Source organism: Kordiimonas lacus, assembly GCF_001550055.1.
Lineage (GTDB): Bacteria > Pseudomonadota > Alphaproteobacteria > Sphingomonadales > Kordiimonadaceae > Kordiimonas > Kordiimonas lacus.
In genome coordinates, this window is the sequence record NZ_LRUA01000006.1 from 2501 (window position 1) to 60171 (window position 57671).

General features: G+C 56.6%; 45 protein-coding genes, 2 tRNA genes and 2 rRNA genes (1 of these 49 cut by a window edge). 31 read left to right on the forward strand and 18 right to left on the reverse strand.

What is annotated here, in order from left to right; all coding sequences use genetic code 11:
- Positions 1–15: 15 nt before the first annotated feature.
- The 4 genes from KORLAC_RS08165 (at position 16) to KORLAC_RS08185 (ending at position 4421) form a co-directional block, all read left to right on the forward strand.
- Positions 16–2760, forward strand: a 23S ribosomal RNA gene (locus KORLAC_RS08165).
- A 113-nt stretch (positions 2761–2873) separates the two neighbouring features.
- Positions 2874–2988 (forward strand): 5S ribosomal RNA (gene rrf / locus KORLAC_RS08170).
- 367 nt (positions 2989–3355) lie between these two features.
- A tRNA-Met gene (locus KORLAC_RS08175) sits at positions 3356–3432 on the forward strand.
- 539 nt (positions 3433–3971) lie between these two features.
- Positions 3972–4421 carry a TIR domain-containing protein gene (locus KORLAC_RS08185; RefSeq protein ID WP_068305327.1) on the forward strand — a complete coding sequence of 150 codons (450 nt, stop codon included), beginning with the start codon at positions 3972–3974 and terminating at the stop codon, positions 4419–4421.
- Here the strand turns inward: KORLAC_RS08185 and KORLAC_RS08190 are convergent.
- Complete coding sequence (locus tag KORLAC_RS08190) at positions 4418–5323, reverse strand: LysR family transcriptional regulator (RefSeq protein ID WP_068305329.1); 906 nt, start codon at positions 5321–5323, stop codon at positions 4418–4420. The genes KORLAC_RS08185 and KORLAC_RS08190 overlap by 4 nt on opposite strands.
- A 286-nt stretch (positions 5324–5609) precedes the next feature.
- On the opposite strand from KORLAC_RS08190, the gene KORLAC_RS08195 reads away from it, so the two are divergent.
- The 6 genes from KORLAC_RS08195 to KORLAC_RS08220 all read left to right on the forward strand — a co-directional run bounded on the left by KORLAC_RS08195 (position 5610) and on the right by KORLAC_RS08220 (position 16753).
- A complete protein-coding gene (locus tag KORLAC_RS08195) occupies positions 5610–6977 on the forward strand; it encodes an NAD(P)/FAD-dependent oxidoreductase (RefSeq protein WP_082714664.1) in 1368 nt (455 codons plus the stop codon).
- Positions 6955–7512 carry an Lrp/AsnC ligand binding domain-containing protein gene (locus KORLAC_RS08200; RefSeq protein WP_074519296.1) on the forward strand — a complete coding sequence of 186 codons (558 nt, stop codon included), beginning with the start codon at positions 6955–6957 and terminating at the stop codon, positions 7510–7512. The genes KORLAC_RS08195 and KORLAC_RS08200 overlap by 23 nt, the downstream gene beginning before the upstream one ends.
- A gap of 199 nt (positions 7513–7711) precedes the next feature.
- Entirely contained in the window at positions 7712–8209 is a 498-nt protein-coding gene (locus KORLAC_RS08205) for an Lrp/AsnC ligand binding domain-containing protein (RefSeq protein ID WP_068305331.1), read from the forward strand.
- Between the two features lie 181 nt (positions 8210–8390).
- A complete protein-coding gene (gene putA / locus KORLAC_RS08210; RefSeq protein ID WP_139167418.1) occupies positions 8391–11519 on the forward strand; it encodes a bifunctional proline dehydrogenase/L-glutamate gamma-semialdehyde dehydrogenase PutA in 3129 nt (1042 codons plus the stop codon).
- A 415-nt stretch (positions 11520–11934) separates the two neighbouring features.
- Entirely contained in the window at positions 11935–14505 is a 2571-nt protein-coding gene (locus KORLAC_RS08215; protein WP_068305334.1) for a TonB-dependent receptor plug domain-containing protein, read from the forward strand.
- 271 nt (positions 14506–14776) lie between these two features.
- On the forward strand, positions 14777–16753 hold the full coding sequence (locus KORLAC_RS08220) for a BCCT family transporter (RefSeq protein ID WP_068305335.1): 1977 nt from the start codon (positions 14777–14779) through the stop codon (positions 16751–16753).
- 14 nt (positions 16754–16767) lie between these two features.
- On the opposite strand, the gene KORLAC_RS08225 is transcribed toward KORLAC_RS08220, so the two are convergent.
- The 4 genes from KORLAC_RS08225 to KORLAC_RS08240 form a co-directional block, all read right to left on the reverse strand.
- Positions 16768–17568 (reverse strand): substrate-binding periplasmic protein, encoded by an 801-nt coding sequence (locus KORLAC_RS08225; protein ID WP_068305336.1) that lies wholly within the window; start codon positions 17566–17568, stop codon positions 16768–16770.
- Positions 17569–17634: 66 nt separating this feature from the next.
- Positions 17635–19623 (reverse strand): tetratricopeptide repeat-containing sulfotransferase family protein, encoded by a 1989-nt coding sequence (locus KORLAC_RS08230; protein WP_068305341.1) that lies wholly within the window; start codon positions 19621–19623, stop codon positions 17635–17637.
- A 94-nt stretch (positions 19624–19717) separates the two neighbouring features.
- A complete protein-coding gene (locus KORLAC_RS08235; protein WP_206594899.1) occupies positions 19718–22243 on the reverse strand; it encodes a TonB-dependent receptor in 2526 nt (841 codons plus the stop codon).
- A 404-nt stretch (positions 22244–22647) separates the two neighbouring features.
- A complete protein-coding gene (locus KORLAC_RS08240) occupies positions 22648–23745 on the reverse strand; it encodes a lipase family protein (protein ID WP_068305343.1) in 1098 nt (365 codons plus the stop codon).
- Between the two features lie 246 nt (positions 23746–23991).
- On the opposite strand from KORLAC_RS08240, the gene ahpC reads away from it, so the two are divergent.
- From ahpC to KORLAC_RS08255, 3 genes are all read left to right on the forward strand, one after another.
- Positions 23992–24555: an alkyl hydroperoxide reductase subunit C gene (gene ahpC, locus KORLAC_RS08245; RefSeq protein WP_068305346.1), complete on the forward strand. Its 564-nt coding sequence runs from the start codon at positions 23992–23994 to the stop codon at positions 24553–24555.
- An 88-nt stretch (positions 24556–24643) separates the two neighbouring features.
- Complete coding sequence (gene ahpF, locus KORLAC_RS08250; protein ID WP_068305348.1) at positions 24644–26221, forward strand: alkyl hydroperoxide reductase subunit F; 1578 nt, start codon at positions 24644–24646, stop codon at positions 26219–26221.
- A 168-nt stretch (positions 26222–26389) separates the two neighbouring features.
- Positions 26390–26929: a hypothetical protein gene (locus KORLAC_RS08255; protein WP_139167419.1), complete on the forward strand. Its 540-nt coding sequence runs from the start codon at positions 26390–26392 to the stop codon at positions 26927–26929.
- Positions 26930–27057: 128 nt separating this feature from the next.
- On the opposite strand, the gene KORLAC_RS08260 is transcribed toward KORLAC_RS08255, so the two are convergent.
- Together KORLAC_RS08260 and KORLAC_RS08265 are read right to left on the reverse strand one after the other, a co-directional pair.
- On the reverse strand, positions 27058–29211 hold the full coding sequence (locus KORLAC_RS08260; RefSeq protein WP_068305355.1) for a toll/interleukin-1 receptor domain-containing protein: 2154 nt from the start codon (positions 29209–29211) through the stop codon (positions 27058–27060).
- A gap of 44 nt (positions 29212–29255) precedes the next feature.
- Positions 29256–29924 (reverse strand): NUDIX hydrolase, encoded by a 669-nt coding sequence (locus tag KORLAC_RS08265; protein WP_068305357.1) that lies wholly within the window; start codon positions 29922–29924, stop codon positions 29256–29258.
- Positions 29925–30242: 318 nt separating this feature from the next.
- Here KORLAC_RS08265 and KORLAC_RS08270 point away from each other — a divergent pair, with 318 nt between their 5' ends.
- Positions 30243–30674: a TerB family tellurite resistance protein gene (locus tag KORLAC_RS08270; protein WP_074519297.1), complete on the forward strand. Its 432-nt coding sequence runs from the start codon at positions 30243–30245 to the stop codon at positions 30672–30674.
- A gap of 70 nt (positions 30675–30744) precedes the next feature.
- Here KORLAC_RS08270 and KORLAC_RS08275 read toward each other — a convergent pair whose 3' ends face one another.
- The gene (locus KORLAC_RS08275) at positions 30745–32136 is read right to left on the reverse strand and encodes an aminotransferase (RefSeq protein WP_082714582.1); all 1392 of its coding nucleotides are present in this window, start codon (positions 32134–32136) and stop codon (positions 30745–30747) included.
- Positions 32137–32289: 153 nt separating this feature from the next.
- Here KORLAC_RS08275 and KORLAC_RS08280 point away from each other — a divergent pair, with 153 nt between their 5' ends.
- Positions 32290–32772, forward strand: a complete 483-nt coding sequence (locus KORLAC_RS08280; protein WP_068305362.1) for an Lrp/AsnC family transcriptional regulator — start codon at positions 32290–32292, stop codon at positions 32770–32772.
- An 8-nt stretch (positions 32773–32780) separates the two neighbouring features.
- Here KORLAC_RS08280 and KORLAC_RS08285 read toward each other — a convergent pair whose 3' ends face one another.
- The 4 genes from KORLAC_RS08285 to KORLAC_RS08300 form a co-directional block, all read right to left on the reverse strand.
- On the reverse strand, positions 32781–33239 hold the full coding sequence (locus KORLAC_RS08285; protein ID WP_068305366.1) for a cupin domain-containing protein: 459 nt from the start codon (positions 33237–33239) through the stop codon (positions 32781–32783).
- A gap of 86 nt (positions 33240–33325) precedes the next feature.
- Positions 33326–33565, reverse strand: coding sequence for a Usg family protein (locus tag KORLAC_RS08290; protein WP_068307080.1), 240 nt, complete (start codon positions 33563–33565; stop codon positions 33326–33328).
- Positions 33566–33691: 126 nt separating this feature from the next.
- The gene (locus tag KORLAC_RS08295) at positions 33692–36031 is read right to left on the reverse strand and encodes a heavy metal translocating P-type ATPase (RefSeq protein WP_082714583.1); all 2340 of its coding nucleotides are present in this window, start codon (positions 36029–36031) and stop codon (positions 33692–33694) included.
- 81 nt (positions 36032–36112) lie between these two features.
- Positions 36113–37264, reverse strand: a complete 1152-nt coding sequence (locus KORLAC_RS08300) for an acyl-CoA dehydrogenase family protein (RefSeq protein ID WP_068305368.1) — start codon at positions 37262–37264, stop codon at positions 36113–36115.
- A 174-nt stretch (positions 37265–37438) separates the two neighbouring features.
- Between KORLAC_RS08300 and pcaF the strand changes: the two genes are divergently transcribed.
- The 3 genes from pcaF to KORLAC_RS08315 are packed head-to-tail and all read left to right on the forward strand — an operon-like array spanning position 37439 to position 41572.
- Positions 37439–38644 carry a 3-oxoadipyl-CoA thiolase gene (pcaF, locus tag KORLAC_RS08305; RefSeq protein ID WP_068305370.1) on the forward strand — a complete coding sequence of 402 codons (1206 nt, stop codon included), beginning with the start codon at positions 37439–37441 and terminating at the stop codon, positions 38642–38644.
- 28 nt (positions 38645–38672) lie between these two features.
- Positions 38673–40772 (forward strand): 3-hydroxyacyl-CoA dehydrogenase NAD-binding domain-containing protein, encoded by a 2100-nt coding sequence (locus tag KORLAC_RS08310; RefSeq protein WP_068305372.1) that lies wholly within the window; start codon positions 38673–38675, stop codon positions 40770–40772.
- An 11-nt stretch (positions 40773–40783) separates the two neighbouring features.
- On the forward strand, positions 40784–41572 hold the full coding sequence (locus tag KORLAC_RS08315) for an SDR family NAD(P)-dependent oxidoreductase (protein ID WP_068305375.1): 789 nt from the start codon (positions 40784–40786) through the stop codon (positions 41570–41572).
- Between the two features lie 113 nt (positions 41573–41685).
- On the opposite strand, the gene KORLAC_RS08320 is transcribed toward KORLAC_RS08315, so the two are convergent.
- On the reverse strand, positions 41686–43875 hold the full coding sequence (locus KORLAC_RS08320; RefSeq protein ID WP_068305379.1) for a TonB-dependent receptor: 2190 nt from the start codon (positions 43873–43875) through the stop codon (positions 41686–41688).
- Positions 43876–44311: 436 nt separating this feature from the next.
- Here KORLAC_RS08320 and sfsA point away from each other — a divergent pair, with 436 nt between their 5' ends.
- From sfsA to KORLAC_RS08345, 5 genes are read left to right on the forward strand one after another with little or no spacing between them, the layout of a single operon-like run.
- Positions 44312–45022 carry a DNA/RNA nuclease SfsA gene (gene sfsA / locus KORLAC_RS08325; protein ID WP_068305381.1) on the forward strand — a complete coding sequence of 237 codons (711 nt, stop codon included), beginning with the start codon at positions 44312–44314 and terminating at the stop codon, positions 45020–45022.
- A gap of 32 nt (positions 45023–45054) precedes the next feature.
- Positions 45055–45885, forward strand: a complete 831-nt coding sequence (map, locus tag KORLAC_RS08330) for a type I methionyl aminopeptidase (protein ID WP_068305383.1) — start codon at positions 45055–45057, stop codon at positions 45883–45885.
- Between the two features lie 11 nt (positions 45886–45896).
- A complete protein-coding gene (radC, locus tag KORLAC_RS08335; protein ID WP_068305385.1) occupies positions 45897–46586 on the forward strand; it encodes a RadC family protein in 690 nt (229 codons plus the stop codon).
- A 49-nt stretch (positions 46587–46635) separates the two neighbouring features.
- Complete coding sequence (locus tag KORLAC_RS08340; protein WP_068305386.1) at positions 46636–47091, forward strand: NUDIX domain-containing protein; 456 nt, start codon at positions 46636–46638, stop codon at positions 47089–47091.
- A complete protein-coding gene (locus KORLAC_RS08345; protein ID WP_068305388.1) occupies positions 47088–47573 on the forward strand; it encodes a CYTH domain-containing protein in 486 nt (161 codons plus the stop codon). Before KORLAC_RS08340 ends, KORLAC_RS08345 begins: the two co-directional genes overlap by 4 nt.
- Here the strand turns inward: KORLAC_RS08345 and KORLAC_RS08350 are convergent.
- Positions 47570–48883 carry an amidohydrolase family protein gene (locus KORLAC_RS08350; RefSeq protein WP_068305390.1) on the reverse strand — a complete coding sequence of 438 codons (1314 nt, stop codon included), beginning with the start codon at positions 48881–48883 and terminating at the stop codon, positions 47570–47572. The genes KORLAC_RS08345 and KORLAC_RS08350 overlap by 4 nt on opposite strands.
- Before the next feature lie 137 nt (positions 48884–49020).
- Here KORLAC_RS08350 and purB point away from each other — a divergent pair, with 137 nt between their 5' ends.
- The 3 genes from purB (at position 49021) to KORLAC_RS08365 (ending at position 51476) form a co-directional block, all read left to right on the forward strand.
- Positions 49021–50322: an adenylosuccinate lyase gene (purB, locus tag KORLAC_RS08355; RefSeq protein ID WP_068305392.1), complete on the forward strand. Its 1302-nt coding sequence runs from the start codon at positions 49021–49023 to the stop codon at positions 50320–50322.
- Positions 50323–50490: 168 nt separating this feature from the next.
- Positions 50491–50970, forward strand: coding sequence for a PAS domain-containing protein (locus KORLAC_RS08360; protein WP_160328618.1), 480 nt, complete (start codon positions 50491–50493; stop codon positions 50968–50970).
- Positions 50967–51476: a PAS domain-containing protein gene (locus KORLAC_RS08365; protein ID WP_068305396.1), complete on the forward strand. Its 510-nt coding sequence runs from the start codon at positions 50967–50969 to the stop codon at positions 51474–51476. The genes KORLAC_RS08360 and KORLAC_RS08365 overlap by 4 nt, the downstream gene beginning before the upstream one ends.
- Before the next feature lie 2 nt (positions 51477–51478).
- Here KORLAC_RS08365 and KORLAC_RS08370 read toward each other — a convergent pair whose 3' ends face one another.
- Genes KORLAC_RS08370 through KORLAC_RS08380 form a run of 3 tightly spaced genes read right to left on the reverse strand, consistent with a single transcriptional unit; the run spans position 51479 to position 54381 of the window.
- Positions 51479–52432, reverse strand: coding sequence for a proline iminopeptidase-family hydrolase (locus KORLAC_RS08370; RefSeq protein WP_241493391.1), 954 nt, complete (start codon positions 52430–52432; stop codon positions 51479–51481).
- Between the two features lie 6 nt (positions 52433–52438).
- A complete protein-coding gene (gene fghA, locus KORLAC_RS08375; RefSeq protein ID WP_068305397.1) occupies positions 52439–53278 on the reverse strand; it encodes an S-formylglutathione hydrolase in 840 nt (279 codons plus the stop codon).
- Positions 53278–54381 carry an S-(hydroxymethyl)glutathione dehydrogenase/class III alcohol dehydrogenase gene (locus KORLAC_RS08380; protein ID WP_068305399.1) on the reverse strand — a complete coding sequence of 368 codons (1104 nt, stop codon included), beginning with the start codon at positions 54379–54381 and terminating at the stop codon, positions 53278–53280. The genes fghA and KORLAC_RS08380 overlap by 1 nt, the downstream gene beginning before the upstream one ends.
- Before the next feature lie 103 nt (positions 54382–54484).
- Between KORLAC_RS08380 and KORLAC_RS08385 the strand changes: the two genes are divergently transcribed.
- On the forward strand, positions 54485–55249 hold the full coding sequence (locus tag KORLAC_RS08385; protein WP_068305400.1) for a competence/damage-inducible protein A: 765 nt from the start codon (positions 54485–54487) through the stop codon (positions 55247–55249).
- 19 nt (positions 55250–55268) lie between these two features.
- On the opposite strand, the gene purU is transcribed toward KORLAC_RS08385, so the two are convergent.
- Entirely contained in the window at positions 55269–56126 is an 858-nt protein-coding gene (gene purU / locus KORLAC_RS08390) for a formyltetrahydrofolate deformylase (RefSeq protein ID WP_068305401.1), read from the reverse strand.
- Positions 56127–56275: 149 nt separating this feature from the next.
- Between purU and KORLAC_RS08395 the strand changes: the two genes are divergently transcribed.
- The 4 genes from KORLAC_RS08395 to KORLAC_RS08410 all read left to right on the forward strand — a co-directional run.
- Positions 56276–56362, forward strand: a tRNA-Leu gene (locus KORLAC_RS08395).
- 137 nt (positions 56363–56499) lie between these two features.
- Positions 56500–57039 (forward strand): class I SAM-dependent methyltransferase, encoded by a 540-nt coding sequence (locus KORLAC_RS08400; RefSeq protein ID WP_068305403.1) that lies wholly within the window; start codon positions 56500–56502, stop codon positions 57037–57039.
- A gap of 125 nt (positions 57040–57164) precedes the next feature.
- Positions 57165–57650, forward strand: coding sequence for an RrF2 family transcriptional regulator (locus tag KORLAC_RS08405; RefSeq protein ID WP_206594903.1), 486 nt, complete (start codon positions 57165–57167; stop codon positions 57648–57650).
- 2 nt (positions 57651–57652) lie between these two features.
- Positions 57653–57671 carry the start of a phytoene desaturase family protein gene (locus KORLAC_RS08410; protein WP_068305406.1) on the forward strand. Its footprint extends 1325 nt past the window's final position, so 19 of the gene's 1344 nt are visible here — the first part of the coding sequence; its start codon is at positions 57653–57655; the stop codon falls past the right edge of the window.

The following is a 57671-nucleotide window of genomic DNA, read 5'->3' on the forward strand; positions in this document are numbered from 1 at the left end:
TGGATATGGAGGAGCTCTCAAGTGACGAAAGGGCATTTGGTGAATGCCTTGGCGTATGGAGGCGATGAAAGACGTGACAGGCTGCGATAAGCTGTGGTGAGGTGCCAGTAACCTTTGACCCACAGATTTCTGAATGGGGAAACCCACCCTTAGGGGTATTCTAACGTGAATACATAGCGTTAGGAGGCGAACCCGGCGAACTGAAACATCTAAGTAGCCGGAGGAAAAGACATCAACAGAGATTCCCCTAGTAGTGGCGAGCGAACGGGGACCAGGCCAGTGCCATTCTTTGATTTACCGGAACCATCTGGAAAGTTGGACCATAGTGGGTGATAGTCCTGTACGGGAAAGAAAAGAGAATGGCCTCGAGTAGGGCGGAACACGTGAAATTCTGTCTGAACATGGGAGGACCACCTTCCAAGCCTAAATACTACCATACGACCGATAGCGCACCAGTACCGTGAGGGAAAGGTGAAAAGTACCCCGATGAGGGGAGTGAAATAGAACCTGAAACCGAATGCCTACAAGCAGTCGGAGCGGACTTGTTCCGTGACGGCGTACCTTTTGTATAATGGGTCAGTGAGTTAGTCTACTTAGCAAGCCTAAGCCGTTAGGTGTAAGCGTAGCGAAAGCGAGTCTGAATAGGGCGACTGAGTTAAGTGGATTAGACCCGAAACCCGGCGATCTAGTTATGGGCAGGTTGAAGGTGCAGTAACATGCACTGGAGGACCGAACCCACGTCTGTTGAAAAAGACGGGGATGACCTGTGACTAGGGGTGAAAGGCCAATCAAGCCGGGAGATAGCTGGTTCTCCGCGAAAACTATTTAGGTAGTGCCTCAGGTATTACCTACGGGGGTAGAGCACTGGATGGATGCGGGGGGCGCGAGCCTTACCAATTCTAACCAAACTCCGAATACCGTAGAGTAGAGCCTGGGAGACAGACTGTGGGTGCTAAGGTCCATAGTCGAGAGGGAAACAGCCCTGACCACCAGCTAAGGTCCCTAAATCATGTCTAAGTGGGAAAGCATGTGAGACGGCCAAAACAACCAGGATGTTGGCTTAGAAGCAGCCATCATTTAAAGAAAGCGTAACAGCTCACTGGTCTAATTAAGCTGTCTTGCGGCGAAGATGTACCGGGGCTCAAGACATGTACCGAAGCTGTGGATTTGATCTTATGATCAAGTGGTAGCGGAGCGTTCTGTAAGTCTGCGAAGGTGTGGCGTGAGCCATGCTGGAGATATCAGAAGTGAGAATGCTGACATGAGTAGCGATAAACAGTGTGAGAGACACTGTCGCCGAAATCCCAAGGGTTCCTGCGCAAGGCTAATCCGCGCAGGGTGAGTCGGCCCCTAAGGCGAGGCTGAAAAGCGTAGTCGATGGGAAACAGGTTAATATTCCTGTACCTGGTGGAATGTGACGGATACCGTAAGTTGTTCTTCCTTATTGGATTGGAAGGGCCGCGAAGGTGTCCCAGGAAATAGCACCACCATATAGACCGTACCCGAAACCGACACAGGTGGGATGGTAGAGCATACCAAGGCGCTTGAGAGAACTATGTTGAAGGAACTCGGCAAATTGCCTCCGTAACTTCGGGAGAAGGAGGCCCACCATTAAGGCAACTTTTTGGTGGGGGCACAAAAGAGGGGGTGGCGACTGTTTACTAAAAACACAGGGCTCTGCGAAGTCGCAAGACGACGTATAGGGTCTGACGCCTGCCCGGTGCCGGAAGGTTAAGAGGAGGTGTGAGAGCACCGAATTGAAGCCCCGGTAAACGGCGGCCGTAACTATAACGGTCCTAAGGTAGCGAAATTCCTTGTCGGGTAAGTTCCGACCTGCACGAATGGCGTAACGACTTCCCCACTGTCTCCAACATAGACTCAGCGAAATTGAATTCTCCGTGAAGATGCGGAGTACCCGCGGTTAGACGGAAAGACCCCGTGCACCTTTACTACAGCTTCAGTGTGGTATTAGGGACAACATGTGTAGCATAGGTGGGAGGCTTTGAAGCAGGGACGCCAGTCCTTGTGGAGCCAACCCTTGAAATACCACCCTTGTTGTTCCTGATATCTAACCACGTCCCGTGAACCCGGGACTGGGACCCACTGTGGCGGGTAGTTTGACTGGGGCGGTCGCCTCCCAAATGGTAACGGAGGCGCGCGAAGGTAGGCTCAGATCGGCCAGAAATCGATCGTTGAGTGCAATGGCATAAGCCTGCCTGACTGCGAGACTGACAGGTCGAGCAGAGACGAAAGTCGGTCATAGTGATCCGGTGGTTCTGTGTGGAAGGGCCATCGCTCAACGGATAAAAGGTACGCCGGGGATAACAGGCTGATACTGCCCAAGAGCTCATATCGACGGCAGTGTTTGGCACCTCGATGTCGGCTCATCTCATCCTGGGGCTGGAGCAGGTCCCAAGGGTTTGGCTGTTCGCCAATTAAAGAGGTACGTGAGCTGGGTTTAGAACGTCGTGAGACAGTTCGGTCCCTATCTGCCGTGGGCGCAAGAGACTTGAGAGGAGCTGCCCCTAGTACGAGAGGACCGGGGTGGACGGACCTCTGGTGGACCTGTTGTGGCGCCAGCCGCATTGCAGGGTAGCTATGTCCGGACGGGATAACCGCTGAAAGCATCTAAGCGGGAAGCCCCCCTCAAGATTAGGTCTCTCTGAGAGCCGTGGAAGACCACCACGTTGATAGGTCAGGTGTGGAAGTCCAGTAATGGATGAAGCTTACTGATACTAATTGCTCGATAGGCTTGAAGAGCCCCTCCATAGACAGAGAACAACACTCTCTCTATGTGTGGAACAACTTCAAAGCATGCACCAATAATAAAACGCAATCCGGCAAGCACTGCTTGCTGTTTACTCTTTTGTTGATCTGGTGGTTATAACAAGATTGTCCCACCCGGTCCCATCCCGAACCCGGAAGTGAAAGGTCTTTGTGCCGATGGTACTTCGTCTTAAGGCGCGGAAGAGTAGGTCGCCGCCAGATCTACAAAAGAGTAAAACATCATCACAACTTCAAAAAATTAAACAAACCGCCATAAGGCGGTTTTTTAATTTACCTCAAGCGCCGGCGCTCACGCTTGGCTTCCGCGAAAACGTTCGCGACGGCCAGTCGGCCTTGCCTCAGCCCCTCCGGGCTTCGGTAATTAGCGTGAAACCCGCTCAAGCCTCGCAAACAAAGCGAGCAGCCCTGAGCGCGCTTCATGGAATGGCAAAGCCAGACCGGAAGCAAAACATAATTGACGCGGGGTGGAGCAGCCCGCCAAGGCGAAGCGAAAGCGAAACCGTCTGCATCGCCGAAAGGCGCCAGACATACCTGCTACCGGGCGACGGCCCTAAACGTAGACATATGACGCGGGGTGGAGCAGCCCGGTAGCTCGTCAGGCTCATAACCTGAAGGTCGTAGGTTCAAATCCTACCCCCGCAACCAAATTTAAGGCCGATCCCCAACACGGGGGTCGGCCTTAAATCTTTGTTGGGCGGGGCCAGGCTTTGCTCCTGGTAAAACAGACCGCAAGGCTGTTTTACCAAAGGTTCCTAGCCAAGCTGACGAGGAGCAAAGCCACGAGACTAATCCTACCCACAAAACCAAAAACAAACCTCGGTCCCCAGGACCGTTTTTTGGCCTGGGGGTGGCGGCTTAAATCTATGCTCGACCAAAGCCTGGTGAAAGTAATGTGAGGAGCGCATAGAGCCCGAAGCAGTAAATCCTAAAAGCAACAACCAAAAATACACGCAAGTCGCGGACAAAAAGCCTCGGAACCGTGCGTTCCGGGACTTTCTGTGTACGCCCCACGGTTGGCCGGCAGGCTAAATAACCAAAATACATCTGTTTTCCGGGATAAAATAATGCCTCAGCGCTATATTCAGTGCCACATGCTGCCTTTCTTTTCCTAGCATTGATGATTGCAGGGGCGCGCAAACGCTGGTCATGCGCCGCCGCCCTGCCGGGAAGCACAGGAGAGGGACATGACAGAGCGTAAGATATTCCTGACATATGATTTTTGTCACGATAGTGGCCTCTATCGTCAGTTCATGCGTCAGTTGGCGCAGGACAAAGAGCGTGCAATGGTGGCGGCTCATTCAATGGACTATTGCCATAGTCATTCGGAGATCATTTCCAGCCTCAATAGTGCCGTCGCCCGCGTTGACGGCCTGATCGTGCTGGTGGGCAAGCATACGCACCGGGCCGGCAATGTGATGCAGGAGGTCCGGGTGGCCCATAACCTGGAGCTGCCAGTTGTGCAATTGGGCGGCTTTTCCAGCACCTGGTGCGCAGGCCTTTCAGACCATATTCCCTATTTCGACTGGCGGGCTTTCAGCGTGCAACAGATGTTTGAAAACCGCCGTTGGCACTCCGGAGTGGTGGGAGCAGGCACCAGATCGAAGACAGCGAACAGTAGCGGGTACAGCCACTAGGCGCTCGTGATAGGGCCGCTGGCCGCATAGCGGCTCAGCCAGTTTTTGAAGGTTATGGTTGGCTGGTATTCAGACATCGTCTTGGGCCAGACCAGATAATATTTGCCCAGGCTGACAGGTGGTACGTCCACGGCCTTTTCCAGAAGGCCTTTTTCAAGTTCACGCTCGATAATATATTCCGGTAACAGCGCAAACCCCAAGCCGTGCACGGCGGCCTGTGTCATGGTCGCGAACTGGTCGAACAAGGGGCCTGTCAGCAATGTGGGCACTGTGCCATTCATCTGAAACCACGCTTCCCACGCATTGGGGCGTGAGTTCATGTGCAGCAACGGCTGTTCCATAATATCCGCAACTGATGTGGTCGGGTTTCGCTTCAGTAGGGCTGGCGCGGCTACCGGAATAACGGTTTCCGTCATCAGCTCCATATGGTTGGCGTCGGGCCAGTCCGGCGCGCCGAAATGAATAGCAGCATGATAGGGCTCCGTGTCGAAATCGAACGGCTCCAGGTTTGTCCCGAGGTTTAAGGTGACCTCAGGATGCCTGGCGACAAAATCAGGCAGCTTGGGAGCCAGCCAGCGCACGCTGAAGGAGGGCAGGATCGCCAGGTTGAAGCTGCCGCCCCGCGGGTTGGCCTTCAGCCGGATGGACGCATTCTGGATCGTCATCAGGGCTGTTCTGATGTCGCGTGCATAGTTGAGGGCTGCTGGGGTTAGGGCGATGCGTTTGCCGTCGCGCACAAACATGGAAACGCTTACGTGGTTTTCAAGCGTCTGCAACTGGCGGCTGACTGCGCTTTGCGTCAGTGCCAGTTCGTCCGCCGCCTTGGTGACACTGCCGAGCCGCTCAAAGGCCTCAAGTGCCCGCAATGAGGCGATGGATGGATAAAATCGTGTTGTGCCCATTATTCCATTTACTCATATTAAATTCTGACAATTTGTTTGAACATATCCAAGGTGAGGTGTCAAATCCCGGAAAGTAGAAGGATTGGTATTGCCTGTATATCCTCATTAACTGTTGAAAAAATAGGGCGCGTGGCCGTTTTGGACTGGTTTCCGCTCTAGCAGTTAACGGGAATGTGGGTGAGCAGGAAGTATGATGATTTAGAATTAAAACGATTGGTCAGTAGGCAGGATAGGTATCGATCCGACCCTGCATTGGGCCCTGTCGAGTGCGTGGAGTATGGTTGAAATGGCCAGGGCAGTGGAACAGAACCTTTGGCAGGAAACGGAAACCATTGGGTTTTCGGCGCCGGAACTTTGTGAGCGCACAACCGCCGACGTTGTGATCATCGGCGGCGGCTATACCGGTCTTTCTGCGGCGCTGCATCTGGCGGAAGCTGGCGCGGACGTCTGTGTTCTGGAGGCTGGGCAGGTGGGCGCAGGCGGCAGCGGCCGAAGCGTCGGTCTGGTGAACTCAGGCCTGTGGTTGCCGCCTGATGACGTGGAAAAGCAGCTGGGCGCACAGCCTGGGCGCAAGCTTAATCAGGTGTTGGCAGATGCTCCCGAACTGGTCTTCGATCTCATCGACAAATATGACATCCCGTGTGATGCGGTGCAGCAGGGAACATTGCATTGTGCCGTTGGCGCACGTGGCATGAAGGATCTCCAGTCCCGCTACCGGCAGCGCCGCGAGCGCGGAGCAGTTGTATCCTTGCTTGACGCGGATGAAACAGCTCGCCGCACGGGAACAGGCGCCTATGCTGGTGCGCTTTTTGACCCGCGCGCCGGCACCATCCAGCCGAAATCCTACGTTGCCGGATTGGCGCGTGCGGCAACAAAATTGGGCGTCAGAGTATATGAGCAGAGCCCCGCTGTGGCGCTGTCTCGCGCCGGTAACGGTTGGGAGGTTCGAACGCCGACGGCTTCGGTTTCCGCAAACACGGTCATTCAGGCGACGAACGCCTACAGCCGGTGGGGCGCCCATGATTTCCCCTACACGCCGGTATGCTTCTTCCAGATGGCGACAGCCCCTATACCTGCGTCCATGCGCAACCGGATTCTGCCGCGCGGCGAAGGCTGCTGGGACACGGGACTGGTGATGACGTCCTTCCGGGTGGACGCGGCTGGTCGGTTGCTGATTGGCGGCGTGGGCGATCTGGACAATATGGGCGGGGGCACGCACAGCGCCTGGGCCCGCCGCAAGGTCGCGCAATTGTTCCCTGGCCTTGCGGGAACAGATTTTGAGCACGCCTGGACCGGCCGGATTGCCATGTCGCGTGATCATCTGCCCAAAATCACAAACCTGGGTGAGCGGGGATTGGCCATTTACGGTTTCAGCGGGCGCGGTATCGGGCCGGGAACCGCTTTCGGCAAAGCGCTGGCAGATTGGGTGGCCACTGGCGACGAGGGCGCGCTGCCGCTGCCGGTGCAATCACCTATGAGCGACCCACTTTCGCGCATCAAAGCGCCCTATTTTGAGGCAGGCGCCACGCTTTTTCACGCGGTGGATGCCCGCCGTTCTGGTTTTACCGCCGTTGAGGCACGGGAAGGTGCGGTCGCCGACAGGCGCCCGGTTAACCCTGGGAGAGTGAGTAATGAAACCTCTGGACGCCATTGATAAACGCATTCTGGAAATCCTGCAGCGCGATGGTCGCATTTCGAACGCGGCACTTTCGGCCGCGATCAACCTCAGCCCCACCCCTTGTCTTGACCGCGTAAGGCGGCTGGAACGTGAGGGTTACATCCGGGGCTATCATGCCGAACTGTGCCCTGAACTGCTGGACAGTAATTTCATCACCCTGGTGGCTGTGAACCTGCACCATACGTCTGATGAAGCGTTCCAGAGCTTCTCAAAGTCGGTTGCCAAGTTCGACGAGGTCATGTCCTGTTATATGATCGGCGGCAAGTTCGATTATATTCTCAAGGTTCGGACCGCAGACATGCAGGAATTCCGGCGCTTCATGGCACAGAAGCTGTCCTGTATGCCGGAACTGGCCAGCACCCAAAGCTATTTTGCCATGGAAGAGGTAAAGAATACCCATGAGATTGCGGTGCGCAAGCCAGTGCCTGCGTCAGAATTTTCCGACAGAAATATTCTCAATATGGATGCGCAAACCGTCTCACCACGGAAAGTTGCGAACAGGGCTTCTTGATGGTGTTCGGGTTAAGGCCAGTAGAAATGGCTGGAAAGCAGGAAAACCGCGACAGGAAATAACTCATTTTCTGGAAAAATGGTTACATATTCTGCTGCAAGGAAGATATTGTTCGCAAAGTTGAAGGGTTTGACGCGTGTGATGCCAATTGGGGGCCTTTGGCATGACCCGTTATGATAGTTGGGTGTGAGGCCAGAGCATGACCAAGAAGCTGGATGCTATCGACAAGCGTATATTGGATATTCTGCAGGCGCAGGGGCGTATCTCGAACGCCGCCCTCTCGCAGGCGATCAACCTTAGCCCAACACCTTGCCTTGACCGTGTCAGGCGGCTGGAGCGCGAAGGTTATATCAAGGGCTATCACGCTGTTCTGTCGCCCGAACACCTTAAATGCGCCTTTGTTACTTTCATCACGGTCAGCCTTGACCGGACCACGGAATATGTCTTCGACAGTTTCGCAAAGAAGATCGCCAAGTTCGACGAGGTCGTCGAATGCTACATGGTTGGCGGCGGTTTTGACTATTTGCTCAAAATTCGCACCGAGGACATGACGGAGTTTCGCCGCTTCATGGGCGAGAAGCTGACCATCATGCCGGAGGTGGCCAATACCCAAAGCTTCTTTGTGATGGAAGAGGTCAAGGACACACACCTGTTGCAGGTAATCAAGCCGGGGCTGGGTACCCTGGGGCCCAACTGAACTGCCCCGCAAAGCCCTGTCTTTGGGGGCTTGCTGGCGCGCGCTCCAGAGCCAGCATAAAAATCTGCAATCCTGGCTTTTGGGCAGATAAAATAACTGTTTTTCCTGAATTATGGTCACACATGCTGCGCCTTCTTTCCTACGATCATCGGCAGGGAAGTGTTGGTGAAAGATGTATGCCATGTGTGATCTCAAAAACCTGAGGAATGAAATTGCATCCAGCAAACTGTTGGATGAAGAGGTGTTGGTTCAGCGCCTGCTGGACCAGTGTGAAATATCGGACGACGGCGCAGAGCAGATTGAAGCTGCCGCATGCCGTGTGGTGGAAAACGCCCGGACACAGAAAGACGTGCAGCCCCTGATGGATGCCTTCTTTCTGGAGTATGGCTTGTCGAACCAGGAAGGCATCGCGCTCATGTGCCTGGCCGAAGCACTCCTGCGCGTGCCGGACAAGAAAACCCGCGATGCCCTGATTGCCGACAAGATCGCGCCGGGTGAATGGGCGGCCCATATCGGCCATGCCGATTCCTTTTTCGTCAATGCCTCAACTTGGGGCCTTCGGCTGACCGGTCAGGTGATTGCGCTGGGCAAAGCCGAAGAAGGGGCGCCTGACCGCATATTGGGCCGCATGATCCACCGTCTGGGCGAGCCGGTCATCCGTGCCGCCATGATGCAGGCCATGAAGGTGTTGGGGGCGGAGTTTGTGCTGGGCGAGACCATGGATGAAGCCATCTCGCGCGGCAAGAAGCTCTATGGTCCGAACCAGCTTTATTCTTTCGATATGCTGGGAGAAGCCGCGCGGACTTTTGCGGATGCTGACCGCTATTTCGAAGCCTACAAGGCTGCGATTCAGGTGGCGGGCGAACAAGGCGCTGGCAACAGCGTTTATGACAGGTCGGGTATCTCGATCAAACTTTCGGCGCTGCACCCCAGCTATGAATATACCAAGCGCGAAGAACTGCTGCGGGACCTTCTGCCGCGTGTGACTGAACTTGCATCGCTGGCAGCGCTCCTTGGTGTGAAGCTGAGTATTGATGCTGAGGAAGCGGACCGGCTTGAACTATCGCTCGATATTTTTGAAGGCGTGGTCAGAAGCGGTGAGGTGCAGCAGGATTGGGAAGGTTTCGGGCTTGTCTTGCAGGCCTACGGCAAGCGCGCACTGCCGGTGATCCACTGGCTGGATGCCCTGAGCCGCGATACAGGCATGAAATTCATGGTGCGGCTGGTGAAGGGCGCCTACTGGGATTCTGAAATCAAGCACGCGCAGGAACAGGGGCTGGAAGATTTCCCGGTTTTCACCCGCAAGGCCACGTCTGACCTGTCGTACCTTGTGTGCGCGCAGGAAATCCTGAAGCGTAGCGACCGGCTGTTTGGCCAGTTCGCCACCCACAACGCCCATACGGTTGCAGCCATTTCCTATCTGGCCATGGGCAAGGCGGGCGGTTTTGAATTCCAGCGCCTGCACGGCATGGGGCGGCTGGTGTATGATGTCGCCTTCCAGGGGCAGGAAGTCTGCCCGCCGGTGCGGGTGTATGCGCCTGTGGGTGGCCACAAGGACCTGCTGGCCTATCTGGTGCGGCGGCTTCTGGAGAATGGTGCCAACAGTTCCTTTGTGAACCGCTTTATGGACAAATCCATTCCGCCTGCCGACGTTGTGCAGGACCCAATCAAAGTGACGCGGGGGCTGAACGAGTTTCGTCACCCCAGTATTCCTCTTCCAAAAAGGATTTTCGGCATGTCTCGTGACAACTCTATGGGGCTCGACCTGACGTCAGCCGCCGTGCTGGATGAACTGACCCAGGCAGTCAAGGACTGTGCAGGTGAAAGCTTCGATGTAGGACCGCTGGTGCCTGGCGTACGCCCGGGCCAGGATGGTGGCCGGCCGGTGACAAATCCGGCAGATAACACCGAAATTATCGGCACTGTGCGTTATGCCACGCCTGATGAGGTTGGCGCTGCCTTTGACGCGGCGCGGAAAAGCCAGCCAGCGTGGGACCGTCTTGGCGGTGCCAAGCGGGCTGTGCTTTTGAACAAGGCGGCTGACATGCTGGAGGCTGACCTGATCCCGCTGATTGCCATTCTGGTGCGTGAAGCCGGGAAAACTTACCCCGATGCCGTGGCGGAAGTGCGTGAAGCCGTAGATTTCTGCCGCTATTATGCGGGTCAGGCTGAGCGCGAGTTCACCGATTACGTCAGCCTGCCTGGCCCGGCGGGTGAGGAAAACACCATTGGCCTGCATGGCCGCGGCGTGTTTGTTTGCATCAGCCCCTGGAACTTCCCGCTGGCGATTTTTGTTGGCCAGGTGGTGGCTGCTCTCGCGGCCGGCAACACGGTTCTGGCCAAATCGGCAGAACAAACGCCGATTATCGCCGACCGGGCGATCCGGACGCTCCATAAGGCGGGTGTGCCGGAAGATGTGGCCATGCTGTTGCCGGGCGACGGCGCCGTGGGTGGCGAACTGGTGCAGCATCCAGCGGTGGGTGGTGTGGCCTTCACGGGCAGCACCCAGACGGCGCACGCCATCAACCACGTGCTGGCCATGAAGCCCGGTCCGATTGTGCCGTTCATCGCCGAAACCGGCGGCCAGAACGTGATGTTTGTCGACAGCACGGCGCTTCTCGAACAAGTCACGGACGATGTGGTGCAATCGGCCTTCAAAAGCGCGGGCCAGCGCTGTTCAGCTCTGCGGGTTCTTTACCTGCAGGAAGACATCGCCGATGCCGCCATCGATATGATCAAGGGTGCGATGGATACGCTGAAGATCGGGTCACCTGCAGACATCGATACGGACGTTGGGCCGGTGATCGACCGCAGGGCGTCTGACAAGTTGGGCGAGCACTGCTACCACATGGCCAGAAGCTGCGATAACCACTATGCGCTGGAGCTGCCAGCCGACTGTAGGAACGGCACCTTCATTGCCCCGCACCTCTTCGAGATTGGCAGCATTACAGAGCTGAGTGAGGAACAATTCGGCCCTATCCTACATATTGTCCGTTACGCCGAAAGCCAGCTTGAAGAAAAGCTTCAGGAAGCCTTTTCAACCGGCTATGGCCTGACACTTGGCATCCATACCCGTATGGAAAGCCGCTGGCGTGAGGTGTTCAAAAAAGCGCCTGTGGGCAACACCTATATCAACCGCAATATGGTTGGTGCGGTTGTTGGCTCCCAGCCGTTCGGCGGGCAGGGCCTCTCGGGCACGGGCTATAAGGCCGGCGGGCCACGCTACCTCTATAAATTTGCGACGGAAAAGACCTTGTCGGTGAATATCATGGCCAGCGGTGGCGACCCTGCCATTCTGATGGTCAGCTAATCACTTACCCCTTTTCGGACCGGGGCCCGCGGCACTCGCCATTCGGTGCAAAACCGCAGTTACTCATCCCCCCTTTGTGTAAGCGATAGGGTCCCGGTTCGAACAGGCTGCCCCCGACGACCTCCCATTCCCCGGGGGCAGCCGCCCATCAAAGCAAGATTAAATAATCCCAAAATTCGCGGGTCGTACGTCTAAATCATGGGTAAGTATAGGGCTAGTACAGGGTGCAGCATAATGTGCTGCTGATCTTTTGTTTTGCTAGATAAAATAACTGATTTTTCCCAATTACAGCGACACATGCTGGGGTCTCCTTCTTATAATTCATTAATCCTATCAGGGAGAAAGTGGCCGGCTGTCGCCAGCTTTGGTGCAAAAGCGAGCAAGCCGGATTTTTTAAAACGGAGGGGTTCCGACCATGAAACTTAAAGCTAAAGCAAACAGGCAGATGGGTGTCCCCAGAACAGCCTTCCTGTCATGCCTTCTGGCCAGTACGGCGCTTAGCGGCGCCAATGCACAGGAGCAATCTGCGGACACGAATGAGAATTTCGCATTTGAGGAAATTACGGTGTTGGGTTCGCGCCGGGCGGATGCGCGTTCTGCCATGGATGCTGCCGTGCCGGTGGACGTCCTGAGCGGCGACGACCTGAACGCACACGGCAGCACGGATATGCTGGACGTGCTGACCTCCAGCATCCCGTCCTTCAATGCCAACCGCGAGCCTATCAGTGACGCGGCAACACTGGTGCGCCCGGTCAACCTGCGGGCCCTGCCATCCGACCACACACTGGTGTTGGTGAACGGCAAGCGTCGTCACCGTGGTGCGGTTGTGGGTGAGTTCGTATCGGGTGTGAACAGAGGCGCACAAGGTGTTGATGTTAATCCACTTTTCGGCGCTGCGCTCAAGCAGGTTGAAGTGCTGCGTGATGGTGCGGCAGCCCAGTATGGGTCTGATGCCATTGCGGGTGTGATGAACTATGCGCTGATCGATGATCCGGAAGTGCGGCGCATCACAGCGCAATATTCGCAGGCCTATGAGGGCGATGGTGAAACCTGGGAAGTCTCCGGCGCGTTTGGTACGCATGTTGGCGACACAGGCTTTGCTACGCTGTCCTTCCAGGTGAAAGATGGCCAGCCTACAAGCCGTGGCGTGCAGGACGGTGAGGGCACCAACAGCGGCGCCACCGCGCTTGCGGATGCGGGCTTCCCGATCCAGGACCCTGTGGTGGTCTGGGGTGCGCCAGAAGTGAAGAACGACTATAAGGTCATCGTCAACTCAGCGATCCCGATGGGAATGTCAGAGCTATATGCTTTCGGTAACTATGCCACGCGTGATGTTGACGGCAGCTTCTTCTACAGGAACCCAACCAACCGGTCCGGTGTTTTTGCGGCTGACGGCAACGTGCTGTTTGCTGATACGACAGGTGCAGGCGGCTGCCCGGTTGGCCCACTGCCGACAGACAGCTTCGCCAACGCCGAAGCCTTCATCAATTCGGCACCCAGCAATTGTTTTGCCTTCCAGTCCCTGTTCCCGGGCGGCTTTACGCCACGCTTTGGCGGCAAGGTTGTTGACTATAGCGCCTCTGCGGGCGTGCGCGGCGACATGCTGGAGACTGGCCGCTATGATATCAGCATCAACCACGGCAAGAACGATGTAGCTTATGAGATCTACAACACGGTGAATGCGTCGCTTGGGCCGAACACGCCAACCGCGTTCGAGCTTGGCAGCCAGATCCAGTCTGAAACCGTCATGAATGCGGATTTCTCTATTCCTGTGGCGGTGGATGCTTTCGCGTCTGACCTCAATATCGCCTTCGGTGCCCAATATCACCGCGAGCAGTTCGAAATTGAAGAAGGTCAGGAAGAATCCTATGTGGCCGGCCCTTATGTGGACCAGGGCTTCTCAGTGGGTTCAAACGGCTTCCAGGGGTTCAGCGACAAGGTTGCTGGCACCTTCAAGCGGAACAGTAAGAGTATCTATCTGGACCTTGAGGCCGATATCACCGACCGCTTCCTGATGAGTGCGGCGGCCCGGTATGAGGATTTCTCCGACTTTGGCGATACGTTCAACGGCAAGATCGCGGCGCGCTACAATGTGACTGATGCCTTCGCCATCCGGGGTGCCTTCAGCACCGGCTTCCGGGCACCAACGCTTGGTCAGTCGAACCTGCAGCGGGCCTCGACGGGTTTTGCTAACGGTCAGCTGATCGAACAGCTGGTGATCGCCAGTACAGACCCGATCGCCGAATTCTTCGGTGGTGGACAGCTGGACCCGGAGAAAGCTGAAAACATCAGCCTTGGCTTCACTGCCCAACTGGGTGCTGTGGATCTGACGGTTGATTTCTTCGATATCACCGTGAAAGACCGCGTGTCGCTGACATCAGCAACCATTGATGACGCCAGCCGGCAGGAGCTGATCGACCTCGGGAATCCTGAAGCGGCAACCATCAGCCAGGTACAGTTCTTCGTGAATGACTTTGATACCAACACCACAGGCGTTGATGTCGTGGCCAACTACCCGATCGATTGGGACAATGGCCGCACCAACATCACCCTGGCGTTCAACTATACGGACACCAAGGTAACAGACCGCGGCGCAACCATCAGCGATGGTCGTGAGCGGGAGATCGAAGATGCGCTGCCAAGCACACGCACAACCCTGACTGTCAGCCACTCGGTTGGCCAGTTCACAGGGCTTGTTCGTGTGAACCATTATGGTGAAGCGTACGAATCTCTCTTTAACGATGCCACGCTGCCGGTTGTAACGCCGGGCATGTTCATCGTGGATGCGCAGGTTACGTGGGATATCAATGAAATGCTCCAGGTGGCTGTAGGTGCGAAGAACCTCTTTGATGCCTACCCGGACGAATGGTCCACAGCGGGCTTTACTGGCCGCGACGGTGGGTTCCTGGGTGCCATTTATCCACTTAATCACCCTGCTGGTCTGGGTGGTGGCAGCCTGTATGCCAAGCTGACCGCCAACTTCTAGACGGTTTCCTCAGCAGGACTTTTGGGGCGTGCTTCGGCGCGCCCCTTTCTTTTGTGGGCTGTTCCCTATGGGGGAAGGCTTGTGGCTGGGGCCATCGGTGTTGGACGGTGCAAGGGAAAGGGTTGTTCTATCGAGTTCAAATGTTTATGACTGAGTACCGACGTGAAAAGGCTGACGCCATCTTGAAAAAGGTGGCTGTTTTCTTTTGTTTTGGCCGGAAGGGCCGAATTTGTCATAATGTTTGAAATCAAATGATTTAGGTGGTTCCCCGATGTTCGCGACGAAAGAAAAAGGCCGGTCTGGTTCCTGGGCGGGGATTTGCCCTCCCGTGTTTTTCCCGGCAGCCATCGTGATCGGGCTTCTGGTTCTGGCGGCTGTTGTCGCGGGAGAGAGTGCGGAAGGTATATTTGGCGCTGTTCAGGACTGGGTGGCACGAACCACAGGCTGGGTATATATGCTGGCGGTCAGCGGCTTCCTGGTGTTCTGCCTGTATCTTGGTTTCAGCCGTCACGGCAATACCCGGCTTGGGCCGAACCATTCTCGGCCTGACTATAGCTTCATTTCCTGGTTCGCCATGCTGTTCTCGGCAGGTATCGGCATTGGGCTTCTGTTCTTCGGGGTGGCCGAGCCGCTGATGCATTACCTGGCACCGCCAGACGCTGACCCCCGGACCATCGAGGCCGCCAAGGAAGCCATGCAGGTGACCTTCTTTCACTGGGGTGTCAATGCCTGGGCGGTCTATGCAGTGGTTGGGCTTTCGCTGGCTTATTTCAGCTTCCGTCACAATCTGCCGCTGACCATCCGGTCGGCGCTCTATCCCTTGATTGGGGAACGTATTCACGGGCCGCTGGGTCACACCATCGATACACTGGCGGTGATCGGCACGCTGTTTGGCGTTGCCACGTCACTGGGGATTGGCGTGTCGCAGGTGAATGCCGGGCTTCATCATCTGTTTGATATCCCACTTAACAGCACAGTGCAGGTGATCCTGATTGCAGCCATCACGGGCTGTGCCACCATTTCCGTGGTCTCTGGCCTTGATGCAGGAATCAAGCGGCTGTCAGAGCTGAATATGATTCTGGCGGGCCTGTTGCTGTTGTTTGTTATCGTAGCCGGTCCGACGCTTCTGTTCTTCAACAGCTTTGTCCAGAACATCGGCCTCTATCTGGGCACCGTGATCGACCGCAGCTTCCGGCTGAATGCCTATTCGGGCGACCATGACTGGATGGCGAGCTGGACCCTGTTCTATTGGGGTTGGTGGATCAGCTGGTCGCCGTTCGTGGGCATCTTCATTGCCCGTATTTCGCGTGGTCGCACGATCCGTGAATTCGTCTTTGGCGTCTTGTTGGTGCCGTCCGTCTTTACGTTCATCTGGATGACGGCTTTCGGCAACGGCGCGCTTTCCTTCGAGCTGTCCGGCGAGGGCAGTATCGCTGAGATGGTGGGCACGAATATGCCGTTAGGACTGTTCGCCTTTCTGGAACACTTGCCGGGTTCAAGCATTGTGTCCTTCATTGCCATTATTCTGATCATCACCTTCTTTGTCACATCGTCGGACTCTGGCTCGCTGGTGATCGATACCATCACGTCAGGCGGGCAATTGAATCCACCGATTTGGACGCGCGTGTTCTGGGCCGTCACGGAAGGTGTTGTGGCCGCAGTTCTGATGGTCACGGGTGGCCTTGGTGCTTTGCAGACAGCCACGATTACCACCGCGCTTCCTTTTACCTTTGTGATTATTCTGGCCTGTATGGGCTTGATGCGCGGCCTCAGGATGGAGGCAGCCAAGGAGATGGGTGCGCGGGTCGCGCCTGATGTGCAGGTGATGGGGCAGGGTGTCTCCTGGAAACAGCGGCTGGATGCGATCCTCAGCTATCCTACTGCCACGGAAATCGAAGCCTTTATGGCGACGCGGGTGAGGCCTGCGCTTGAGAAAGTGGCCAAGGAAATCAGCGAAAGCGACCATGCGGCGAAAGTGGAACTTAGCGCCGGTGGCACTGAAATTCGTATTCTGCACGGCAGCGAGACGGATTTCCTGTATGGCGTTGAGATGCGGCCGCTGTTGCAGCCTGATTTTTCCTATATCGGCAAGGGCGTGGAAAGTAAGCGGTTTTACCGGGCAGAAGTGCATCTGCTGGAAGGCAGTCAGCATTATGATGTTTACGGCTTTTCAGAAGACCAGCTGATCCACGATATCCTCAGCCAGTATGACAAGCATGTTCACTTCCTGAATATCGCCAGGGTTTAGTCAATTGACATGGGCTAGCGCGCATCCATTTGGTTGCGCGCTGCCATCCAGCGGCTAATTTCATCAATCTTGGCGCTCAGTAGCCCGCCGTCTTTTTCAGCATCATAATGCGCGTTGAAAAGGTCACGCAGCTTTTCGCCTGTATCGGATTTCTTGAAACAGATCAGATGGTCGTTGGTGATCAGATACCGGCTGTTCATCTCCAGAAGCTCGCGGTAAGGCTCCAGCTTTTTGTCGGACGACAGCAGATATCGCATATTTGCTTCGTCAATTACCGCCAGGTCGATCCGGCCGAAGGCAAGGCGCCGTAAATTGAGTGCGTCGTTGTGAACGGTGCTGACATCAAGCGTCTGGTCATGGGCCATTTTGTCAAATTCGGCTTCATTGACGTAACCGGACACCGCACCAATGCGCACGCCTGTGAGGTCTTCGAGCTGTTCCCAGCGGATCGGCGTGTCCTTACGCTGGACAAAGCCGACTTTGCTTTGGCCAATCGGGGCAGAGAAATGGCAGATATCCTCGCGGTCCTTGGAATAATAAACCGGGCCGGTGGCTAAGAATCCTTCGTCGGCCAGTGCCGTGGTGAGGCTGCGTTGCCATGCGGCGAATTTCACCTCAAGGGGCAGGCCTGCTCGTGCAAAGACATCGCGGATGAGGGCGATGGAGGCGCCCTGGTCTGGCAGGTCCTTGCCGGCAAAAGGCGGCCAGTCAGTCGCTGTCATGCGCACGGCGTCGGGCAAAGGCACGTCACGGGTCAAGGCGGGCGTGCTGGTCCCCATCAGGAGGGCAAGCGATAGGCTTAGTATCTTGAGCATCCGGCTCTCCGGCTGTTTCCGGTGTGCCCATCATACCCCAATTAGGGCATTGGTTGGATATCTTATTTATGCCTGTTGACCCACAAGAGGGCCAAGCGCGTCCCGGAGGGGTGCCAGGTGGGCGTCAAAGGGGCGCCAGGGCTCAAGCCCTTTGGTGTTGATCGGCTGGCGTACTTGTTCCGAACTTGCAGTGCGAACAGACCGGTCGGTCTTAAAGAACTCGAGGCACGCGTCCTCGAACGGTAGGCCACAATGGTCGAGGATTCGCCGTACCTGGGTTTCAAGGTCAGCCACCACATCTTCATATTGCACCCGCAGTACCTTCCCGGGCAGCACGCTGTCCCAATGGTCCATCAAGGCCACATAGTCACGGTAATAGCGGCCAATTTCGGTCAAGCCATAGGTGAATTCCTGGCCTTCGGCGAACAGTTGCTTGAAACCGGAGAAGCAGCAGGCCATCGGGTCCCGGCGGGCATCAATGATCTTGGCGTTCGGCAGGATTAGCTGAATAAGGCCGATGTGGCGGAAGTTGTTTGGCATTTTGTCGATAAAGAAGGGTGCGTCCCCGCGGTGAATACGCGTGTCCTCGATATATTTTTCCCCAAAGGCCCGAAGTTCATCAGCGCTCATGTGCCAAAGGCTTTTCGGGTAGCCGTCTTCCGCCTGTACACTCTTCTGTGCCCTTAGCTTGTGCGCAAGTGACAGGATGTTTGGCAGTTCCATGGTGCCGTCAACCTGGCTGTGGGAGGCCAGGATCTGCTCCAGGAGCGTCGAGCCTGCGCGCGGCAGGCCCACAATGAAGATGGGGTCAGGCGCCTGGCAGCCGCTACCGCTGTGGTGCTCGAACAGCTCGGCTGTGCATACTGCGGCCTGGGTCTGGAGTTCCTCCTCCATCTGGTCGGCCTTATAGCGGCACTGGTGGCGCTTCAGCGCGTTGCCTTCCTCATAGTGGCCGAAGGACCGGTCATACTCCTCACGGTCTTCGTACGCCTTGCCGAGCGCGAAATGGAGTTGGATGCGGCCATCAAGCGGCAGGGTGCCGGTGCTGGCTTGCTGTTCCATGGCTTTGATTTCAGCGTCCTCGAACCGGTAGGTCTTGAGGTTTGCGAGCCCGTAATAGGCATCTGCATGTGCGGGCTGGGCCTTAAATGCTGCGCGGTAGGCGGCAACAGCTTCATCCTGCTGGCCGATGGTCTTGAGCGCATGGCCTTTGGACGTCAGTGTCGTGGCGTCATTGGGCAGTTTTTCCAGGATGCGGTCGAAGGTTTCAAGTGCGGTGCCATAATCGCCAGCCTGCAGGCTCTCGATGGCATAATGGCTCAGGAATATCGGGTTTTCCGGATCGCTGTCGTGCAGCGCTTTCGCTTCCTTGAGCGCTTGGTCGAACTTCTGCCGTTTCCTGAGGGTAGCAATATAGTCGAGCCGTACTTGCACGTTTGCGGGTTCGAACGTCAGCGCGCTTTCCAATAGGAACTCAGCTTCTTCCAGTGCACCGAACCTGATGCCGATATCCGCCAGCAGGCGCATGCCTTCAACATGCTTGGGATTCCGCTGCAGGAACAAACGGCACAGCTTTTCGGCCTTCAGAAGTTTGTCTTCATAAATGAAATTGGTAACTGCCTGCAGCTCTTTCGGGAGGGCAGACAGGCGGGCTGCCTGTGCTGCGGCCTGATGGGCATCCTGTTGCCGCCCGGCGGCAGCGAGCAACTCGGCTTGCGCCTGCCAACTGGCCACAAGTGCCGGGTTGGCGCGGCACGCAAGTTGATAGGCTGCCAAGGCATTATCATTCCTGCCAAGAGTTCGGTACAGATGGCCTTCTTCCTGAAGCGCGCGGCCAAATTCAGGGCTTGCTTGCTTTAGGGTGTTCAGGGTTGCGAGCGCGGCATCCGTTTGTCCGGCATAGCGTTCGCACACGGCCTTCATATAGAGCGCATCGATATGCCCCGGCGCGGCTTCAAGCACGGCGCTCAGCTTGGTCAAAGCGTCGGTGAATCGGCCGTCATAGATCAATTTCTGCGCTTGCTTGAGCGCTTCTATCTGGGAATTGTCCTGCATGATGGGCCTACTATAGCGGCTTGGGGCGAGGGGGGAAGAGCGAAGGCGCCCCAATGTGGAGCGCCTTCGAATTTCTTTGGGTTTTCAGCCGAATTTAATAGTCGACAGAGAAGCGGACGCCGAATGTACGAGGGCGGTTTGTTGTGATCCGCTCGTGGTCGAACACAAGGTTGTTGTTCAGTTGTGCCCGCTCGTCGGTCAGGTTCTCACCAAACACTTCAACCATCCAGTTGTCCTTGCGTACGCCGAATGCCATGCCCATCAGGAAGTAGCTGTCCTGTTCGGCGCGGTTGATCAGCACGATGTCCGAATAGGACGACGCGGAATAGGCAAGTGAAGGCTGGATGTGGGCTTCAAGGCCGTTGTCCATCAGCCATTCGTAGCGCACGCGCAGGTTACCCTGGAAGCTTGGTGCGTAGGAAAGGTCTTCACCCGGTTGTGCGATGGCCACACTGGCGCCGACCAATTCTTTGACCTCGGTATCGAGGAAAGAGAAGGCTGCGAAGGCAGTCAGCCCCGGTATGGACTGCGAAGCCCACTGCAGGTCACCCTCGATCCCCTTGATCTGCGCGTCAGCCGCGTTATCCGAGAAGAACAGGTTTGTCACAGTGGCGTCGAAGATGGTGGTCTGCAGGTCCTTAATGTCGACAAGGAAGGCGCTACCGTTGAAGCGGAGGCTATTGTCCAGAAGGTCCAGTTTCCAGCCCAGTTCATAGTTGGTCACTTCGTCCGTGCGGACCACGGCTGGTACAGCACCGCCACCTGCGCCCGCTGGGCGGTTAGGCAGGCCAGGGCGGAAGCCTTCAGAATAAGTGAAGTACAGGAGCGTATTCTCGTTCGGTGTCCAGGACACGTTCCCTTTGAATACCCAGCCTTTGGCTTCAGCACCTTTTGGAACCGGTACGCCGTTGATCACCTGGGTGCCGTCGAACTGCGTATCCAGGTTGGTGCCGAAGGCGTTCACATCTTCGCCGCCAAAGTTGAAGAAGGACGAGTTGGCGCTACCCTTCAGGCGAACGTCAACATCGTGCCAACGGGCACCTGCGGTGACAGATAGTGTGTTCGGGATCACGTCGAAGGTGGCTTCACCAAACAGGCCGACCTGTTTGTCCGTGCGTGTGATGTCGTTAAAGAAGATCACACCGACCGGCCGTGGGTTCGGGTCGCTGACGCTGGAGCCTGGCAGTGGGCCGTTCTGTGGCCAGCCAAAGACGCCCGGCGTGAAGCTTTCCGCGAACTGGGAACCGGGGTAGGTGAAGTCGTTGCGTTCAATCAGCGTCTGGTCACTGTAGAAGCCACCGAATGTCGCCCGTACGCGCTTTTCAGCTGGTGTATTGAACCGCAGTTCGTGCGTCCATACCTCTGTTTCGGTTTCAGATCCGACATAAAGGTTTGGTGCCTGACAGGTGCCGGACGGTGCAGCGCCGCCCGGATAGGTCACGGATGCGTCACAGATGTAGTAAGGCAGATACTGGCCCACGAACAGATAGTCGGTATAGTCCACCGTCTGGTCTGTGTCGCGGTTCAGGTAGGCGCCGGCATACACCACTTCAAGCGCGCCAATGCGGCCTTCGATGGTCAGGGCTGTGTTGTCAAAGTCGTCACGGATTTCGTCGGGCGAGAAGCGCTGGACAGACAGTTCATCCGGGTCATCCAGTTCAGGATCAAAGAAGAAGACCCCTTCGCTGTCGATCCGCTGGCGGGTGTGGCCCAGGTTGATTTCCCAGTCCGGCGATGGATAGTAACGCATGCTGACACGTGCGCCGGTATAGGACGCGTCGTTGAAATTGTCTTCCACCAGCGCCAGGTTGCTGGCTTCAAGGAAAGTCACGTCAGACATATCAGCGCCGGCCTGGAAGCCTGGGCTGGTTGTTGTCCCGTTGGGGCGCTGTTCGGCGCCTTTGAAGCGCGCGCTTTCAGCCGCTGTGATGGTGCCGGGTACGTTGTCGATGTAGCCGCCCTGGTTATCCACATAGAATACACCGCGAACCGCGAGCTTGTCGTCAATGATCGGATAGTTGATCATCGCTTCGACCTTCTCGCTCATCTCGCCGCCCTTGGTGAAGGACACACCGCCCGACACTTTGGCCTGAAATTCAAGCGTGTCTGGCTTATTGGTGATCAGGCGGATCGTACCGGCCTGCGAGCTGGCGCCGAAAAGCGTGCCCTGCGAACCCGGCAGAACCTCAATCCGGTTCAGGTCAGCGGCGTAAACGTCAAGGTTACGACCCACCTGAGTTACCGGCTGTTCGTCAAGATACAGGGCAACGTTTGGCGCAAGACCTGCTACGCCAGCGGTGGTCAGGTTCGGCGTTGTGGACGCCAGGCCGCGGATGTAGATGGTTCCCTGGCCGGGGCCGCTACCGCCAGCGGATACGCCAGGCAGTTGAAGCAGATAGTCGGTAAAGACATCCACATCGGTTTGTTCAAGTGCGGTCATGCCCATCGCCTGCACGGCAACAGGAATGTCCTGTGTGCTGGCAGCACGTTTGGTGGCAGTTACCACGACTTCTTCGATCGTACTAAAGTCCACGTCCTCTGCAACGGTGGCAGTGGCAGTGGCCATGATCGGCACAGAGGTCAAAAGGCTTAGCTTCAGGGCCTTCTTGGCAGGTATCACAGAGCGTCTCCCAGTGTTATTTTATGCGCGTACGCGGTGTAGCCTCGGGTCCGGCGCAAGCGCGGATACTCCAATACGATTGGACCAATAACGAGGCTTTTTGTTTGAATACAAATGAATTTATAAGGCGAAGTTAACGCCCTGTCGAATAAACTAATGAAAAAATAGGGGATTAAGTCGCTTGCTTTGCTGGGGTGTTGCAAAAAAGTCGATAGAAAACAAAGTAACGCGACCTCGTTGAAGACAGAGGGTTGACCTTCCGCACGGAATGCTTGTCAGGCTTTCTGATAAAGGGGTGTTCAGGCTTCAGGGCTCACTTCCGTGGGCATGACTATAAGCAGTGTGAACACAGCTTTTTGCACAAGGGCTTATCGCGGAAGAGTTGAGCCCAGGCCGCCGGCTGTTTATTTCGGAGCGCGCTTCAGCGCGCGGGAGCGCAGCTTGCGACGATAGATTGTCATATTGTGATAGGTATCCAGCCGTTTCATCTGGCCGGCCTGTATGGAATGCCAAAGCCGGATAAATCGGTCGGTCACGCCGAACTGAGTATAATATTTGACGGTGGGGTAAAGGCCATTTTCATCCATTTCGCCAGCCGTCATGTGTCTTAGGTCCCCCGCATGTCGGTAACCTTGAACCTTGGTTAGCCAGTTTGCAGCAATGTCGAACAAGCCACCGCCAGGAACGATTTTGGCCATTGTTTTCGCTGCCAGCTTGAAGAAGGAGATCGTTAAGCCTGCTGGGGGCACCAATGGTACCGGATCAAAGGCGTTGACTGTGCGGTAAATGGGGGTTTTGAAGCCGTCATTGAAGGCGTGGTTGCCCACCCGTGGCGCGCCGAACGTATAACAGGCCGCCAGTGTGTCCCGGGCGAAATACCAAGTGGCCATCACGGCCACTGCGCCGCCCAGCGAATGGCCGGTGACATAAAGCGGTAGGCCTTCGGTCTTCCGCAGCAGCTTTTCGATGTCCGTCTGGGCATCGGTGAACGCACGGTGAAAACCCTTGTGAACTTTGCGCCCGCCACCAATTTCTTCTAGCCCCGCGTCCGCGTTATTGATCCAGTCCTGTGGGGATGTAGTGCCGCGGATCACCAGTACGGCAAAGGGTGTCCGGCTGCCGCCGGAGTATTTGGCCACATAGCCTTCGGTATTCTTGAGCACATCCAGTGTCTGGTTATAGAAGGTGCCGACAAGTTCGAACCCCGCGGCTTCAAGAATCTTAGCCAGACGTTTCTCGCCGTCCGTGGTGGGGGACTGGAAATAATCCTGCAGTTCCAGCAGTTTTCTTGCCGCCTGTTTGGCGTTGGTGGATTGCACCAGCTCTTCAGCCAGCCCCATAACGTTGGTAAAGGGTGATTTTTCGAATTTCTCGTAAGCCAGTTCCGACAGAATAGCCATTTGCCAGGCCGTGCGGTCGCTGTAGGCGGCACGTTGCACAGGCGGCTTCAGGTTCAGAAGTTCCGGGCCATCGCGGGTTTCGATTTCGGTGGCGTTGCTCATGGTTTTGCTCCCTTGCCAGCCCTGTTGGCGGCCGAGGCAAATAATAGCATGGGTAGAGTGCTTTCCACCAGCGCTGGCGCCCTGCCTTTAGGTCGAGCGGGGCGTGACTTGACGACAGGAGGGTATTATTATCAATGAAAACGATTATTAAATCAAAAATAATCGATTGGATTGATTTAATTCGCATGGATATGTTGCCTTCAACAGCCGCTATCGGCTCGCAGAATTTTATTAAGGAGATATCCAATGGCGATGATCAACAAATCCATTCCTGAATTCAAAGTAGAAGCTTTCCATGACGGCGAGTTCAAAACCATTACCGATGCTGACGTGAAGGACAAATGGTCCATCTTCCTGTTCTACCCGGCAGACTTCACATTCGTGTGCCCGACAGAACTTGAAGACATGGCTAACCACTATGACGAGCTGCAGCGCCTGGGTGTTGAGGTTTTCGCCGTGTCGACCGACACGCACTTCTGTCACAAGGCATGGCACGACAGCAGCGATGCCATCGGCAAGATCAGGTTTCCGATGCTCGGTGACCCGACCGGTGCAGTGACCCGCGGTTTTGATGTGATGATCGAAGAAGCGGCACAGGCCCTGCGCGGTACTTTCCTGGCTGACCCTGACGGCATCATCAAGGTTGCTGAAATCCACGACCTGGGCATCGGTCGGTCCGCCAAGGACATGGTGCGCAAAGTGAAGGCTGCCCAGTATGTGGCTGCGAATGACGGCGAAGTGTGCCCGGCTGCCTGGGAAGAAGGCCAAAGCACGCTGACCCCAAGCCTTGACCTCGTGGGCAAAATCTAATCCCAGCCAAGCTTGTGGCGCGTCGCAGCCACCCTCGATGCGGCGCGCCAAACTCCCGCGAACCCCCGGTAGAACAGGAAAATGACCGATGCTGACCAATGATATTCTGAATGCCCTCAAGGGCTATACCGTGAACATGCAGAAGGACATCACCTTTGTGCTGCAGGTTGGCGAGCATGGAAAACGTCAGGAGCTCAAGGACTTCCTCTCGTCGATCGCGTCTGTTTCTGACCGCCTGGCGTTTGAGGAACGGGATACAGCCACCCTTCGAAGTCCGATCAGCTTCCTTCTGGAGGTAGATGGAGCTGACAGTGGCGTACGCTTTTCTGGTATTCCAGGCGGGCATGAGTTCAATTCACTGGTGCTGGCGATCCTGCATCTGTCGGGCACGCCGATCAAACTTGACGACACGCTGCGATCAATGATTGCGGGCATCACAGACAAGCTGGATTTCCAGGTGTATGTCAGCCTCAGCTGCCACAACTGCCCGGACGTCGTGCAGTCACTGAACCAGTTCGCGGCTATCAACGACTGCATCAGTTCTGAGATGATTGACGGCGGCCTGTATCCTGAACTGGTGACTGAGAACAATATCCAGGGCGTGCCGACGGTGCTGTTGAACGGCAAACCGTTCGCCACCGGCAAGATCGATACATCTGTGATTGTGAGCAAGCTTCTGGAAGCTTACCCGGGCATCAAGGACACCAAGCCAGGCCCACAGAATGCTTTGCCGCTTCAGGACGTTACCGTTGTGGGCGGTGGCCCCGCGGGTGTAAGCGCTGCCATCTATGCAGCACGCAAGGGTCTGAAGGTCACCATGATTGCCGAACGCTTCGGCGGGCAGGTCAAGGATACCATGGGTATCGAAAACCTGATTTCGGTTTCCAAGACCACCGGGCCCGAGCTTTCTGGCGCCCTGATGGCGCACCTGAATGACTATGACGTGACGCTGAAGGAGCACGTGCGGGTCGCGCAAGTTGATAAAGGCCCGGTCAAGACGCTGACCCTGACGTCCGGTGAGCAGATCCGGACACGGTCTTTGATTGTCGCAACCGGTGCCCAGTGGCGCAAGCTGGGCGTGCCGGGCGAAGACGAGAATGTAGGGCAGGGCGTGGCTTATTGTCCGCACTGTGACGGGCCTTTCTTCAAAGGCAAGGACGTGGCGGTGATTGGTGGCGGCAATTCGGGTATTGAGGCGGCTTTGGACCTGGCGGGTATCGTGAAATCAGTCACGGTATTTGAGTTCCTGCCGGACCTGAAAGCTGACCAGGTGCTGGTGGACCAAGCCATGAAGCGAGATAATATCACCATCGTCAAGAACGCGGCGACCAGGGAAATCTCTGCCTCTGGCGGCAAGGTAACAGGGCTTCAGTATCAGGACCGCGCGTCCGGCGCGACAAAGCAATGGGACGGTGCCGGTGTGTTCATCCAGATTGGTCTTGTGCCCAACAGCGGCTTCCTCAAGGGTGTTATTGACCTGTCGCCTTATGGCGAGGTGATTATCAACGAGAAGGGTGAAACATCCGAAGGCGGGATTTTTGCCTGTGGTGATGTGACAACGGTGCCTTACAAGCAGATTGTCATCGCCATGGGCGAAGGCGCAAAGGCTTCACTTGCTGCTTTTGAATATCTGATGATGGGCCAGAATGAACAGCTGGCGGCATAGTTTTCTATTGGGCTTCAGGTGTGGCCTGGAGCCCAGGCGCTGATTCCGTGCGGGAACTTCGCCATAAATATGGTTAACCAAAGTAAAATTGCAATTTACTAAAATTTAAGGCAAAATCTTGGCTTCGTGGGGCGAATTGGAATAGTAATGGGAATGTTGGGAGATAACATGATGTTCAGTAAAGGCCGCTTGGCCGCTTTGGTTATTGGGGTTGCAGTTGGGTCGACAGGCGCATTCGCCGGTGACACTGCATCCGTTTCTTATGAAGGCACTTGCCTTGCACCGATCGCCGCTTACAAGGATGGCCTGCCAGCCATTGACGGCGCCGCAGAAATGTCCGCTGACCAGCAAATCGTTGCGACAACAGACATGTTCCGCACGGTTCTGGCGGCATTTGCCGAAGTTCAGGCCTGCCATCAGGGTCTGGTAGACAAAGACGGCGCTGACGAGAAGTTCGCTTCCCTTTATGCCGGTACGCGCGAAACCAGCCGTGTGTTCGAAAAGGTTCAGGGCGAATTTGAAGCCAAGATCGAGGAAATGTCTGCCTCTGCACTTTCAGGCGTGGCCCCGGCAGCTGGCGCAGACTCAGAAGCCGATCTGGCCGCGGAAGCACAAACTTTCAACACCATGGAGATCCTGATGGATTCCTACATGGTGCTGGAACGCAGCCAGGAACTTGGCAAGAAGCTTCTGAAAGTATCTGGCTAGTCCCAGCGCTTTCACCGAAATCAGACAAAAGCCCGTCTTCTGGCGGGCTTTTTCATTCAAGCTTAATGGTATTGCTTCCGAAAGGAAGGACGGAATCAGGCAGAGGAAACAGTAGCCGCGTCAGAGTGTCAACGAGTTTCCATTTGCGCGAGGACCGTTAAGGCACGCTCGAAATCAGCCCGCTTGAACCCAATGCCCTTGAGGTTCGCAGCAATCTCGGACGCCGCTTCAGCTTGGCCAAGATCCATATAGGCTTTCATCAGCTCAAAACGCACCACTGGATGGCTCTGTCGCCATCTCTCTCCCAGTTTGTCGACCAGTTGCAACCGGAGCGAACGGGCCAACTCGGTGTTGCCCTGCATTGCGGCGATTTCAGCCTGTGCATTCATATGGATGGACAGCATCTTCCTGCCAAAAATTGATTGGAAAAAACGTTGCGGCAGTGAGTGGATGTCACCCTCAACCTGTACCAATGAGGTCTCGGCGTCCGCCAGGTTTCCCTGATTGGCCTGCGCCAGCGCATGCAGCGTTTCAGCGGTCATAAGCCAGTTTGTTGCGTCGAGCGTTTCCACCGAATTTTTATGTTGTGCATCTAATAGGTCCAAGGCTTTTGATAAAGCGGCCTGGGCCTTTTGCCATTCCCCTTCCACCATCAGGATTTGGCCGCGGATAAGGTCTGCCCGCCCCACCATGACCAGGTATCGATAATTTTCCGGGTCGTTTTCCAACAGTTTCTTGAGGTTGGTCTGGCCTTTATTCAAAAAATCCTTTGCCTCGGGTATGCGCCCGGCATGCAAAAACAACTCGGCCATTTCATTGTGAAAGCGAAAGCGCAGCATCTGGTAAATCAGCTGGTTCGGCGAAAGCTGCTGCCGTTCCAGATAGGTGTCCAGGCATTTTTGTCGGGATGCGATCGACACGGCCAGCGGCTCTGTTATCTCCTGGATCGACGACAGGTGATGGTATCCGCCAGCAACATTTTGGAGCCGATGGTAGCTATCGACATTTCTTGGCAGCAGGCCAACGGCAATTCTGATGGCCAGGCCTTTCTTGATCATCTCGTAAGCTTCGTCTGTACGCTGAAACGGGTGTGCGTAGACCCAAGCAAGATCAATCAAGGCATTGCCAATTTCCATTCTGTCATCGGGATGCCTTTCCGGCTCAAGGCTGTAAAGGCGTTCTGCTGTCGAGATCCGCTCTTCGATCAGGCTTCGGGCTTCTTCATACCGTCCGTCCGTCAGGCGAATGTCACTGAGCAGTTTCAATGTATTGAGGTGGGTTTGCAGCACAGTAGTATCGACAGGATGCTTTTGCATTACTTCAAGGGTTACGGTGCGAAGTTCGGCGATTCGGTCCCCCAGGACCGACGTATCGCCTTTAAAAAGTTGGGACCGGGCCAGCATGGCAAGCCCCCGCACCTTGCGCGCGATTTCTTTCGGGCCCATATCGGGGCTGTTCTGGCCGTCATAGTGATCCAGAATACGCGAAGACATGGCTTCCAGTATGTCCACATGGCCTCGACGCCATAGCTGTCTGCCCAGGTCATCAGCAATGTAGGAAATCAGGCTTTCAGCTTCATCTTGCTGTCTCTGGGCATGCTCCAGCGCTTCCTCTGCGGTCTTTGACGCCAGGTAAGCTTGGGTTGCCAGGGCTGTCGTTAGCATCATGCCAGCTGTAGCCGCCACCATAAATCCCCAAAGCCTTCGCTGCCGGCGTTGGAGGTCGCGCCGTACCAAGGTATCCAGATTGACTCCCAAGATGCCAGCGATGACCTTGAGCAGCGCCATTTTCTTGCCATCGCCCTTTGCACGCGCATCGGCGGCTAGCGGGACACCATAGGCTGTTGTTGTCTCCAAGCTGTGGTCAAGAAGGGCTTTGGGAAAGCACTCGAGATCAGGATCAAACCCTCGTGCCTCAGCATGTGGTTCACCGTCCTTGATGATATAGAAGATATGCTCGTCACCGCGCATCTGGCGGAAGAGTTCAATTTCCTGGTTGACACCATAGGAATGAACAGCGTTTGGAGAGCATACCACAAGAAGTGTCTGGCTTTGTTCTAGGGCCTCCTGGATCTTGGCGTCCAGATGTGCCCCTGCTGCCAATTCTTCGCGGTCCCGGAAGATGCGTGTCAGTTTTGCCGGAACCGTGCCGTTGCCGCCTTCTGTTCCAACCAGATGACGTGGCACACGATAGGCTTCAAGGGCTTTTAGGAGCCAGCGCGCCCATTTGTCATCCTTGTGGCTGTAGGACACAAAGGCTGTGTAAGTCGTATGTTCAGTCAAATTTCCGCTTCAAAAGCGTTGCCGCCTCGACCCCCCAGTCAAAATCAACGGATAATCTTTACGCTCTTGGGATCAATAATCCGGTAAAGCATCGCGGGCCTATGCGCGCCGCGAGAAAATTTCTTACCTGTTTCCTCAATCAGGTTGAGAGACAGAATCCATTTTCTGAAATTCCGTTTATCAAGTTCGCGGCCAATCGCTTGTTCATAAACCGTCTGCAGCTGCGACAGGGTGAATTCGTCCGGCATGAACTGCAGGCCAATGGTGGAATATTCCATTTTGGCAGACAGTCGGCCCTGTGCCACCTGGATGATTTCCTGGTGGTCAAACGCCAGGGACGGCAGTTCATCAATGGGGAACCACTGCGCTTCTTCGGCATCTGTGCCAGCGGCAAGTTCCATGCCTTCCGACGGCGTCAGGGTATAGTATGCGACGCTGATAACGCGCTCCCTTGGATCGCGATCAGGCTTGCCGAACGTGCAAAGCTGTTCAAGATAAACATCGGACAAGCCGGCTTCTTCCTCAAGTTCCCGTTTGGCACATTCGTCCAGACTTTCATCCATACGGACAAAACCGCCGGGCAGGGCCCACGATCCCTTGAACGGATCCATTCCCCGTTTGATCAACAGGAGGTTCAGTTTGGCGTCCCGTACAGTGAAGATGACAATGTCAGTCGTCACCGCCGGATGGGGATATTCATAGGTGTAAGTCATTCTTGTTCGTGTTCCTAAAACACATTAATTTTTATGGGCTTACTCAAAAACTCTGATTCTTGGTTAACAAAAAAACCACGATGTCACTAGTATCAGATTTTCACCCTAGGGATATATATTTTGTCACACGGGCATATATTTTCCCATAGCGTTATGTATTTTGTTTTCACGCGCCGGAGTTTCCACTAAAGGTCTCAGGGCAGCCCGACAGCGATGTTGGGCATTTGCCAAAATTCCATGATGGTACTTGACCCGCCTGCCGATTTGGGTTGGTATCGCAATAACGTAATTTCTTAAGGGTTTAAACGGAGGGGTAGTATGTCGCTAATGCAGCTTGAAACCATTACGGGGCTGTTTCGCGGGAAAGAGTTGAGCGAAGCCGATAAAAAAGAGGCAATTCGGGAAGCTCTGTTCATGACCCTGTCGCGCGCTACCGCTGCTGACAGCAACGTCGCCGGTCTTGAAGTTTCCACTGTCCAGCGCATCCTGAAGGATGCTGTTGGGGAAGAAGTGAGCGAGAAAGATATCCGCGTTGCTGCCAACTCGGCGCTTTATAAGGAAGGGTCGCTTGAAAAAGTGCTTTCCAAGCTCGCTGGCAAGGTTGACGCGGCTGAGCGTTGTTCGATTGTAACGGCGCTCGCTGAGGTTCTGAAGGCTGACGGTAAGGTTAGCCCGTTTGAAGTTGAGTTTTTCAACGGCGTTGTCAAGGCGCTGGGGCTCAGCCACGCAGACGTTGCAGGTCTCGAGTAGGTCAAAAGAATTTGGCGCTTCGGTGCCAGGAGAAAGGCGGGCAGGTGCCCGCCTTTTTTGTGTCCAGCGCTCAGGAGCCTGCCGCCATGACGGCATCTATGCCAGCTTTGGTGATCTCAACAATGTCGTCAACATCACCGCGAGCAAGCGTCAGAGGGGGTGACAGAGCCAGTGAACTCATGGTCGGCAAAGGACGGGTCACCAGACCGCGTCGGTAGCATTCCTCCGAAACTTTGGCGGCCAGCTTCCGGGTGGGGTCCAGGAATGTTTTGCTGTCCGCGTCCGCCATCAGTTGGATTGCGGCTACAAGCCCTGCGCCCCGTATTTCGCCTACATGGGCGTGGCCTTTAAAGGCCTCCCGCAGTTGCTGATGGAAATAGGCGCCTGTGGTAGCTGCATTCTCGACCAGCTGTTCGCGCTTCATGATTTCAAGCACCTTGAGCGCGACGGCAGCTCCCACAGGATGCCCGCTATAGGTATAGCCGTGGGAAAAGCCGCCTAGTTTGCGTGAAGCGGTGCGCATGACATCGTGGATTTCATGGCTGATAAAGGCGGCTGACATGGGGAAAATGCCGGCTGTCAGGCCTTTGGCCGTGGCCATCATGTCGGGCTTGATGCCGTAAAGGCCCGAGCCGAAATTGTGCCCAGTGCGTCCGTACCCGCACACCACCTCGTCGGCGATGATCAAGATATCGTTGCGGCGGCAGATGTCCTGTATGCCTTGCCAGTAGCCTTCAGGTGGTGTCACCACGCCGCCGGCGCCCATGATGGGTTCGCCAATGAAGGAGGCGATGGTATCCGCGCCTTCTTCTTCTATCAGTTGCTCCAGGCGGGACAGCAGGCGGGCAGAGAAGGCGGTTTCGTCTTCACCGTCCTCAGCTTGGCTGTAGAAGTGCGGGAAGTCCGTATGCTTGACGAAGTCAAGCGGCAGGCCAAACGCCTTGTGGAAGCTTTTCAGCCCCGTCAGGCTGGCGGTGGAGATCGACGTGCCGTGATAGGCTTGCCAGCGGGAGATGATCTTGCGTTTTTCTGGTTTGCCCCGCATGGCGTTATATTGCCATGCGATTTTCACCAGCGTGTCGTTAGCGTCAGATCCAGAGCAGCCGAAGAACACATGGCTCAGGCCTTCCGGTGCCATCGCGATCAGTTCATCTGCCAGGGCTTCCTGCATATCGTTGGTGTGGCCCCCGAATGTATGGAAATAATCCAGCTTCAGGGCCGCATCCCGCATGGCGTCGGCAATTTCCGCGCGACCGTGGCCAACGTTGGCACACCAAAGTCCGGCGATACCGTCAATCGCTTTATGGCCGTCGGCGTCGGTTACATGAATACCTTGTGCATCTGCAATTTTGCGGGGACCATCGGCCTCCAGGGCGCAGATTGAGGTTGCGGGGTGAAGAATCTTCTGCTTATGAATCTTTTGCTGGCTTTGCCTGGCAATGTCGTGCATTTTGCTCACCATATATTGAATTTCTTGGCTCCATGGAACCATAGGCGCGCCAGAATGAAATAGGGAACTTCGGGGTTGCGGCCCCATAAATTGCGGAAATCGGGGCAGGGGCCGCATGAACTGCGGAAGATGCAAAGGCCCACCCGATACGGGAGAAAACGCAGCATGAAGCTTGATCGGATCAACCTGAATATTTTGGCCTGCCTGCAGGAAAACGGCCGCATCACCAATCAGGAACTTGCCGATAAGGTTGCCCTGTCCCCAAGCGCGTGCCTCACCCGCACCCGCCGTCTTGAAGAAGAAGGCTATGTCACCAGTTACCGGGCTGATGTGGCGCTGGATAAAATCGGGCCCGTGCTTTCCGCCTTCATGGAAGTCACGCTTGAAAGCCACTTTCCTGACGACTTCAAGAAATTTGATGCCTACATCGCGTCAAAGGAAGAGATCGTGTCCGCCTATATGTTGGGGGCCACGTTCGATTATCTGCTGCGCGTCGTGATCCGCGATATGGCACAGCTCAGGAGCCTGTCGGATGAGATTTTGAGTGCCGAGATTGGCGTGGTGAAGCTCAACACGCTGCCAGTGCTTGAAGAATGCAAAAGCTTCGCGGGCTACCCGGTGCGCCAACTGGTGGCCGACGCACCCTAATGTAGCGGCTATTCTTCACCCACCATCGGGGTAGGGGAATAGATCACATAGATCTTGGTGTACCCTTTGGTATCCCAGGTTCCGCGCCATTCCTTACCGATGGTGACAGCGTCTCCGGCCTTTATTTCGGTGACGGTTCCATCGTCGGATGTCAGCGTCACACCACCTTCCAGAAAATACATGAATTCGTCCACGCCGTAGGGCTCCAGCGTCATGCGAACGGGGCCAGACCGGTACATGCCGCTATCAAACTTCTTGTCGGTCGAGAGAAATGTTTCAACGTCTTCGGTTTGGTAGGGGCCCTCTTCGCCTTCATGCGTCATGACGACGAGGCGCTTGTCCTTGAAAATCTCGCCTGCGATTTCCGCCTTTGACATCTTTTGTGGATGCTTGGTCATATCATCGCCAGCAAATGTTGGCGCGCTAAGGCAGGCTCCTGCCAGAAATGCGATCACAAAACGAGACATTTATTTCCTCCCTCAATGTCTGATGGGGAAATATATATCATCAACGTCGTAAAATGTGATCACAAAATTGCAACTTTGTCCCGACGTCAGTGGATGATCATGGTGTCCGCCATTCTCAGTTCCGCTGGCTTTATGAGCTCCAGCGACGCCACGCGCACGCTGTGCAGTTTGCCGTCCAGGTTCTTTTCCCAGAAATCGAGGAATTTCCTAAGCACCGGGAAGCGGGGTGCGATGTCCAGCTCCTGCCAGACATATTCCTGCAGCAGCCGCTCAAAGTCTGGCCGGTAATAATAGATGTGCGCCGTGGTCAGGCGGTAGTCCTTCATCTGTTTTTCGAAGTCGTTCACGTTACGTCTCCTAAGTTGGGCACCTGTACCCAGTATGAGAAACGAAAGTTGACGGACTATTAATGCAATTCTTTCAATTGCTTACGAAATATTTACCGGTCGATGCTATAGAGAGACCTTCCTTAGCCGAAGCGCATTGGTGATCACCGAGACAGAACTTAGGCTCATGGCCGCTGCTGCAAACATGGGTGAGATCAGGATGCCCAGGAACGGATACAGCACGCCGGCTGCGATCGGCACCCCCGCCGCGTTATAGACAAGCGCAAAGAACAGATTCTGTTTGATGTTTCGCATTGTGGCCACCGCCAGTTTGCGCGCCTTTACAATGCCAAGGAGGTCGCCTTTCACCAGGGTGAAGCCTGCGCTTTCGATCGCCACATCGGCGCCTGTACCCATGGCAATGCCCACATCTGCCTGTGCAAGCGCCGGTGCGTCATTGACGCCGTCCCCGGCCATGGCTACGCGGTGGCCTTTTTCCTGAAGCTCTTTCACCAGGGCCGCCTTATTTTCTGGCAGCACATCGGCACGGATGTCGTCGATACCCAGGCGTGCGGCCACGGCCTTTGCCGTGCGGGCGTTGTCGCCGGTGGCCATGATTACCTTCAGCCCAACCTTATGAAGTGCCTTTAGCGCCTCTGCCGTTGTTTCCTTGACGGGGTCTGCCACGCAGACAAGCCCGGCGGCCTTGCCGTCAACCACAATGAACATCACGGTTTCGCCGTTGTCACGACGACTGTCTGCGTCGGCAGACAGCGCCCCCGCGTTCACGCCCATATCGTCCATCAGCTTGGCGTTCCCGAGTGCCACATCCTTGCCGGCCACTTTGCCGCGCACGCCCTTGCCGGTAATGGCTTCGAAGTCTACCGCGTCTTCCATTGTTGCGTTCCGGGCCTTTGCGGTATTCACAATGGCGTCCGCCAGCGGATGCTCTGACCCGCGTTCAAGGCTTGCCGCCAGCATCAACACGCTGTCCTCGTCAAAGCCGTCAGCGGGTAAAACAGCTGTCAGCTCTGGTTTCCCGACAGTGAGGGTGCCTGTCTTGTCGACAATCAGCATGTCTACTTTGGCAAACCGTTCCAGCGCTTCCGCATTCTTGATCAGCACCCCCGCCATTGCGCCGCGTCCGGTCGCGGTCATGATGGACATGGGCGTGGCAAGGCCCAGCGCACAAGGACAGGCGATGATCAGCACCGCAACGGCCGCAATCAGCGCATAAGAAAAGGCGGGTGAGGGCCCCCAGATGGCCCAACCGATGAAAGCGGCGATGGCAACGGCAATCACCGCAGGCACGAACTTGCCTGCCACCGCATCAGCCAACTTCTGGATTGGGGCCCGGCTTCTTTGGGCGTTCGCCACCATCTCAACGATCTGAGACAGCATGGTATCCTTGCCGACCCGTTCGGCTTTCATGATCAGGCTGCCGTTTCCGTTGATGGTGGCACCAGTGAGGACGTCGCCTTCGGATTTTTCAATGGGTACGGGCTCACCGGAGATCATGGATTCGTCCACAGATGAACGTCCTTCGAGCACACTGCCGTCCACCGGTACCTTTTCGCCGGGGCGGACACGCAACCGGTCGCCCACGGCTACATCTTCAAGCGGGATTTCTTCTTCCGAGCCGTCGTCGCGGATGACACGCGCGGTCTTGGCTGCCATGTCGAGGAGAGCCCGAATTGCGGCACCTGTTCGGTTGCGGGCGCCCAGTTCCATCAGTTGCCCAAGCAGCACCAGGACCACAATCACAGCACCGGCCTCGAAATAGACATGCACCTGACCGTCCTCGCCCCGGAAACCGGCAGGGAAAATACCGGGGGCAAACACCGCCACGGTGCTGAAAGCATAGGCCGCCCCTGTGCCGGTGGCGATCAGAGTGAACATGTTCAGGCTCTTGTTGATGACCGACTGCACGCCGCGTTCAAAGAACGGCCAGCCGCTCCACAGCACCACAGGGGTGCCAAGGAAGAATTCGATCCAGGCAGCCGTGCGCTCACCGATTGCTTCACGAATGGCGCCAAGGCCAAAGAAGGGGGCCATGGCCAATATGAATAGCGGCACCGTGAAAACTGTGCCGATCCAGAAGCGCCGACGGAAATCAATATATTCCGGGTCAGGGCCCGTATCGCCGGTCGGGACACCCATAGGCTCCAGCGCCATGCCGCATTTGGGGCAGCTGCCGGGACCTTCCTGAACGATTTCCGGGTGCATAGGGCAGGTATAGAGCGTGCCTTCAGGCATTGGCTCAGGCTCGGGCGCGCCTTCCATGTATGCTTCGGGGTCTGCGTCGAACTTCTTCTTGCAGTGGCCGCTGCAGAAGAAATAGTCCTCGCCCTCATGGCTGCTCTTGTGTGCTGTCGTGCCCGGGTCGACGGTCATGCCGCAGACGGGGTCATGCGCCGTATGGTTTTCATGTGTCTCGTGGCTATCGTGCGCGTGGCAACTGGTCATGGTTGTGTCCTTGAACTTGCTTTCGCGCCCTATGGTAGGGTTTGAGCAGGGTCCAAGGTCAAGCCATAAAATTTTGCCTGCCTAGTCGGTGTTGGCGATCACATCCTTGGCGATAATCAGCTGCTGGATTTGGCTTGTGCCCTCGTAAATCCGGAACAGGCGTGCGTCGCGGTAAAGCTGTTCGATGCCATAGTCGGCGATATACCCCGCGCCGCCATACATTTGCACGGCGCGGTCTGCCACGCGGCCCACCATCTCGGACGCGAAAAGTTTGGCGCAGGAGGCCTTGCGCTTGGTGTTTTCGCCCCGGTCGCGAGTAGCGGCCGCGTCGCGGATCATGGATTTGGCGGCGTAAATTTCAGTTTCGCTGTCGGCAATCATGGCCTGAATCAGCTGGAAGTCTGCGATGGCGCTGCCGAATTGGGTGCGTTCCTTGGTGTAGCGCACAGCGTCCGCGAGCATCCGCGATGCGAGCCCCGCACACACGGCAGAGATATGCAGGCGGCCCTTGTCCAGGACCTTCATGGCGGTCTTGAAACCCATGTTCTCCACCCCGCCGATGATATTCTCTGCGGGCACGCGGCAATTATCGAAAATAACGTCGGCAACCGGCGCGCCTTGCTGGCCCATTTTCTTCTCGGGTGCACCAACGGTCAGGCCGGGCGTGCCCTTTTCAACCAGAAAGGCCGAGACACCGCGGGCGTCTTTGCTATTTGCGTCCGTGCGCGCCATTACAGTGAACAGGCCAGCGTAGGGCGCGTTGGTGATGAAACGTTTGGTGCCGTTGAGGACGAAATGGTCGCCGTCCCGAACGGCGCTGGTGCGCAGACTTCCGGCATCCGACCCGGCTTCGGGTTCCGTCAGGCAGAAGGAACCCACAAGATCGCCACTCGCGAGCCTTGGCAGGTATTTCTCTTTCTGCTCAGGTGTGCCGTCCAGTACGATGGCCTGACTGCCGATACCCACATTCGTGCCGAACAGGGACCGGAAGGCAGGCGCGGCCTCGCCGATCACCATGGCGACCTCTATTTCCTCGCACATATTCAGCGCCAGCCCGCCATATTCTTCAGGGATCGTGAGCGCGAACAAGCCAAGCTCTTTGATTTCGGCTACAATATCGTCCGGGATGCGGTCAGTGTCAGCCACCTGGCGCTCAAGGGGGATCAGACGCTCGTGTACGAACCGGCGCAGAGTTTCCAGCAGTTGGTCGAGTGTTTCCTGGTCGAGTGCCATTTTTGGTCCTTCCCCTCGTCGAATGCAGTCTTCGATCTATAATTAATACGGCCGATTAAAAAGGCAATGAAGCGCGGACAAAATGAACCGCAATTGACGCTGGTAATTTGAATTGCAGGATTTACTTTAGGTCTTAAATAATTTTTCGATCAGTTTTTGGGCGGAGGGCTACAGATGAAAACGGCTTATATTTGTGACGGTATCAGGACCCCCATCGGGCGTTATGGCGGTGGGCTGTCGTCCGTGCGGGCAGACGACCTGGCGGCTCATCCCATCAAGGCACTGATGGCGCGGAATGAGGGCGTTGACTGGTCCCGCGTGGATGATCTTTATTTCGGCTGCGCCAACCAGGCGGGGGAAGACAACCGCAATGTCGGCCGCATGGCTGCGCTGTTGGCCGGGCTGCCGCAGGATGTGCCCGCTGCCACCGTGAACAGGCTGTGTGGCTCAGGGCTGGAGGCCACGGGGCTTGCTGCCAGGGCCGTGATGGCCGGTGAGGCTGATCTGGCGATCGCGGGCGGCGTGGAAAGCATGTCCCGCGCGCCTTTCGTGATGGCCAAGGCCACCAGCGCGTTTGACCGCAACGCAGAGATTTACGACACCACCATTGGCTGGCGGTTTGTCAACAAGGCCCTGAAGGCCGCATACGGCACCGACAGCATGCCTGAAACCGCAGAAAACCTGGCTGAAGACATGGGGATCAGCCGCGAGGACCAGGACGCCTTCGCCTACCGCTCGCAAATGCGCGCCAAGGCCGCGCAGGAAAGTGGCCGGTTCGAGCGCGAGATTGCCCCGGTTTCTATCCCACAGCGCAAGGGTGATCCGCTGGTTGTGCCGCACGACGAGCACCCGCGCAGCAATACCACCATGGAAGCGCTGGCGGGCCTGCGCGCGCCGTTCCGGGAAGGGGGCACTGTGACGGCAGGCAATGCATCCGGCACCAATGACGGCGCGGCTGCTCTGCTGATTGCCGGTGAAGAGGCGGTGAAAACCTATGGCCTGACACCCATGGTACGGGTGGTCGGCATGTGTAGTGCGGGGGTGCCGCCGCGCACCATGGGCTATGGCCCCGTGCCTGCCACACAGAAATTATTGTCGCGTTTGGGCTTGGCACTCAGTGATATCGACATAATTGAGCTTAACGAAGCGTTCGCCGCCCAATCGCTGGCATGCCTGCGCGGGCTTGGCCTTGCTGACGATGCTGCACACGTGAACCCGAATGGGGGTGCGATTGCGCTGGGCCACCCGCTGGGAATGTCTGGCGCCCGACTTGCGCTGACGCTCGCGCATGAAATGGCGGAGCAAAAGGCGCGTTACGGCCTTGCCACCATGTGTATCGGCGTGGGGCAGGGCATCGCGATGGTGCTGGAACGCACATAAGAATTTGAGGATTTGAAGGGGAAAAGCAATGACGACAGTTTCCAAAGCAATGCATGGCCGCGTGGCGGTGCTGACGGTGGACAATCCGCCGGTGAATGCCCTGTCGCACAGTGTGCGCGAGGGGCTGGCAAACCAGATGACGGCACTTGCCGGGGATGACGGCGTTGATGCCATCGTCATTGCCTGTGCAGGTCGCACCTTCATTGCTGGCGCAGACATTCGCGAATTTGGCGCGCCACCCAAGGAGCCCCACCTGCCTGATGTGGTGAACCAGATTGAAGCCATGGAAAAGCCCGTTGTTGCTGCTATCCATGGCACCGCACTGGGTGGCGGCCTTGAAGTGGCGCTGAGTTGCCATTACCGCGTGGCCGTGGAAAGTGCCAAGATCGGTCTGCCAGAAGTGCACCTGGGCATCCTGCCGGGCGCGGGCGGCACCCAGCGCCTGCCGCGCATCGCGGGCCCCGCAAACGCCATTGATGCGATCCTCAGCGGTCGCCATGTGAAGGCGCGCGAGGCACTGAAGTGGGGCGTGATTGATGAGATAACAGACGGTGACTTGGTTGAGGCCGCGATCGCCACCGCAGAAAAAGCCGTTGGAAAACCGCCACGCCGCACCGGCGAGATTGAAATCGACGGGGACGCCTTCGGGCCTGAGTTTTTTGCTGGCGTCCGCAAGTCTGTCGCCAAGCAAACCCGCGGCTACTTCGCACCAGAACGCTGCATCCAGTGTGTGGAAGCAGCCGTGTCCCTGCCGCTGGCGGAAGGGCTGAAGCGCGAGCGTGAACTGTTCCAGGAATGCGCAAAGAACCCGCAGGCCAAGGCGCTGCAGCATATGTTCTTCGCAGATCGCCAGGTCAGCCGCATTCCGGGCATCACCAAGGAAACCCCGCGCCGCGACATCAAGCGTGTAGGCATCATCGGTGCCGGTACCATGGGTGGTGGTATTGCCATGAATTTCGCCAATGTGGGCATCCCTGTGACGATCCTTGAGGTGCAGCAGGAGGCACTGGACCGTGGCCTGGGCGTTGTGCGCAAGAATTACGAGCGTTCGGCCGCCAAGGGCAAGCTGACTGCAGAGCAGGTTGAAGGCCTGATGGGCCAGTTTACCGGTACGCTCAGCTATGATGATCTGTCGGATTGCGACCTGATCATTGAGGCCGTTTTCGAGACAATGGAAATCAAGAAGAAGGTGTTCGGCGAACTGGACCGTGTGGCCAAGCCTGGCGCGATCCTGGCCAGTAACACCTCCTATCTCGATATCGACGAAATCGCTGCATCCACCAGCCGTCCGGCTGATGTGCTGGGCCTGCACTTCTTCTCGCCAGCCAATGTGATGCGGCTGCTGGAGATCGTTCGGGCTGAGATAACGGCTGACGATGTGCTGGCCACCTGTGTGGATTTGGCGAAGGCTATCCGCAAGGTGGGCGTGGTGGCGGGCGTGTGCCACGGTTTCATTGGCAACCGCATGCTGTCGCCTTATGGCCGCGAGGCGTCGCTGGCGGTAATCGAAGGCGCGAAGCCTGAAGAAGTGGATGCTGCGCTCTATAATTTCGGCATGCCCATGGGGCCGATGACCATGTCCGACATGGCGGGCGTTGATATTGGATACCTGAACCGCCAAGGCATGGGGCGCGAGAATTACGAGACCAAGGCCTATGACTGGGTCGACCGGCTGGTTGAGCAGGGCCGCAAGGGCCTGAAGGTTGGCAAGGGCATCTACAGGTATGCCGAAGGCGACCGCACCCCACAGCCTGATCCTGAGGTCATGAAGGTTATCGAAGAAGAAAGCGCTAAACTGGGTATCGAGCGCAAGCCGATCCCAGCGGAGGATATTGTGGAGCGTTGCATGATGGCGCTGATCAATGAAGGTGCGAAAATCCTGGGCGAAGGCAAGGCTTACCGGGCCAGCGACATCGATGTGGTCTATGTGAACGGCTATGGCTTCCCGCGCTACCGTGGCGGACCAATGCATTATGCCGATACGATCGGCCTGAAGAATGTCTACGCCAAAATTATGGAATTCCAGGAGAAATTCGGCCCGCGCTGGTGGCAGCCTGCACCGCTTCTGAAAGAACTTGCCGAAGCCGGTAAAAGCTTCGCCGATTATGACCGCGAAAACGCGGGTTAAGGGAGAGTATGATGAGCAACGATTATCTGAACGGTCTTTTCAGCCTTGAAGGCCAGGTGGCCCTGGTGGCTGGCGCGTCTTCCGGCATTGGTGCTGAGTTTGCCCAGGCGCTGGCTCGGGCCGGTGCTGACGTGGTGCTGTGCGCCCGCCGGGTTGACCGCATCGAAGAATTGGCCAAGGAGATCGCCAAGGAAACCGGCCGCAAGACGCTTGCCTTGTCGATGGATGTAAAAGACGCGGCGAGTGTCGAAGCTGCTTTCACCGACGCGGCCGAACAGCTTGGCACGCCCACAGTTGTGTGCGCGAACGCAGGTGTTGGGCACATGGTGCCAGCGCTTGAGGAAACCGAAGAGCAGTGGGATCACATGCTGGACACCAACCTCAAGGGCATGTGGCGCGTGGGCAAAACTGCTGCCAAGCATATGATCAGCGCTGGCCTGAAGGGCAGCATTATCAACACCGCGTCCATCCTGGGGCTTGGGGTCTCCAACCAGCATCTGAGCTATGCGACCAGTAAGGCAGGCGTGGTGCAGATGACCCGCGCGATGGCGCTTGAGTGGCAGCGGTACGGCATTCGTGTGAACGCCTTGTGCCCAGGCTTCTTCGTAACCGAGATCAACGAGGAAGGCCTGAATACGGAGCGCGGCCTGCAGATGCTGAAGGCCACGCCGGCCCGGCGTGCGGGCGAGCTTGCGGAACTGGTGCCTCCGATGCTGATGCTGGCTAGCCCCGCTTCAAGCTTCACAACAGGTGTGGCGCTACCGGTTGATGGAGCCCATTCGGTAAAGCTTGTGCCATAACGCAGGCACCATTCTGGAATGCAAAAGCCCGGCCTAGCGCCGGGCTTTTTTTATGGGCAAAAGAAAACGGGGGCGAAAGGCCCCCGTTCCCAAACGATTGAATGTTGGTTTGCCTACCAGCGAGTGGAAAGACCGATACCGAACACGCGCGGTGCGTTCACAAAGCCCGTGTTGTTGTTGAAGTCGATCACGCCCTTGAGGTTCGTTTCATTGGTGATGTTGCGGCCGAAGATGGAAACTTCGTGCTGCAGCTCTTCACCGAAGCGGTAACCCATGCGGGCACCCAGTTCGAACGTGCCGCTGGTGGAGAACTCAGCTGTATCATAGAGCAGCATGTTGGTGTCGCCCTGAAGCGCATAGTCAGCGAAGATGAAGAATTCGCCGTCACCCATCATGCGATGATAGTCAGCCGTGAAGTTCACAGTCCAGTCTGGTGCCTGTGGCAGCGGATTGCCGTCAACAATCGCGAAACCGTCGTCATCGATCGGGTCAAGCGGCGTACACTGGCCGGAACCACAAGTTGGTACGCGCAGGCCGGTATCGTTGATCTGGGTGTTGGCATAACCAAGGCCTGCCGTGATAGTCAGGTTCTCGGATGCCAGCCACTCGATGTCAGTCTCAAAGCCGTAGCCGATTACTTCGTCAACGCTTACGAGTTGCACGCTGTTGGTAGCACCACCAACCGCAGTTACCTGCAGGTCGGATACGTCATAGTAGAAGACAGCACCATTCCAGCGCAGGCGGTTCTCAGCGAGAGTCGCCTTGAAGCCTGCCTCGTAGGACATGATGGTTTCTTCCTTGGCGGTGGTTGGTACGCCGAAGAAGGCTACGTCACGGCCCTGAATGGTTGGCGCGCGGAAACCGGAAGCTACGCGGGCATAGATGGATACATCGTCATTCAGCACGTGGTTGACAGCTGCATCCCAGCTTACGCGGTCGCCTTCAAGCTCAACAGTGTCAAGCTGTGCGCCGAATGCGCCAGAATAAGCATCAGCTGTCTTTTCGTCGTCGGTGTAACGCATACCCACGGTGATGGTGGTGTCTGCTGTTACGTCATAGCTGACCTGACCAAAGAGCGCCCAAGTGGTGTTCTGGTGACGAACAGTCGAATCCGGCACGAAAAACGGCGTAGTGCGCACAGTGAAGTCGCTATCGAAGAAGAAGAAGCCAACCTGATAGAAGAGCTGATCGCTTGCTTGCTGGGACAGGCGCAGTTCCTGCGTGATCTGGTCCAGGTCATCGATATGGTCTTGGGTCGTGCTTTGGAACGGAATGAAGCCTGGGCCATCCGGGTTACCGCCGTCGATATCGCCAAGGCTGGAGCCGTTGGTGGTCTCATAAGCAGTGATGGAGGTCAGGGTCATTTCATTGTCGAAGTCTTTGACCATCTTCAGAGATGCACCCCAGCTGTCATATTCCTGTGGGTTGCCATGGTCATCACCGAAGTAAACTTCATCACGGTCAAAGTTGCCGTTGATGTCGTTGCTGCCAGTTGTCAGGATGTTCGCGCGGAACAGCGAGCTTGTGCCCGTCAGGCTACGGAAATGGATATTCCCCAGAGCGCTGAAGGTGTCAGTTGGCTCAAACAAGACCTGTGCACGGCCGGCGAATTCTTCAAAGCCGCCAAGGGCATCGTCTTCGCCAAGGTAAGCATTGTCGATATGGTCATCACGGCGGCTGTAAAGCATGGATACGCGGGCAGACAGTTTGTCACTGATGCCGCCACCCTGTGCGAATTCAAACGAGCCTGTGCCGTACGAGCCGTAGCTTGCAGACAGGTAGCCTTCAGCTTCCTGGGTCGGCTTGCGTGTGTCGAACTTGATGATGCCAGCTGGCGTGTTGCGACCAAACAGAGTGCCTTGTGGGCCACGCAGTACTTCAACGCGCTCCACGTCGAAAAGCGGGAAGCTTTTCAGGATTACGTTTTCCTGAACAACTTCGTCGACAACAACAGATACCGGCTGGGAAGCTGCGAGGTCGAAGTCAGTGTTGCCGAGACCGCGGATGTAGAAGCGTGGCGCTACACGACCGTTGGATGATTCAGCGTTCAGGCCAGGTACGCGGCTTGAGAGCAGGCGAATGTCTTCGCCGCCAGCGGCGAACGTGTTGATCTTGTCGCCGCTCAGCGCGGAGATAGAGATCGGAACGTCTTGGAGGCTCTGTTCCCGCTTTTGGGCGGTCACGACGATTTCTTCGAGCACGAAATCGCTCGATGCGCTCTGGGCATTGGCGCCAACGGAGAGCGCCAGCGCAGAACAGCCCGCGATCAGGCATGCGCTATGGTTGAACCAAGTGTTTTTCATGGTGAATTTCCTCATTCGAAGTACGCAGCTTCTTTTTTATAAGCAACTTTGGGAAACGCGTGATGCCATCGGTGCCGGGCATCTGATTTGGATAATGCGTCCAAAGCCTTAGTTTGCATACGCTGGACCTGATGAGAATGATTTTTCATCAGTCGCTTCACAACAATACTGACCAAGAAGTCAAAGTGTTGCAGATAAGCAACCAAATGGGCGTGGCATTTATGCAAATCGATATAAAAAATGATGCTGAGTACCCTCCCTGTTTTCCTCGTTTGACGGATTACTCATAACTTTGTCGGGATATTCAATATCATATTGTCGACAATTTAACATCACTTTCATCAACTATTCTGTGACAGGCCGGGGATGCGTGACATATTGGTGTGAAAATACAGTGGCGCTTGATTGCGCTTATAGGACTGGATAGGGTGCTGGTATGATTTTCGAGAATAGATTGACAGAAGGCCGCCTGATCAAGCGCTACAAGCGTTTCCTGGCGGACGTGGAGTTGCCGGACGGCAGCGTGGTGGTCGCGCACTGTGCGAACTCGGGCTCAATGCTGGGGTGCAAGGAGCCCGGCAGCCGGGTTTACCTGTCCCCCAACACCAACCCCAAGGCCAAGTTGGACTGGCGCTGGGAAATGGTGGAGGTGGACGGCCATCTGGTGGGTATCAACACCAGCCACCCCAACAAGCTGGCGGAAGAAGCCATCCTGGGTGGTGTGATACCGGAACTTTCGGGCTATGCCAGCCTCAGGCGCGAAGTGAAATACGGCCAGAACAGCCGGATCGATATACTGCTGGAGGAGCCAGAAAAGACAGGTGCAGCAAACCAGTGTTTTGTCGAAGTGAAGAATGTGACATTGCGCGTTGGGAATGATGCCCAGTTCCCCGATGCGGTGACCGCGCGAGGCACAAAGCACCTTCGTGAGCTGATGGATATGGTGGCGGAAGGCCACCGGGCCGTGATGCTATACCTTGTGCAGCGCGGTGATTGCTTGTCTTTTGCGCCTGCGACGGATATTGATCCCACCTATGCGGCGACGCTTAAGGAAGCCATTGAGGCGGGCGTTGAAACTTTGTGTTATGTTTGTGATCTGTCGACTGACGGCATCCGGGTGGACCGCCCGATGTCCCTTGGCTTCTAAGTCAGGACAGTGATCGAAGCGGGAATTTGACAATGAATTATGTAGATGCGGTTGATGTGCCCGAAGCACGCACCGGTGCAATCAAGATCCACGGCCCTGAGGCCTTTGAGGGCATGCGTGCGGCCGGCAAGCTGGCAGCCGAGACGCTGGATTATATAACGCCACACGTGAAAGCGGGCATCACCACGGAAGAGCTGGACCGACTGTGCCACGAATTCATTCTGGACAATAACGCCATTCCGGCGCCGCTGAATTATCGCGGTTTTCCGAAATCAATCTGCACGTCGATCAACCACGTCATCTGCCACGGCATCCCGGGGCCGAAAAAGCTGAAGGAAGGCGACAGCCTGAACATTGACGTAACGGTGATCCTGGACGGCTGGTTCGGTGACACAAGCCGCATGTTCTTCGTGGGCAAGCCGAAACTGCTGCCTCAGCGCCTGTGCCAGGTGACGTTCGAAGCACTTTGGAAGGGCATTGAGGCCGTGAAACCAGGTGCGCGCCTGGGCGATATTGGTCATGCAATTCAGACGCATGTTGAGGCCCACCGCTACAGTGTGGTGCGGGATTTCTGCGGCCACGGTATCGGCCGGGTGTTCCATGACGAGCCCAGCGTGATGCATTTCGGCAAGCCGGGCACGGGCCCTGAGCTGCGCCCTGGCATGTTCTTCACCATTGAACCCATGGTCAATGCTGGCAAGCCCGGATCCAAGATTTTGGCGGATGGTTGGACCGCGGTAACCCGCGACAAAACGCTGTCGATGCAGTTCGAGCACACACTGGCCGTCACAGATGATGGCTATGAAGTCTTCACCAAGTCGCCAAAAGGCTGGTTTTGCCCGCCTTATGATGGCGTGGATTAGACAGGGGCCGGATGGGGGAAACGGACAACAGGGATCACGTCAAGGGCCACAGGGCCAGGCTTCGGGAACGCTTCCTGAGGGGCGGACCTGACGCGCTTGCGGACTATGAGCTTCTTGAGCTGATCCTGTTTCTGGGTATTCCCCGACGCGATGTTAAACCTCTGGCCAAAGACCTGATCGCCCGTTTCGGAAGTTACGCAGCTGTGCTGAGTGCCGATGTGGACAAGCTGCGTACCATGAAGGGGCTGGGGGAGACCGCGATTGCTGCCATTAAAGCTGTGCAGGCTTCCGCGCTTCACCTGACCCGGGCTGAGGCCACAGGCAAGCCTGTGATGAGCAACTGGGCGGCGGTGCAGGGGTACTTGCAGGGTGCCATGGGCAATATCCCGCGTGAACAGTTCCGCCTCATGTTCCTGGACCGCAAGAATGCGTTGATCGCCGATGAGGTCCTGAGCGACGGTACCATCGACCGCACGGCCGTTTATACGCGGGAAGTTGTCCGTCGTGGCCTTGAACTTGAAGCCGGCGCCCTTATACTTGTTCATAACCATCCGTCGGGCGACCCGGCACCCAGCCACGCGGATGTTCAGATGACGAAGGAAATTTCAGACGCCTGCAGGCGCGTTGGCATCAAGGTTCACGACCATATCATTGTCGGGAAAACAGGGCAGGCAAGTTTTAAGGATTTGGGGTTATTGTAGGCACCGGCACGACAAGAATGGCTGGAAAGCCCCCGTTTAAGGAAGTTTGATGTATTGGGAACAAGTACAGTCCACTCGCAAGGAATTAGAGGAAGACCTGCCGGTTTCGGCAAAGGTAGTCCTTATGTCCGCGAACGGCAAGGCGCTGGTAATGCGCAAGTCCAGCGGCCTCTTTGACCTGCCTGGCGGCAAGGTGGAAACCGGAGAAGACCTTTTCAAAGCGCTGAAGCGTGAGGTGAAGGAAGAGGCCGGTCTGAAGGCCAAGACCTTCGAATTTGTTTCCAGTTGGGTCAAGCATCATCCAACGCTTGGCGACCGGCTTGTGCTGGTATTCACGGCCCAGTTGCCGGACAAAGCCAAGGATATTGAAATCACGCTGTCGGACGAGCACAGATGGGCTAAATTCAAAGGTCCCAAGGGCATTGCGAAAATCGCCGATATTCCACCAGGATATGCCAATGCCCTGCATATCTGTTTCCTGCGGGCGGGCAAGATCAAACCGTGATTGAGATCGAGCGTAAATTTCTGGTGCGGCCCGGTATTCTGGACCTCAAGGACGGGAAAGAGATTGCCCAGTGGTACATTATGCGTGGGGAAGGGCGATCCTTGCGCGTGCGCCGCTATGAGGGCGGCTATGTGATGACGGTCAAGATCGGCAAAGGCATTGCCCGTCAGGAGATCGAGCGAAAGCTTTCGAACGCCGAAGCTCTGAGCATGATCGACAATGCGCTTGAGGAACCGGTGCGGAAAACCCGCCACAGCATCAAGTCAGGCAAGCATATATGGTCGGTTGATGTGTTCCAGGGGGCGAACGAGGGCCTATGGCTGGCAGAGATAGAACTGCAGGCGAAGGACGAGTATTTCGAGCGCCCGGCCTGGATCGGCAAGGAAGTTTCGGGCGATGCCTGCTTCCAGAATGCAAACCTGGCCCGAAACCCCATTTCAAAGTGGCGCAGTGACTTTATCGCGGTCCTGAACGGCGATTAGTTGCCGTGGCGCGCTGCGATCTCCTTTAGCCGCGCGTCAATCTCATCCCTGCTGTACCAGCGGCCTGCGGCCATCACACCTGCCTGCTTGGTGATATTCATGATGTCTGCGCGTGGGTCTGCGTCCAGCAGGATCAGATCAGCGCGGGCGCCTGCCTTGATCACACCGAACGTGTCTTTGTCTTTCAGATAGTCCCCAGCGGCTTTGGTGCCGATGTGGAGAATCTGTTCGGCGCTCATGCCACCTGCGACCATCTCTTCAATTTCCCGCCACACGGAAAAGCCAGGCACAGAGAAGGTCTGGGGCGCGTCGCTGCCCATGGCTACATGGGCGCCCGCATCCGCAAAGGCTTTCAAGAGCTTCCGGCGATTTTCCACCACCATGGCACTGCGGCGCACTGACCGGGCGGTCTGTTCCCACCGCGCGAGCATGGCCTTGTCCACATAGGCGGTCTCGGGACGGGCAAGCAGGGCGCTGACCTCATCTTCTGGCAGGGTCGGGTCTTCATCCGCACCTGCATAAAAGGTGTTGAACAGGGCCTGTGTGGGCACGACCCAGGCGCCGGAGGCGAGTGTTTTGTCCACTGCCTTCTGGATATCTTCCGCCGTCAGTGGGCGCTCGTAGCCGCCAAGCCACTGCAGGTAGCCGTCCATGTGGTCGATGGAGATCTGGCCGGCATCCAAACTGTGCTCGATCCCCACGTCGGCGGACACATGGCCGCCGAACGGGTAGCCAAGGGCATTCGCCGTGGCGGCGATGGCATCATATTCTTCAAGGGAAAGGCCACCATGCAGCTTTTGCAGGTCCCAGCCCGCGGCGGCATATTGTTTGGTCTTCTGGATGGCTTCCTCAACCGAGGTGACGCTGCGGCCATTCAGGCTGGGCGCCGCCAGATAAAGTGTTGGGCCAGCAATTTCGCCGAGTTCAATTTTCTGGCGCAGGTCAAACTGCACAGGGTCCCCCAGCATACCGCGCACGGTGGTGACACCGCCCGCCAGATAGAGGAACAGCGTGTCTTCCGTGCGGTCCTTGTCCCAGCCCGAGGCGGGCAGGTGGCCGTGCATTTCTGCGAGGCCCGGGATCAGATATTTACCGGTGCCATCTATGATACGTGGCGCGCCATGCAGGGAAGGGGCTTTGTCAGCAGTCCCAATATGCCTGATGCGCTCGCCGACAATGGTAACGACAACACCCTCTTGGACCGTCGATTGATCCATAGAGATCACTGTGACATTTTCAATTCGAATATTTTCCGCCGATGAATTGGCGGCAAAACCAAGAATGCAGAATATGGCTGTTATGAAACGCATCTAACCCTCCCGATAATGCGGCGCTGATATGCTCAGCGCGCATGGCCTACGTGTCAAGGAAACTTGCGATAAGCCGTGCTTTCTGATAGGTGACGGCAGATTTTGTTTTAGCCCATTGCCCGTGAGGAGCGCGCCCCATGATCCCTCGTTATTCCCGCAAGCAAATGACCGACATTTGGGAAGCGGAAAACCGGTTCCGTATCTGGTTCGAGATCGAAGCCCACGCCTGTGATGCCAACGCCAAGCTTGGCCGTATTCCTGAAGCCGCAGCCAAGGCTGTGTGGGAGCGCGGCAAGTTCGAGGTTGAGCGTATCGACGAGATCGAGCGCGAAGTGAAGCACGACGTGATTGCGTTCCTGACGAACCTTGCGGAGCATGTGGGTGACGAAGCGCGTTTCGTGCACCAGGGCATGACCTCATCCGACGTTCTGGATACCTGCCTCAGTGTTCAGCTGATGCAGGCTGCGGACATCATCATCGATGACCTTGAGAAGCTGCTGGTTGTCCTGAAACGCCGCGCGGAAGAGCACAAATATACCGTTTGCATCGGCCGTAGCCACGGCATCCATGCCGAGCCGGTCACCTTCGGCCTCAAGATGGCGCAGGCCTATGCCGAGTTTGACCGCTGCCTTGAGCGCATGAAAATGGCGCGCAAGGAAGTGGCAACCTGTGCGATCTCGGGTGCGGTGGGCACCTTCGCCAACATTGACCCGTTCGTGGAAGAATATGTGGCTGAAAAAATGGGCCTCGAGATCGAGCCCGTGTCCACGCAGGTGATCCCGCGCGACCGCCACGCCATGTATTTCTCCGTCCTCGGGGTGATCGCAAGCTGTATCGAGCGCCTGGCCGTGGAAGTGCGCCACCTGCAGCGCACCGAAGTTCTGGAAGCCCAGGAGTATTTCTCCAAAGGCCAGAAGGGCTCGTCGGCTATGCCGCACAAGAAAAACCCGATTCTGACCGAAAACCTGACCGGCCAGGCGCGCTACATTCGCGCGATGGCAATCCCGGCCATGGAAAATGTGGCGCTGTGGCACGAGCGGGATATCTCCCACTCAAGCGTTGAGCGCTATATTGGCCCGGACGCGACTGTTGCGCTGGACTTCAGCCTCGCTCGCCTCACCAACGTGATGGACCAGCTGCTGGTGTATCCAGAGAATATGCTGGATAACATGAACAAGATGGGCGGTCTGCCGAACAGCCAGCGCGTGCTTCTTGAGCTGACGCAGGCTGGTGTAAGCCGTGAGGATGCCTACCGTCTGGTGCAGGCGAATGCCATGAAGGTTTGGGACAGCCGCGGCGAACTGCAGCTTCTTGACCTCCTGAAGGCCGATAAGATCGTCACAGCCAAGGTTTCTGAAGCCGAGCTGGATGAGCTCTTCAACATGGATTATCACACCAAGCATGTTGACACGATTTTCAAGCGTGTGTTTGGCGAATAGCCTCTAACGCGCTGAAAGTAATGCGAAAAGGCGCCTCTTTATGGAGGCGCTTTTTTTGTGTTTGGGGAGATTTTAGGCATGGGAAATTGCCGTAAAATCGTTGCCTGCGGGCGCCTTTCATGTCAGCTTTGAGGCGGGAAGAAAATGAGGTGGGGCTATATGTTGTCAATGGCTGACTTGAACGCGACAGGGCTTGAAGGGGTGATCCTGACGCAACTGTCTAAGCCTCAATCACAATTCACCCGGGAACTTTATGACCTTTGGAAGGAGCTCAAGGGCGAACAGGAAATGCCGTCCAAAAGCGATTTCAAGCCGGAGCGGATGAAGGCCTACCTGCCCAATCTCTATATTGTCGACATCATCGACGGCGGTGCCGATTATCGGTTGCGGCTGATTGGGACGGCGCTGACGCAGATGGTGGGGCGCGACATGACGGGCCACCTGATCAGCGCAGTACCGGAAACTCAGTGGCGCGGGCGCATCTACGACACGGTGGTGCGTGAACGGGCGCCGGTTGGGTATTTGTCCCAACTGGGGCGGCCTGGCGGGCCTGCGGTCACCACAGAAAATATCGTCCTTCCGGCACTCGATATGGAGGGCGAGTTTTCGGAACTTGTCTGCGCCTCTGTTCTGGTGAAAGGGCCATGAGCAAGCAACCGGACATAAGCGGGAATTTCCCCTTCGGGGAGGTTGGTCAGCCGACAGAGGAGCTGAGCGAGCCGCGCCTTAAGTCTGCCAAGGAAATCCATGATCTATGGCTGTCGAAGCTGGACGGTCGGGACATGCCGCGGAAGTCCGATATACGACCATCTGAAATGAAATCTTTCCTGACAAATGTGTATATCGTGGATGTGCTGGACAGTGGCAAGGATTTCAGAATTCGTCTGTTCGGCACTGGTGTTTCAGACATGCTCAAGCAGGATTTCACCGGTGTAACCTTGTCAGAAACCCCGCCTGAACTGCATTGGCGCGGCGATGTTTATCGGCTGGCGTATGAGCGCCGGGCGCCGGTTTTCTATCTTTTCGAGCTGATCCCGTTCGGCCGGGAGCATGTGATTACGGAGAATGTGCTGCTGCCGCTCGCGAACGAGCAGGGCGAATTCGCCCACCTCCTGTGCCTGTCGGTTGAAGCCTCGCGCCGCAGAGACCAATAGCGTTACTCGTTCAGGCCCTTCAGGAAAATCCGCAGCGCCATCATGTAAAACTCCTCATTGTCGCCCATGGTGGCGTGGCCTGCGCCTGGGACGATCACTGTTTTGGCGTTCGGGATCATGCCTGCGAACCTGCGGCAGCTTTTCGGGGCAGCTTCGTCATACTCACCGCAGATCATCAGCGTCGGCACCTTGACCGTGGGTAGTTGCGGGCTGATGTCATAATCCTTCAGTGTGCCGGGCGCGAAAAATTCGGTCGGGCCCCACATGGTTTCATACATGACCGGGTTCCAGTTTGGGCCGTCCACGCGGTAGCGGCTGTTGCGGCAGCCTTCCGTGCGGCACATGTGCCGGGCATAGAAGGCGGCTTCCGCGGCGCGGTAATCCGGATGGTTGGTGGTGCCCTCAGCCTCATGCTTGCGAATGGTCGCTGCCGTCTCAGGCGGTAACTGGTCGATCCATTCCTGATTATCTGCGATCCATTGGCGTGTTGAGATTAGCGGGCTCGACAGGATCGCGGCCTTCAGGCCTTCCGGATTCCTGACAGCATATTCAGCCGCCAATGTGCCGCCCCAGCTGTGGCCCGCGATAATCACGTCATCAAGCCCTAGCGCCGCGCGGATATGGTCAATCTCCGCCACAAACCGCTCCACGCGCCAGTTTTCCGGATTGTTCGGGCGTTCGGAATTACCGGTGCCCAGCTGGTCATAAAGGATCACAGGGAATTCGTCCGCCAGCGCCACATAGGGCATGTTGCCCCGGTGGGTGCCGCCGGGGCCGCCGTGCATGACAATGATCGCCGGGCGCTTGCCCAGGTGCTCGCGCCCATTCAAGCGGTACCAGACCTTGCCGCCGTCCACTTGAATATAGCCCGCGATTTCCGGGTCCTGGTGGGCCTGGGCGGGCAGGGTGAGGAGGGACAGGGCGATCAGGGCAGCGAGAGCGAGGCGAAGCATCATGAGGTCCTATTTGAGGGCGTCGGCGTGATGACGCAGATGGTCTTCAATGAAAGTGCTGATGAAGAAATAGCTGTGGTCATAGCCTTCGTGGCGCCTGAGCGTGAGCTTCTGGCCCACCTTTTCACACGCAGCCTCAAACAGCTCCGGCTTCAATTGGCCCTCCAGGAAATTGTCCGCAAGGCCTTGATCAATCAGGATGTTTGCGTCTGTAGCGCCACCGCGTTCCAATAGTGCACAGGCGTCATGCTCTGCCCATGCCGCGCGGTCAGAACCGATATAGCCCGTCAGTGCCTTTTCGCCCCACGGGCAGTTCATCGGCGAGACGATCGGCGCGAAGGCGGAGACAGACCGGAAGGTGTCGCGGTTCTTGAGGAAGATCGTCAGCGCACCATGCCCGCCCATGGAATGGCCGGTAATGCCCTGGCGGCTCATGTCTGTCATGCCGACAGACCCAACGAATTCCGCAAGCTCTTTCGTGATGTAATCATACATGCGAAAGTTCTTGGCCCATGGGTCTTCCGTTGCGTTTACATAAAAGCCTGCGCCCTTGCCGAAATCATAGGCGTCATCATCCGGAACATGATCGCCGCGCGGGCTGGTGTCCGGGCAGATCACCATAAGGCCAAGCTCCGAAGCGGCCCGCTGAAAGCCCGCTTTGACGGTCGCGTTCTCTTCTGTGCATGTCAGGCCGGACAGATACCAGAGGACTGGTACCTGTCCGTGTGCTGCGGCAGGTGGCGTATAGACGCTGAACCGCATGTCGCAGCCCAGAACCTCAGACGTGTGTTGGTAGGTGCCCTGGATGCCGCCAAAGCAGCCCGTTTCGCTGATGATTTCCAAGCTCATCAGAATTCCACCACGGAGCGGATGGATTTGCCTTCATGCATCAGGTCGAAGGCTGTATTGATTTCATCCAGCGGCATCTTGTGGGTGATCAGGTCATCAATGTTGATCTTGCCGTCCATGTACCAGTCGACGATCTTGGGCACGTCTGTGCGGCCACGCGCGCCGCCAAAGGCCGTACCGCGCCACACGCGCCCTGTCACAAGCTGGAACGGACGGGTGGAGATTTCCTGGCCCGCGCCGGCCACACCGATGATGATGCTTTCGCCCCAGCCCTTGTGGCAGCACTCAAGCGCCTGGCGCATGGTGTTGACGTTGCCGATGCACTCGAACGAATAGTCCGCGCCGCCGTTTGTGAGGTCCATGATGGCTTCCATCACGTCACATTCCTTCGGGTTGACGAAGTCTGTCATGCCGAACTGGCGGCCCATGGCTTCGCGCGCCGGGTTGATATCCACGCCGACAATCTTGTTGGCGCCAACCATGCGCGCGCCCTGGATGACATTGAGGCCGATACCGCCAAGGCCGAATACGACGACGTTCGAACCGGGCTCTACCTTCGCGTCGAACGCCACCGCGCCCACACCGGTGGTCACGCCGCAGCCGATGTAGCAGATTTTGTCGAACGGCGCGTCTTCGCGCACTTTCGCGAGCGCGATTTCTGGCAGCACCGTGTGGTTCGAGAAGGTCGAGCAGCCCATATAGTGCAGGATCGGCTTGCCATCGATGGAGAAGCGGCTGGTGCCGTCTGGCATCACGCCCTTGCCCTGTGTTTCGCGAATGCTCTGGCACAGGTTGGTCTTGGGGTGCAGGCAATAATCACACTCGCGGCACTCGGGCGTATAGAGGGGGATCACATGATCGCCCGGCTTCAGGCTTTTCACACCTTCGCCCACCTCGAGGACCACACCTGCGCCTTCGTGGCCCAAAATGGCAGGAAAAGCGCCTTCAGGATCATCGCCAGACAGCGTGAAGGCATCGGTGTGGCACACGCCTGTGGCCTTGATTTCCACCAGAACCTCGCCCGCCTTTGGGCCTTCGAGGTCTACTTCTTCAACAGAAAGCGGTTTCCCGGCACCCCATGCAACAGCGGCACGTGTTTTCATGTCATCCCCCTTACAATTGGAATCGTATTGATAATCGGCATGTACTAAAACCGAAACCGGGATTAGAGTGCAACCGCAATCGAGTATCAACAGGAAATACATTATGACGACCGAAACGGACACTGACGTTCAGGCCGCCCTTCTGATAATCGGCGACGAGATTCTCTCTGGCCGTACCAAGGATGCGAACCTGTCATACTTGGCGGTGTGGTTGAATGAAGTGGGTATCCAGCTTTCGGAAGTGCGCGTTGTGCCGGATATTGAAGAAGAGATCGCGGCTGCGGTGAATGCGCTCAGGTCAAAGTTCGACTATCTGTTTACTACCGGTGGTATTGGCCCAACCCATGACGATATTACCGTCGACAGCGTGGCTGCGGCCTTTGGTGTGCCTGTGGTGGTACACCCCGAAGCCTACCGGCGCATGGCGGAATATTATGGCGAAGAAAACTTCACCGAAGCCCGCAAGCGCATGACCCGCGTGCCCGAAGGCGGCGAGCTGATCGACAACCCTGTGTCCATCGCACCGGGGATTCGTATTGAGAATGTCTTCATCATGGCCGGCGTGCCCAAGATCATGCAGTCGATGCTGGAAGGCATCCGCGCGCACCTGCGTACCGGTCGCAAGGTCTGGGCCCAGTCACTCACGGTGCATGCGGCGGAAAGCAAGATCGCTGAAGGGCTTGGGAAAATTCAGGAAGAACACCCAGGCACCAGTATCGGCAGCTATCCTTTCTATGGCCAGGGCTACGGCGCCAACATTGTGATCCGCAGCGCCGACAAGGACGCCATCGACGCCGCCATGGGTGCGGTGATGAACCTGTGCGACGCCATGGGCTTCGATATGGATCATCCCACCGCAATCGACTGATTGCCTGAAATTTGACCGCTTAAGGCTTGAATACCACTGTTTTGGTACCGTTCAGCAGTACCCGGTGCTCCAGGTGCAGCTTCAGGGCTTCGGCGAGCGTGACACGCTCCACATCGCGGCCGGTGGCCACGAGGTCCGAGGCCTCCATGGCGTGATTCACCCGGGCCACATTCTGTTCAATGATCGGGCCTTCATCCAGGTCCGCCGTCACATAGTGCGCGGTGGCGCCAATCAGCTTCACACCCTTTTCATGCGCCTGCTGGTAGGGGGCTGCGCCCTTGAAAGAAGGCAGGAAGCTGTGGTGGATGTTGATCACCTTGCCTGCCAGGCGTTCGCACGCCTTGTTCGACAGCACCTGCATATAGCGCGCCAGCACAATCAGGTCGATTTGCTCGTCATCGATCAGCTTCAGAAGCTTCTGTTCCTGCTCGGCCTTTGTCTCCGGCGTGACCGGCCAGTGGTGATAGGCGATGTTGTAGGAAGCCGTCAGCTGGTAGGCGTCCTTGTGGTTCGAGACCACGGCGGGCACTTCCATATGCAGTGCGCCGCGTTCCATGCGGTACAGGATGTCCATCAGGCAATGGTCGAATTTTGAGACCATGATCAGCACGCGCTGGGGTTTTGAAGCGTCGTGGATCGCCCAGTCCATGCCGAATTTGTCGGCCACTGGGGCAAATCGCGCCCGCAAGTCATCGCAGCTGACAGGCTCGCTCAGTGGGCGGATGGCCACGCGCATGAAAAACTGGCCGGTGGCCGTGTCTGCATACTGGTTGCTTGACGTGATGTTGCAGCCTGCCGTGGCAATCAGGCCGGAAACTTCGGCAACGATGCCGGGTTCGTCAGGGCAGGACAGGGTAAGGATAAATTTTTCGGTCATGGCAACCTCTGGAACACGTAACATTACTCGTTGAGGCCGCACCAGAGCAGGGCTTCCGGGGCTTGGCAACAGTTTTTATTGAAACATAACGAAATAAGCCGTTGTTTTGGGAAGGATGAATGATTAATAACCGAAGACCAGCCTCGTGTGCCCGCATGGTGGAATTGGTAGACACACAAGACTTAAAATCTTGAGACCGTATGGTCGTACCGGTTCGAGTCCGGTTGCGGGTACCATTTTCTCCTGACCTTCAATTAATTCGTGAGCTTGCATTGACATGCGCGGCCATCCGGTTTGATATGCCCACGATTGAGAAAAATGGGGGGCGGGGTCCGGGACCAACCGCCAGAATTTGAGTGAGCGAGAGCAAGACATGAATGCACGACAGCAGGTTCTTGAGCATATGCCCAAGAACGCAGTGTGCGCGGAAGTGGGCGTCCACCTGGGCGATTATTCGGCGAAGATTATCAATAAAGCCAATCCGAAAAAAATGTATCTGATCGACCCTTGGCAGGTGGTTGAAGACGAAAAATACGCCAAATCTTGGTTCGGAAAAAAGGTGGCGCAGCGGGAAATGGATCAGCGCTTCAAAAGCGTACAGAAGCGGTTTGCCGATAATCCGGCGGTGGAAATCCTGCGCGATTTTTCCAAGGGCGCGGTCACGCACATCCCGGACGGCAGCCTGGATTTCGTCTATCTGGACGGTGATCACAGCTTTGAGGGCGTGTGCCTGGATTTCGACCTATTCTATGACAAGGTCAAGCCCAAGGGGCTGATTTACGGCGATGACTATACGGACCAGTTCTGGTGGGGAACGGGTGTCATCGACGCCCTGCACAAGAACCTGCATGAAAAGGACCTGCGTCTGGTGTTCCTGAACGGCACGCAGTTCTGCTGCCGCAAAATGGGCTGACCTACGAATAGCCTGCAATATTATCCGGGAAGAACGCTGCCGACCTTGGTGGCGTTCTTTATGCGATAAATACGGATATTTCTTGACCGAATATATTTGGATGATATATATCCGTAATCATGAAGATGAGCGAAGGTATAGAATGGGCGATCCACTGCTGCACCCTGTTGGCAGCGCTGCCCGAAGGGACGGCCCTGCCGGTGGGCAGGCTGTCTGAATTTCATGATGTCCCAAAGGACTATCTGGCGAAACACCTGCAAAGCCTGTCGCGAGCGGGCATCGTGCAGACCACACGCGGCCCTGGGGGCGGTTACCGACTGGGGCGCCCGGCTGAGCGGATCACGCTTCTGGATGTTGTCGAAGCCATCGACGGCAAGGACCCATGCTTCCAGTGCACCGAAATCAGGCGGCGGGGCCCGTCGGCGGTCGGGGCTGCAGCCTACAAGAAGCCTTGCGGCATTGCCCGCGCCATGTGGAGCGCCGAAGCGGCCTGGCGACGGGAACTGCAGAAGGTAACCATCGCGGCGCTTGTGGCGCAGGCGGCGGAAGAGGTTGATCCAAAACAAATCGAAAAATCAATAAGTTGGCTCGAGCGTACGACAGGAGGATAACAATGAAGGACATCAAGGACA

What these genes read in the sequence shown, in the direction of transcription:
- KORLAC_RS08185 (WP_068305327.1), top strand. Translation starts at nt 3,972, where the DNA reads ATGACAGAGCGTAAGATATTCCTGACATATGATTTTTGTCACGATAGT.
- KORLAC_RS08190 (WP_068305329.1), bottom strand. Translation starts at nt 5,323, where the DNA reads ATGGGCACAACACGATTTTATCCATCCATCGCCTCATTGCGGGCACTT.
- KORLAC_RS08195 (WP_082714664.1), top strand. Translation starts at nt 5,610, where the DNA reads ATGGCCAGGGCAGTGGAACAGAACCTTTGGCAGGAAACGGAAACCATT.
- KORLAC_RS08200 (WP_074519296.1), top strand. Translation starts at nt 6,955, where the DNA reads ATGAAACCTCTGGACGCCATTGATAAACGCATTCTGGAAATCCTGCAG.
- KORLAC_RS08205 (WP_068305331.1), top strand. Translation starts at nt 7,712, where the DNA reads ATGACCAAGAAGCTGGATGCTATCGACAAGCGTATATTGGATATTCTG.
- putA (WP_139167418.1), top strand. Translation starts at nt 8,391, where the DNA reads ATGTGTGATCTCAAAAACCTGAGGAATGAAATTGCATCCAGCAAACTG.
- KORLAC_RS08215 (WP_068305334.1), top strand. Translation starts at nt 11,935, where the DNA reads ATGAAACTTAAAGCTAAAGCAAACAGGCAGATGGGTGTCCCCAGAACA.
- KORLAC_RS08220 (WP_068305335.1), top strand. Translation starts at nt 14,777, where the DNA reads ATGTTCGCGACGAAAGAAAAAGGCCGGTCTGGTTCCTGGGCGGGGATT.
- KORLAC_RS08225 (WP_068305336.1), bottom strand. Translation starts at nt 17,568, where the DNA reads ATGCTCAAGATACTAAGCCTATCGCTTGCCCTCCTGATGGGGACCAGC.
- KORLAC_RS08230 (WP_068305341.1), bottom strand. Translation starts at nt 19,623, where the DNA reads ATGCAGGACAATTCCCAGATAGAAGCGCTCAAGCAAGCGCAGAAATTG.
- KORLAC_RS08240 (WP_068305343.1), bottom strand. Translation starts at nt 23,745, where the DNA reads ATGAGCAACGCCACCGAAATCGAAACCCGCGATGGCCCGGAACTTCTG.
- ahpC (WP_068305346.1), top strand. Translation starts at nt 23,992, where the DNA reads ATGGCGATGATCAACAAATCCATTCCTGAATTCAAAGTAGAAGCTTTC.
- ahpF (WP_068305348.1), top strand. Translation starts at nt 24,644, where the DNA reads ATGCTGACCAATGATATTCTGAATGCCCTCAAGGGCTATACCGTGAAC.
- KORLAC_RS08255 (WP_139167419.1), top strand. Translation starts at nt 26,390, where the DNA reads ATGATGTTCAGTAAAGGCCGCTTGGCCGCTTTGGTTATTGGGGTTGCA.
- KORLAC_RS08265 (WP_068305357.1), bottom strand. Translation starts at nt 29,924, where the DNA reads ATGACTTACACCTATGAATATCCCCATCCGGCGGTGACGACTGACATT.
- KORLAC_RS08270 (WP_074519297.1), top strand. Translation starts at nt 30,243, where the DNA reads ATGTCGCTAATGCAGCTTGAAACCATTACGGGGCTGTTTCGCGGGAAA.
- KORLAC_RS08275 (WP_082714582.1), bottom strand. Translation starts at nt 32,136, where the DNA reads ATGGTGAGCAAAATGCACGACATTGCCAGGCAAAGCCAGCAAAAGATT.
- KORLAC_RS08280 (WP_068305362.1), top strand. Translation starts at nt 32,290, where the DNA reads ATGAAGCTTGATCGGATCAACCTGAATATTTTGGCCTGCCTGCAGGAA.
- KORLAC_RS08285 (WP_068305366.1), bottom strand. Translation starts at nt 33,239, where the DNA reads ATGTCTCGTTTTGTGATCGCATTTCTGGCAGGAGCCTGCCTTAGCGCG.
- KORLAC_RS08290 (WP_068307080.1), bottom strand. Translation starts at nt 33,565, where the DNA reads ATGAAGGACTACCGCCTGACCACGGCGCACATCTATTATTACCGGCCA.
- KORLAC_RS08295 (WP_082714583.1), bottom strand. Translation starts at nt 36,031, where the DNA reads ATGACCAGTTGCCACGCGCACGATAGCCACGAGACACATGAAAACCAT.
- KORLAC_RS08300 (WP_068305368.1), bottom strand. Translation starts at nt 37,264, where the DNA reads ATGGCACTCGACCAGGAAACACTCGACCAACTGCTGGAAACTCTGCGC.
- pcaF (WP_068305370.1), top strand. Translation starts at nt 37,439, where the DNA reads ATGAAAACGGCTTATATTTGTGACGGTATCAGGACCCCCATCGGGCGT.
- KORLAC_RS08310 (WP_068305372.1), top strand. Translation starts at nt 38,673, where the DNA reads ATGACGACAGTTTCCAAAGCAATGCATGGCCGCGTGGCGGTGCTGACG.
- KORLAC_RS08315 (WP_068305375.1), top strand. Translation starts at nt 40,784, where the DNA reads ATGAGCAACGATTATCTGAACGGTCTTTTCAGCCTTGAAGGCCAGGTG.
- KORLAC_RS08320 (WP_068305379.1), bottom strand. Translation starts at nt 43,875, where the DNA reads ATGAAAAACACTTGGTTCAACCATAGCGCATGCCTGATCGCGGGCTGT.
- sfsA (WP_068305381.1), top strand. Translation starts at nt 44,312, where the DNA reads ATGATTTTCGAGAATAGATTGACAGAAGGCCGCCTGATCAAGCGCTAC.
- map (WP_068305383.1), top strand. Translation starts at nt 45,055, where the DNA reads ATGAATTATGTAGATGCGGTTGATGTGCCCGAAGCACGCACCGGTGCA.
- radC (WP_068305385.1), top strand. Translation starts at nt 45,897, where the DNA reads ATGGGGGAAACGGACAACAGGGATCACGTCAAGGGCCACAGGGCCAGG.
- KORLAC_RS08340 (WP_068305386.1), top strand. Translation starts at nt 46,636, where the DNA reads ATGTATTGGGAACAAGTACAGTCCACTCGCAAGGAATTAGAGGAAGAC.
- KORLAC_RS08350 (WP_068305390.1), bottom strand. Translation starts at nt 48,883, where the DNA reads ATGCGTTTCATAACAGCCATATTCTGCATTCTTGGTTTTGCCGCCAAT.
- purB (WP_068305392.1), top strand. Translation starts at nt 49,021, where the DNA reads ATGATCCCTCGTTATTCCCGCAAGCAAATGACCGACATTTGGGAAGCG.
- KORLAC_RS08360 (WP_160328618.1), top strand. Translation starts at nt 50,491, where the DNA reads ATGGCTGACTTGAACGCGACAGGGCTTGAAGGGGTGATCCTGACGCAA.
- KORLAC_RS08365 (WP_068305396.1), top strand. Translation starts at nt 50,967, where the DNA reads ATGAGCAAGCAACCGGACATAAGCGGGAATTTCCCCTTCGGGGAGGTT.
- KORLAC_RS08370 (WP_241493391.1), bottom strand. Translation starts at nt 52,432, where the DNA reads ATGATGCTTCGCCTCGCTCTCGCTGCCCTGATCGCCCTGTCCCTCCTC.
- fghA (WP_068305397.1), bottom strand. Translation starts at nt 53,278, where the DNA reads ATGAGCTTGGAAATCATCAGCGAAACGGGCTGCTTTGGCGGCATCCAG.
- KORLAC_RS08380 (WP_068305399.1), bottom strand. Translation starts at nt 54,381, where the DNA reads ATGAAAACACGTGCCGCTGTTGCATGGGGTGCCGGGAAACCGCTTTCT.
- KORLAC_RS08385 (WP_068305400.1), top strand. Translation starts at nt 54,485, where the DNA reads ATGACGACCGAAACGGACACTGACGTTCAGGCCGCCCTTCTGATAATC.
- purU (WP_068305401.1), bottom strand. Translation starts at nt 56,126, where the DNA reads ATGACCGAAAAATTTATCCTTACCCTGTCCTGCCCTGACGAACCCGGC.
- KORLAC_RS08400 (WP_068305403.1), top strand. Translation starts at nt 56,500, where the DNA reads ATGAATGCACGACAGCAGGTTCTTGAGCATATGCCCAAGAACGCAGTG.
- KORLAC_RS08405 (WP_206594903.1), top strand. Translation starts at nt 57,165, where the DNA reads ATGAGCGAAGGTATAGAATGGGCGATCCACTGCTGCACCCTGTTGGCA.